The following is a 57,671-nucleotide window of genomic DNA, read 5'->3' as shown; positions in this document are numbered from 1 at the left end:
TTCTGACCTCCAAATTAAAGGAACTGGGATGTACCATTCATATTGAAACTTCAGGAGCATATCCGCTAAGCGGACAGATCGACTGGATCACCCTTTCTCCTAAGAAAACAGGACTTCCGAAAGAAGAGATCTATCAGCAGGCCAGTGAACTTAAAGTAATCATATTCAATCAACACGACTTCACTTTCGCACAGGAACAAGCTGCGAAGGTTTCTGAAAAGTGTAGACTGTATATGCAGAGCGAATGGAGCAAACGTGATGAGATGTATCCCAAGATTACCGATTTTATTTTGGCCCATCCGGAATGGCAGGCTTCCGTTCAGACGCATAAGTACCTGAATATCCCTTAAAGCTTTGATTTAGGTTATTTTTTTATCTATAATAAATGTTTTTATGGACCGAAGCATTCAAGTAGTAGAATGAAGGTTTATAATATTCACCTTATATAGAATATACCATAAAAAATATGTACCTTAGCTCTTCGTATCCGTTTAAACACCGATAGATGCAGAGAATTCGATACTCTAGATATTTGAAATCGATCATTATTTTGCTTGACCTTATGGTTATTGCATTTATCTTTGTATTCTTTTTTATAAGCAGAAATGAAGGCTTGCGATACCACAAAGAAACTTGGTATGAGAATGTTTTTTCGCTGATCTTACTTTTTTTGTTCTGGATGCTGCTTAGTGGCAGGACAAAAATCTATAATATTCAGAGGAATCTCACCTATACATTATTTTTGGAGCGGCTTCTAATCCATTTCCTTTTTTTTATACTGGGCGTTCTCCTTATAGGGAGAGTCAGTAAGAATGTATTTTTCAATTCGGATATTTATTGGCTTTCATTTTATCTTTTTTTCTTTATTTTCCTTGCAAAATCGGTTATTTATTTTGCCATCAAATATTTCCGTTCTCTGGGTATTAATTACAGAAATGTAATGTTTCTGGGAGAAACAGGATCTACTGAGATTTTAAAGAATATATTTAAAGACCGGAAGGATTATGGCTATAAAATTTTTGATTATGAACCGTCCGATATAATTCCCAATGAATTAGTGGGCTTCTGGAAAAAAAATGGAATTCATACCCTGTTTTTATCTGCAGAAAATACTTTTAGTGAGGGGGTAGAACAAGAAATATTCAAATTAGCGGAGGATAACAAGGTTCACATTTCATTGATTCCGAGTATTTCGCAGAGCGATTTTTTCCTCTATGATCTCGGATACATTCAAACACAGCCTGTTCTGAGCCAAGCCAAGTACCCGCTGGATTTTTATTCTAATTTTTTGGTTAAAAGGATTTTTGATATTGCTTTTTCCCTTACAATCCTGGTTTTGCTCTGCTCCTGGCTATTTCCCATTATTGCTATTTTAATAAAATCAACCTCTAAAGGTCCTGCCTTTTTTGTTCAGAAAAGATATGGCTTCCATGAAGAGGTTTTTTCGTGTCTGAAATTCAGAACGATGGTCATTAATGATGAATCTGCAACAAAAACCACGGAGGAAAACGACTCAAGAATCACAAAAATCGGGAAATTTCTTAGGAAAACCAGCCTGGATGAGCTTCCTCAGTTTATCAACGTTTTGAAAGGGGAAATGTCTATCGTGGGACCCCGGCCGCACATGCTGGCTGTTGACAATTACTATAAACCCAAGATTGGAAGATATAGCTTAAGAAGTATGGTCTCTCCCGGCATTACGGGTCTTGCTCAGGTAAGCGGATTGCGTGGAGATTATGGAGATGTGGAAGTAGAAATGAAGAAAAGAGTACTGGCAGATACATTCTACGTAAGAAACTGGAGTTTTGTTTTAGATCTGGTGATTGTTTTAAAGACCGTAATATTAGTAATCAGCGGAGATAAAAACGCAAAATAAATCAAACAGAAGGCTGAGATGAAGAGTAAGGAATCATATTTGCTTCTAAGGTTAAATAAACCTCAGGTATTCCCCTGGGCCTTAACTTTAATTAAATAAAAAAAGTCTAATTTAGCAGCATGTTAAAAAAGTTTTTTACAGCAGTAGGAGAATACATTATCCTTCTAGGTAAATCCTTGCAGAAACCCCAGAAAATGAGGGTTTTTTGGAAGCTGTTCATGAGAGAAATTAATGATCTCGGCGTCAATTCTTTTGGGCTTGTGATCTTCACTTCTATATTTGTGGGGGCGGTAGTCGCTATCCAGATGTTCAATAACTTTGCATCTTCCTCTTTTCCTATCCCGCCTTCCTTTGTGGGATATGCCACCAAAGCCGTTTTGGTTCTGGAGTTTTCTCCAACCATTATCAGTCTTATTCTGGCAGGGAAAGTAGGATCATATATTGCATCAAGTATAGGAACCATGAGAGTTTCCGAGCAGATCGACGCATTGGACATTATGGGGGTGAATTCTCCCAACTTCCTGATTTTGCCTAAAATTTTCGCCTGTGTTATTTTCAATCCACTCCTTATTGCCATCAGTATCGTCTTCGGTATTGGCGGTGGACATCTCGCCGGGATGCTTACAGGAAACTGGACGGAAAACGACTATATTACAGGAATCCAAATGTATATGCCGAATTTATTCGTGTATTATGCCTTTGTAAAAACTACGGTATTTGCCTTTATCATTGCTACTGTTCCTTCTTATTTCGGATATAACGTAAAAGGAGGATCACTGGAAGTAGGTAGAGCCAGTACACAGGCCGTAGTATGGACTATGGTATTTATTATCATTTCTGAATTAATTTTAACCCAATTAATATTAAGCTGATGATTGAGGTAAAAGATCTTAAGAAGAGTTTTGGCGATGTTGAAGTACTGAAGGGAATTTCGACTTCTTTTGATAAAGGAAAAGTCAACCTGATCATCGGACAGAGTGGCTCTGGAAAAACCGTTTTCCTGAAAAGCTTACTGAATGTGTATCAGCCTTCATCAGGAGAAATTCTTTTTGACGGTACAGATATCAATACGATGACCAGAGACCAGAAGCAGCATCTACGTTCAGAAATCGGAACGGTATTTCAGGGCAGTGCCCTTTTTGACTCGCTTACGGTGGAAGAGAATATTATGTTTCCGCTGGATATGTTTACCAATCTTACGTTCAGAGAAAAGAAGAAGAGGGTTTTTGACGTTATAGGCAGAGTACATCTTGATAAAGCAGGCAGAAAATTTCCTTCCGAAATTTCAGGAGGAATGCAGAAACGTGTAGCCATTGCAAGAGCTATTGTGAACAATCCGAAGTATCTCTTCTGTGATGAACCCAACTCTGGTCTTGATCCTTACACCTCGAATATTATTGATGATCTTCTTCTGGAAATCACGCAGGAATACAACACCACAACGATCATCAATACGCATGATATGAACTCTGTGATGACCATCGGGCAGAAAATTGTATACCTCAGATTAGGGATCAAAGAATGGGAAGGAAACAAAGATGTTCTGATCACGGCAGGCAATAAAAATCTTATTGACTTCGTTTATTCTTCAGAACTGTTTAAAGAACTGAGAGAATATTTACTTGAAAATAATAAAACGATTGAAAATACAATCACTAAAATAGATGATAATGAAAAAGGTACTTAGTATAGCATTAATCGGTTTTTCAATGTTTGCTTCTGCGCAGATTTCACTGGCAGGAAAAGCTAACCTGATCTTCCCTACAGGCTCTCCTTCATGGAAAAACATTAAAGGAACAGTGAACGAAGCCGTTGAAGGAACAGGAAAAAATAATGCAGGTTTTAATGTGGGGCTTTCATTAAAAGTAGGGCTTCCGGGTTCATTCTACGTGATGCCGGAATTATACTATACGCACTTCAAAAATGAATTCACCACAGAGAATACCACTTTTGACGTAAAAAGCAACCGTCTAGACATGCCTGTTCTTCTGGGACATAATGTTTTAGGGAATATGCTTGGCGTTTTTGTAGGGCCAGTGGCCAGCTACAATTTAAGCAAAGACAATACCTACAACGATTTCAAGGAAAACGTTAAAAATAATTTCACGGTAGGCTACCAGTTTGGTGCGCAGCTTGAAATAAAAAAGCTGATCGTCAATGCACGATATGAAGGGTCATTCAGCAAGGATGAAAGAAACTTCATCAATAAAGTTTCTGGTTCGGAGATCAGATATGACAACAGACCTAACCTGTTTTTGGTAGGTGTGGGCTACAAGTTTAAATAATTTGAAAAGAACAGCTATAAAGAAACCCTCAAATTTTAAATTTGAGGGTTTTGATTTTGTTGACGGAGCTCTGCTTCACGTTGGGCAATTTCTGCCGCCTGTTTTTCCAGTTCTTCCTTGTCTTTTTGCAGTTGTTTGAATTCTTTTCTTTTTTCTTCAGCCTTCAGGGCGCTTCCTTTGCTTACATATCCTACCATTCCGCCAATAATAAGACCTATTCCTACTCCTGCCATCACTCCCATCATATGGGAGATGGTAATTCCGCCTACGGTAAAATCCGTGGTCAGATAAAAAAGCAATGCTGAAACGGCTAACAGTATAAGTCCGGTAATTGATAAACTTTTCATAAATATTGTGTTGAGTGGTTTATAAAAAAAGCCTTACCCAATTTAGTGAAAACTCAATAAGGCTTTATATAAGATTAAAATTCTATATCATTATATTTTTCCTCCTGCAGCTTTATAGTATTCTAAAGCTTTTGGAAGGTTTCTGTTGATATCTGAAATTCTGGTCTCAGGATTCGGGTGGGTAGAAAGGAATTCCGGCTGTCTCGCTCCTGAAGATGCTCCTTCCATTCTATTCCAGAAAGGGATAGCTTCTCTAGGGTCATATCCTGCCATAGACATCAGATACAGTCCCATCTGATCTGCCTCCGACTCCTGGTTTCTTCCGTATTTCAATAAAGCAACCTGTGATCCGATAGGATACACTTGTTGAAAAATACCGGCCCATTGCGAATTGGAAATGGTTCCTCCCAAAATAGAGCCTCCATACTGTGCTACCATTGCCTGAGAAATTCTTTCATTTCCGTGTCCTGCCAATGCGTGTGAAACTTCATGTCCTAAAACAACAGCAAGGCCATTATCATTTTTCGTTACGGGAAGAATTCCTGTGTATACAGCAACTTTCCCGCCAGGCATACACCAGGCGTTCAATTCATTACTTTGCAGAAGATTAAATTCCCAATTGTAGTTGGCAAGATCCGCTGATCTTCCTATGCTCTGATAATATCTTTCTGCTGCGCTTTTTATTCTGCTCCCTACACTCACTACTCTTTTGGCATCTGCAGTCCCGGAGATAATTTTAGATTTAGATAAGGTCGTTTTATATTCCTGAGAAGACATTGTCAGTATTTCCGAGTTGTTGGCAATCTGTAAAGAAGACCTACCCGTAATCGGATTTGTAGTACAAGCTACAGTTGACAAGGCAACTGCTCCTATTCCTAATAGATGTGTAAATTTCATATTTCGAGTGTTAATAATTCAACATTTACAATTTTTATTCCAAAACGGTCGAGAAGGGATATATTTGCATACATTTTGCTATTTAAATTTAACAATAATTACGGTTATGAAAAAGTATATTTCACTTATATTTATTTTTGGATTTCTTTTCTTCTTTCAAAGTTGCTCTTCGCAGGCTTCGGTAGACTCCAAAACAGTAGACGCACTGGTAGATTCCGAAGAATTTACTTTTCATGCTCAACGGGCAAACCCTATGAACTACGAAGTGATTAATGTAATGGGTTCTATTCAAAATGCACCTTCCGCAAGAATGCTTCAACTGGATGGTGAAAATTACACCATTGAACTTAAGAAAAATAATTTGGAAGTCGTTCTTCCTTATTTTGGAAGATTATTCAACGCCTCTTACAATACTGCGAATAACAGTTACCGCTTTATTTCAAAAGATTTCACAGTCACTAAATCGCAAAACAAAAAGGGAAACTGGACGGTAAAGATCAAACCTACAGATGTGGGAAACGTTGATGAAATTAATATAGAGATTTTTAAAAACGGGAAAGCATTTGTTTCTATGAGAAGTAATGACAGACAACCGATCACCTATGATGGATATGTTTCAAAAAATGAAGAAACAGCTAAAAAGAAAGATGAACTTTAATCTTTAGATAAGAATTTTTCAACAAATATTTTTGCTTCAGAGCTTGGATTAGAAACCATTTCTGAAGCATTTTTTTTGTGGTGCAGATAGGCTTCTTCTACCGAATGGCTTCTTTTCATCATCGCCAGAATATACTCCTGAACCCAATATTCAAAGCGTTTTTCCGCCTGTTGGGTACGAACCTCATGAAAGCGGTTGCTTTTGTTTTTCAGATCTATGAATTCATAGATTTTGGTATAAACCTCACCCAGACCCTCATTATAAAGTGTAGAGCCTAATAAAACCGGGATCTTCCAGCCTTTCTCTTTGGGAGGAATAAAGTCAAGGGCACGTTTCAACTCCAGTCTTGTATTTTTTGCTTTCTGAAGATTGTCCTTATCTACTTTATTGATAAAAATAAGGTCTACCATTTCCATAATTCCTCTTTTAATCCCCTGCAGCTCGTCTCCACCACCAATGATCTTCAAAAACAGAAAAACATCGGTAATATCAGACACCAGTACTTCTGACTGCCCTACCCCTACGGTTTCGATCAGAATATAGTCATATCCAGCCGCTTCGCAGATCATCATGGTCTCAAAAGTAGTATTGGCAACTCCTCCCAAAAATCCGGAACTTGGGGACGGACGTATAAAAGCATTTTCTTCTTTGGCAAGCTCTTCCATTCTGGTTTTGTCTCCCAAAATGCTTCCTTTGTTGATGGAAGAACTGGGATCAATAGCCAGAACAGCTACTTTCTTTCCATTAGCAATGGCCAGTCTTCCGAAATTTTCAATAAATGTAGATTTTCCGGCACCTGGCACTCCTGTGATCCCCACTCTGATAGAGTTTCCGGTAAGAGGCATGATGTGTTTCAGTAGTTCTTCTGCCTGAGTTCTGTGTTCAGCTTTTTTGCTTTCAACTAATGTAATAGCTTTTGCGATCAGACGTTTATTTCCTGACCGTATTCCATCGATGAGTTCTTCTGTAGAAAATTTCATTGATTCAAAAGTATAAAAATAACCTTCAAACTTCCATACAAACAGGCATTAATTTTATTTTTTCTAAATTAAAACTAGCCGTCATTTCATTGACAGGATAGGGAAATTCCTACATTTGTTAGGAATCAAAATAAAGAAACATGAAAAAAATATCTGCTGCTGCACTACTGACCAGCATTCTACTAACGTCTTGCACACCGAAAGCCTCCACAGCCGCACCTATGGGACCTGCTGTTTCTACGGCAGAACAAATAGCACAGGGTAAGACCATCTTTGAAAATGCTTGTGGAAGATGCCACAAGTTACCAGATCCGGCAGCACATACCTCTGTACAATGGGTAGGAATTATGAATTCTATGGCTCCTAAAGCAAAATTGACAGATGAACAGCATCAGTGGGTTTATGACTATATTGTTTCCGTGAAAAAATAACCAACCAAATCAAAATAAGGGTATGAAAAAAGTAATCTTAAGTATGGCGGCAGGTGCTCTATTAATGGTATCATGCGGGCCTAAAAGTACTGCTGTAACAGGCCCCAAATATACTGCGTCTGAACAGCTGGTTCAGGGGAAAACTATTTTTGAAAACTCATGCTCCCGGTGCCACAAACTTCCTGATCCTGCCAAGCACGATGATCAGGGATGGGTCAAAACATTAAGCAGAATGGCTCCTAAAGCTAAATTAAGCGACGAACAGCACCAGATGGTTTATGATTATCTGATTTCTGTGAATAAGAAGTAGTGTTTTAGAGTTCATGTGAGTTAGCGTTGGAGAGCACAGGTATACATCACTCATAACTTATAACTCATCACTCATAACTCTCTACAGCTTATTTTAAAACTATTCCCAATCCGGGTTTTCCGGATTGGATTATTTTTCCATTTTCTACATAATTTCCTACCGCCGGATCATTGGAGATCAGGTTCGCTCCATCCAGATCGGCAAAATCTACAAGTCCTGCGAGTGCACAGCCTGCGGAAATACCAACGGTAGATTCTGTCATACACCCGATCATGATACGATATCCCAACTCTTTTGCTCTTCTGATCATTTCCAGCGCCGGAGTCAGACCTCCGCACTTCAGCAGTTTGATATTGACACTTTTATAGTAAGGCAGCAACTCATCAAGAGCGTTAAGGTCCTGACAGTCTTCGTCTGCCATCCAGTTTACAAAACTTTCTTTATTTAATATTCTGTAATTTCCTATTGGTCTTGGCTGTTCCAGATATGAAAATTGAGTCATCATTTTTGATTCCTGAAGCCAGAGGCAATCCTGATCTGTAAAACTGGCATTGGAATCTAATGCTATATTCCTATTTAACCTTAATAATTTTTCAATATTGTCTTTATTCAGTCCTTTACATTTTACTTTAAACCTGTTCCAGCTGCTGTTCTCTATTTTCCTGATCTGATCCTCAATATCCGCTACGGAAATAGTAATGGAACTTTCTATTAAGTCCTGAGAAGGAATATGATTCAGCTCAACAAAGCTTTTGTTTTCCAGCTTTCCAAACAGATCCCAATAGGCACAATCCAAGGCAGACATCAAAAATGGATGCAGCCTGAGCCCTGAAAGAAAAAGAAAAAATTCTGTAGGATGGGTAATTGTCTGTTTTTCAAGTAAAGGTTGTATTTCCTTTAATCTGATGATAAAGTTCTTCAAATCTATGTGATAATAATCTATAGCAACACATTCACCATATCCTTTACTGTCTAAATAAGTTAGTTCTACAAGCAAAGCTTCTCTTTTGTCATAATTTCCATAGGCAATGGAGAAAGTCTCTTTTAGCTGAAGCGTTTTATGTTCAAAATACAGTTTCATCTCTTAAAGCTACAAAAATAGAAGACCTATTTGGTCTTCTATTTTGATAATTGTCTAAAATTTCGCGTATTTATAAATCTTAAAACAGGATGTTTTTAAACATTGATTGTATCAATTGTCACGCGCTTATTTCTTATATCTCTATCATTTTTCGGGGCTGTAATGCACTTGGGAAACCTGTGTTTTCGTATTTTGAGGCACTTAACTAAGCAAGTGACTCAAAATACTATATATAAATTTGTGTTTTGAAGGAAAAAATGCAGTCCCTACCCGATTATTGAAATAATATTGTTACAGAACTCTTTGTAATGTTGTAAATAAAACCTTTTCATTATTAAACTGCACTACTTGATATAAGAATCTATAAAATCTATAAGTATCCGGGATCGTTGTTCCGTTACCTATAGAAACTCTTACGGATAAAAATAATTCTGTTACTTCAGCAAGAAAATTAGTCCCGTTAACCGGTGCTACGGATGTACCTGATCCCGCTGGTCCCTGCCAGTAAACAATATCATTCGCATCTATTCCCTGTTCTACATTTGGAGCCATGCTAAGACCTATGAGCTGACGACCTTCATTTACCGAATGTGCAGCCGTATTAATATGGACCACAACCGTATTTCCTGATACATTTTTCAAAATTGGCTTATATAAGTTCGCATTTACAGAAATAATATCAAACATAATCCCGTCAATAAAGGGCATTGTAGCCCCATATTTAACGTTATCTGAAAAATATTTACCCGAGGTCATCGCACTGGCATTGACAAAATAAGTATTGGCGGAAATTCCTCCGATATCAAGTGTACTTCCTTTACCTACCTCTGCATTACAGGACTGCCCTCCAATACTTATAGGAAAAGTAGTACTTACAGGGCTGGCCACCGTAGAAGTTCCTGATACTGCATAGACCAGATTTCCGGGACCCGTATTGAAGTTTCCGGATATAAGGGTGGCTGTAAGTCCGTTTATAGGTCCTATGGTCTGGGCAGGATATGTTCCCCCGTTTCCTCCTACATAAGGAATTGTCATCGACCCATTGTAGGGTGTTCCTACTGTATAAGAATAGGGTGATAAACTTGCACTATTACATGTGATAGCTCCCAAAGTCCCCACATTGGTAGAGGAATTATTAAAAGTTCTCCATTCTGTTCCGCTCCAAAAAACATAGCCGGTATAATTAAGCCCTGCCGTTCCGGTATTATAGATTAAAAGACCTTTAGCCGGTGAAGGAATAGTGGTCTGATCTGTGGCACTTTCTAGTGCTATTCTAGGTAACAGGACCCCTTTATCAGAGGATGCAACATCAAGCTTTGCACTATTATCAGGAGCAGTTATACCTACTCCTACACTGCCTGTATTGGTTACAACAAAATCATTATTTTGCTGGTCTGCTGACGGAATCCCCGTAACGGGATTATCCCTGGCTCCGTCTACATTAAAAATCCCCTGAGGATTTGAAGTATTGATTCCTACTTGCCCAAAAGAATAGAATGATAGTAACAAAAAGGATCCAAAAAAAAATTTTCTCATAATGTTGTTAGTTTAATTTGTCTTGTCGCAAATCTATACTATCAGGAGAAAATCCAGAGAAAATAAGGGTACTCACATATACTCATGTAACTAAAAACCAGTAAATTATATTCATTATAAACAAAATGAATTAAAAATTATTGATAATGTATAAATTCGTATCTATCTCAATGGGAATATTTAGTTTTTTACGTATTCTATATTTTTTATTTTCAACAGATCGTATGGTAGAATTTGTAGCCACAGCAATTTCTTTGGTACTTAAATTAAGATGTAACAGCGCACATATTTCTAATTCTGACGATACAATATTGGGATGAGCCTTTAAAATATTTTCAAAAAAATCGGGAAATTGAGATTTAAAATAAACAATAAATAAAGAATTTCTTTCCATTGCCAACTCATAAAGATTTCGGGAAAAAGGTATTTTATCCGTCTTTTTTACAAGCTCATTTAATTTTTGCTTTTCTACGTGAAATTTAATGATGAGTTTCTCCTTCCGATGGACAAAATAAATTCCGGTGAATGTGCATAATGAAATTTCAATCACTTTATAAATCCTCACATAATATTGCTGGATGGGAGATAAATGTTGATTTAAAGAAGAGAATAATGAATGATCAAAAAAAACATTAATTAAAAAAAAAGCAGTGTAGATACCTATGAGTATAAAGATAATAGTCTTGTCTTTATCATAATTAAAAAAAAAGCCTAAAACCATCGTTAATGATATATAAGACAGATAATTCATGACCCCTTTTCCACTGACGATATCACAATAGAATACGACTAATCCTAAAGAGAAGAAAATCAGCGTTAATACCTTCTTATTAAATCTTATTTGATTGGGTAACAGGAATGTAAGAGCCATTAATACCGCCAGCCCAAAAAAAGCTAATGAATATACAGGCTGTGCAACGAAAAACAAATTTAAAATACAATTACATAATAAAATAACGATAAGAACAAGGGTATAAGCGTCGAATAAATGGCTTTTCTCACATCCTATTTCATCCAATCCATTACGGCTTTTTATAAAAGAATAAATATACCCCAGCATACCACATTTATTTATTAACAATACCCTCCTGAGAGTCTTTACAATACAAAATTAAGGATTTATATTTTTTATTCATTCAATTCCACAGCCTATTTTCAAAAAGTAAAAAGGCCGGAATTTCTTCCAACCTTGTTTACTTTTTTCCCCTTTTTTTAGGTTTTACTATTTTATTTATGACAATTTTCCTGCGACTCTTCAAAAAATCAATCACATCCTGATCATAGCTGTATTTTTTTGCCTCTTTTAAAGGTTCAAGTGCCTTTTTATATTCCCATCTGATCTCAAACAGTAATGATTTCTGAATCAATATCCGTACTTTATCGATGCCTTTGAGTTTTAAAGCGTAATTGATCAGCTTTTCGGCCTCATCCAGATCTTCATTGTCCAGCAGACATTTGATATAATGGGGTAAGGTATTAAGATTACCTACATTACACTGCATTGCTTCTTCGAAATAGATTTTTGCTTTTTCGTAGTCGGTCAGCATTTCACTGTATATCCTTCCCATCAGACAAAGGCTGTCTGCATCTTCAGGGTCATAGGACAGGGCATAATTCAATGCTTCCAGGCAATCCGGAAGACTATATGGATAATTGTCCAGTGCTTCAAAATAATATTTACTTTTAGTTAAGGTCATGTCTGTCGTTTTTTAATTCTTTTTTCAGAATATTTCTCTGTTTTTTAAATGACTTATCCTGATGATTCTTTTTAAAATCTGTTCCGGAAAATGTACGGACCGGATTTCCTCTCTGCACCTGCAAATGATTGCTCCAGGTGTCCTGCATTCTTTTTTCCATCTGTTTGATATAAATTGCGGCTACTTTTTCTTTCAGTCGCATAATGGCCAGCTTTTTATTCTCCAGCTGCGACCGTGAATCCTGCGCGAATACCCATTCTCCGGTGGGTACATGAACTGCCCGCACTGCTGTATTTACTTTATTCACATTCTGGCCGCCGCTTCCCTGGCTTCTTGTAGTCTGAAACTGAATATCTTTTTCATTGAAATTGATCTTCTCCAACCCTTCCAGCTCGAAAACACCGATAAACCAGTTGCTTCTTTTATGGAGTTTCCTGAATGTACTTTTCCCGGTCCAGCATATGCTTCCTAACCATGTTTTTAGAAATGCATCCAATTCTTTTGCTTTTAAAAGTAAGGTTGCAGACTTCAAAGTCAGGTTTTCATCGCCATTTTCACGGTGAATAATTTCGTAACCGATTGTATTTTTTTTCACTTCTTCAAGAAAGACTTTCAGTACTTTAGCGGTTACCCACTGGCATTCTAAAGGTCCCCTTCCTGAGGTTATCTGTATGAGTTTTTCCATTTTAATCTACTTTAGGGATTTCATTTAATTTCGGATGACCAACAGGATCAATTCCTTTTTTCAGCAAGTCTTTGGCGGCCATTACAGCCCAGCATTTATCACTGGAATGGATGTTTCGGTAAAAAGTCAGCAAAACATCAGGCTTAACAACAGTAAAACCATTGATCTCAATGGTATCCAGATCATTTTTTTCAAAGAAATCTATGGTGATTCTATGAGATTTACCGTTTTCCAGTTCTTCCGTTTTCTCATATCTCCTGAAATTTTCTTCACTATGAAGATGATCATACCGGGTCCATACTTTCTGAAAACCTTCCCGTTGAAGGATCATGACTGCTTCTGCTGCATTTTCTTTTTTCACAAAAACATCAATATCCTTATGGTCGTGGGCATGTTTGTATTCCGTATGTCCTTTTTCTGACATAAAATGCCAGGCCCAGCCACCGGATATAGTGACTTTGTTTTTTAATTTATTCAAAATTTCAAGTCCGTGCCGGATTCTAAACTCCGGCCAGACTTCTCCGTATCTTTTTATGTTATGAGGTGCTCCCATTTTTTTGTTTTTTTTTATTGTTAGCTACTGGTTCCCGGTTGTCAGTTGAAAATGATGACTGATCACCAGAAACCTGCAACTAAAATTTATTTATCCATTCTCACAATCCGAGGTTGAAATGTTCCGAGAATATCTACCAGTTCGCTCTGTGCATTCATTACTTCATGAATGTCTTTATAAGCCATTGGTGCTTCTTCCGTATTACCACCCATCAAAGTAACTTTCTTTAGCTTCAGTTCTTTTTTGATGTCATTCTGGGTAAAAAGGCTTCTGCATTCTCCTCTGGAATGGGCTCTTCCGGCTCCATGTGACGCTGAGTTCAGAGCATCGGGATTTCCTTTTCCGCGGACGATAAAACCTTTTGCCGTCATGGATCCGGGAATCATACCCAGTTCATTTTCATGGGCAGGTGTTGCCCCTTTTCTATGAACAATGACCTCTTTTCCGTTGTGAATTTCTTTCCAGGCGAAATTGTGGTGATTTTCGATTCTCGCCTTCACTCTTCCCCCTATCGCTTTTACAAGCCTTCTGTGGATGTCATCGTGACAAGCGGAAGCATAGTCTCCGGCAAGATACATCGCCGTCCAGTATTCCAGGCCGAGATGGGTATTCAGATCCAGCCAGGCAAATTGCTGGGCTTCTTTTGGCAATGGGCACTGATCTGCCGCTACTCTTGAGTAATACTGCGCAATCTCAGCTCCCAAACCTCTTGATCCGCTATGCGAGAGGATTCCCAGGTATTTTCCTTTCGGCAGCCCGATCTGGTCCTCTTCTTCGGTAATTTCCACTTCTCCGAATTCCACAAAGTGATTTCCTCCCCCGGAAGACCCCATCTGCTTAATAGCTTTTCCTTTTAATCTTCTTAAAATCGGGATCATATCGAAGGTATCTCTTTCAAAGATTTCATGGTCTATGTGAGATTTATGGGTTTCGTACATCCCGAATTTGGTGTGTTCGGCAAGCGCTTTTTCATATTTGTCTCTTGCTCCGTCCAGATATGAAACGGGGATATCCAAAATACTGAGGCTCATTCGGCAGCCGATGTCCATTCCTACTCCGTAGGGGATCACTGCATTTTCTACAGCGAGAACGCCCCCTATCGGCAGCCCGTACCCGCTGTGTGCATCGGGCATTAATGCGCCCTGTGTTGAAATCGGAAGTTTTAAAGCTGTATACAGCTGGTTTTTTGCTTCTTCCGAAATATTGTTTCCAAAGATCTGGAAGGAAGCACGCTGGGTGCTGAGCATTCTTTTTTCTGTTTTTCTGGATGAAAGCAGTGATTCTGCGATCTGTCCGAAAGTCAGGTCTTTTTCAAAGTTCTCGGGATTGAGGAGAATGTCTTTCAAAATAGATTTTACGTGATGAATATTCTTCGTTGCAAAATTTCTTTTCATGACCTCCAAAGCGACATTAACGCTTTGATTATTTGGATAGCCGAGTTTTAATATATCTTTTCCTTTTAGTTTTAAATTTCCCATTGTTTTAATTTTAAATGATATTGGACCTTATAAGTCCTCAAAATAGTCTGCAATCTCCGTTGGAGATATGATGCAGTTTGAATATTTCCTGCTTTTGATAAGTTCGGTTTCATATTCCTTTTTCCAGGCATTTGATTTACCGTTAATAGTTTTTTGAATAATCCCCGCCACTTTATACTGGCTGATATATGATTCTATTTCAGCATATTCCTTTTCAATTTCTGCGTCTACAGGTTTGTAGTGTGTAATCATATGGGGTCTTATCCGTAGAGTAAATCTCCAGGGTTCAATGAATTCGTAGTAGGTTTCATTCCTTTTTCTGAATGGATGGTATTCTTCTCTTTTAAGAAAATACTGTCTTTCTCTGGGGATAAGCCCAAACTTTGGATCTGTCCATGCATAGGAAGAAATAGTATTGAGTCTCTGAGGTTTTTCCACATATATTCTTCGTCCGAACTTTCTTCTCTTTTTCAGAAACAGCCGGCTCTCGGAATACAGGTACGTGTTGATCTTCTTCAGAATTCCTTCATAGAAATCTGCATCTTCAGATCTTTTCACATCATCACTCAGCACAAAAAATCTTACAAAACCTCTCTGATAGGGATTTTCCAGTGGAATCCACGGAATATTCCTTCTGAGATTCCAAAGCTCTTTACTACGTTGATACTTTTTTCTTATCTGTTTTTCTACATCTTTTTTACCTGTTCTTTTTCTGCTTCTTGCGCTTCTGAGGCGGTGAAACAGAAGGTTTTTATTTTCCATTAATGATAAGACATAAGATGTCTGGTACAGCATCCAAAAGCCTGGACTGTTTGCATCTTTTCTTATTCAACTAAATTTTAAGTTGATTAGTTTTGCGATAATGAACAGCATGAAAGATGATCGTCGATGATCTTTTCATTTTGCTCTTAATGACACTAAAAAATTTCGGGGAAACTGGAGTTTAGATATTGCGCAATAAAAAACCCGAAATCTTGACGACTTCGGGTTTTGATATTTCGTTGTACTATTATTCTAAGAGTATACCAAACCACGAAGCCTTACCACCATAAGGGGTACTCCAGCTGAAGAATTTTGATTCGTTTTGAACATTGCTTCGTTGTTTTTTAATGGGTTAAACTTGATTTTCAGATGCAAATATATTAATTTTTTTGAATATCAAAATATTTTTTTTATTTCATGTGGATCAGACTCAGGAAAATACCGTCTATGACTTTGGTCATTCTTTCCAGATCAAGGGTTTCCAAAGTATCTGTAGTCTGGTGGTAATTTTTATTTCTGAAGAATGATGTATCTGTGATCATCAGGGCAGAATAACCGAATTTCCAATAATTAAGGTGATCTGAAAAATCGGTTCCTTTTACCAATTTTGGAGCGGTAAAAGTTTCTGTCTTGATCTGGTTGGTTTCTTTAAAATTGCTGGTAAAATTATTTACAAAATTTCCAGCGCTAAACTTTTTGACAAGGGTAATAAAATCTCCTTTATGGCCATATACCCAGGAGAGAATCCCCAATGGATAGCTCTGTGAATCTTTTTCATCCTTGAAATATCCTATCATTTCTACACTGGCCATTCCATACACCTCGATGTTGTGATTTTTTAAATATTGAGCATGGATATAGCTTCCCATATTTTCTGTCCTGAAATAAGGTGGTTCTTCCAATGTGTAGGCAACAAGATCTATTCTATAATTCAACTTTTGGCCTTTAAGCATTCTGGCGAGTTCCAAAAGGGCAGTCACTCCGGTAGCATTGTCATCTGCTCCCTGCTGATCTCCGCAAACGTCATAATGGGCACCGATAATGATTCTCTTTGTATGTTCTGTCCCAAAAGATGTGATTACATTTTTATAGATTTTACCTTCAACCTGATATTCCTGAAAGGTCGTACTATCCCCGTATTTACTGAAATTCTCTTTAACATAGTCTGCAATAGCATTCAGCTGGTCCCCATTTTCATGATTTCTGAATTCCGGGGTTTGGGTAATAATCGTGAGGTGATTTTTAACCAACCGGATATCAGCCGGCATCGGAGATTTCTGAACCGGCTTGTTTTTAGAATCTGCTGCAAAACAAAACACAGCGATAAAAATCAAGCCTGCAACAATAATGATCTTATTGGCTGCAGGCTTTGTTATATTTTTATAATTCATCTCACGGTATGGTTTATGGTTGGAAATACTGAAATTAGCACTTTTCCACCAATCCTCACGGCAAGTGAAGTTTTATTTTAATTTTCTAAGAATTTCTGTAAGATTTCCACGGCACATTTGGGAAGGTTGGTTCCCGGACCGAAAATAAAGTCTGCGCCATTTGCGTACAGGAATTCATAATCCTGTTGTGGAATAACGCCTCCTACCACAATCGTTACATCATCAGCCCCTAGTTTCTTCAGCTCTTCCACCACCTGTGGAACCAGCGTTTTGTGACCAGCAGCCAGAGAAGATACTCCGAGGATATGGATATCGTTTTCCACAGCTTGTTTGGCTACTTCTTCGGGGGTCTGAAACAAAGGTGCAACATCAACGTCAAATCCCATATCTGCAAATGCAGTTGCGACTACTTTGGCGCCTCTGTCGTGTCCGTCCTGGCCCATTTTGGCGACCATAATTCTTGGACGACGGCCTTCAGCTTCTTCAAATTTTTGGGTTAGATGAAGGGCTTTTTCAAAATATTCGTTTTTCCCAGCATTCATAGCATATACTCCAGAGATGGTTCTGATATTGGCTTTATATCTTCCGAAAGTTTCTTCCATGGCATCGCTCATTTCACCAAGCGTCACTCTTCTTTTCGCAGCTTCTATACATAATGCGAGAAGATTTCCTTTTCCTGTTTTGGCACTTTCGCGGATCTCGTCCAGAATCTGGATGACCGCTTCAGGATTTCTTTCTGATTTTATTTTTTCAAGTCTTTCGATTTGCTTTCTGCGCACTTCAGTATTATCAATGTCCAGGATTTCTATTCCATCCTGTTTCAGAGATGTTCTGAATGAGTTCACTCCAATAATGAATTCTTCACCACTGTCGATTTTAGCCTGTTTTTTGGCAGCTGCTTCTTCAATTCTCATTTTGGGAATTCCGGCTTCAATCGCTTTTGTCATCCCGCCTTCCTGCTCTACCTCATCGATGTATTTCATCGCTTCTTCTATCATCTGCTGAGTCAGGCTTTCCACAAGGTTACTTCCACCCATAGGATCTACCACATCACATATCCCGCTTTCCTGCTGAAGGATAATCTGGGTATTTCTGGCAATCTTCGCTGAATAGTCGGTAGGAAGGGCAATAGCTTCATCCAGTGCATTGGTGTGGAGCGACTGGGTTCCTCCTAAAGCAGAAGAAAGGGCTTCAATGGCTGTTCTTGTAATATTATTAAAGGGCTCTTGTTCTGTAAGGGACCATCCTGAGGTTTGAGAGTGGGTTCTTAAGGCTAACGATTTTGCGTTCTGCGGATTGAACTGCTTTAAAAGAGTCGCCCAAATGTATCTTGCGGCACGCATTTTGGCAATTTCCATAAAGTGATTCATCCCAATCGCCCAGAAAAATGAAAGTCGAGGGGCAAAATCATCTACGTTCATTCCTGCCTTGATGCCCGTTCTTACATATTCAAGACCATCTGCAAGGGTGTAAGCCATTTCCAGTACCGGAGTGGCCCCCGCTTCCTGCATATGGTATCCTGAAATGGAAATAGAGTTGAATTTTGGAATGTTCTGAGCGGTATATTCAAAGATATCTGCAATGATCTTCATGGAAGGAGCCGGCGGATAAATATAGGTATTTCTTACCATGAATTCTTTCAAAATATCATTCTGAATGGTTCCTGAAAGAAGTTCCTGGCTTACCCCTTGTTCTTCGGCAGCGACAATGTAGAAAGACAAAATGGGAAGTACAGCGCCATTCATCGTCATCGATACTGAGATCTGATCTAAAGGAATCTCATTGAAGAGGATCTTCATATCTTCTACCGAGTCGATGGCTACACCGGCTTTCCCTACATCTCCCACCACTCTTGGGTGATCGGAATCATATCCTCTATGGGTGGCCAGGTCAAAAGCTACGGATAGCCCTTTTTGCCCGGCTGCAAGATTTCTTCTGTAAAATGCATTGGATTCTTCCGCGGTAGAGAAACCTGCATATTGTCTTACCGTCCATGGTTTCTGTACATACATGGTGGAATACGGGCCTCTGAGGTAGGGAGCAATTCCTGGAGAAGTCTGTGTTAAAGATTCATTTTTAATATCTTTTTGAGTGTAAGATGATTTTAACTCTAATCCGTCTTTTTCAAAATTATAGATCTCTCTTTCCTGAGGCTCTACGCTAAAATCCGGATTTTTCACAGAAATTGTCTTTCGCATTCCAATAATTTTTGTCTCCGTAAAGTTAATTTTTTTGAACGAAACATGAAACTTATGTTAACATTCAGTTTTTCTGAATTTTAGGTCATAAAAAAGACCGGACAAATGCCCGGTCTGCGTTATAGATATACTTACTTATTATTTTTTGATAAGCTTAGTATTGTACGTGTTTTTGTCATCTTTAAGAGTGATCACATACATTCCTTTGATCAGTGATGCCACATTAATTCTGTTGTTACCATCTGTCTGACCTTGCTGAACTAGTCTTCCGTCTGCACTGAAAATGCTGTAATCCGCTTTTCCTTTCAGGTTCTTCACTTCCACGAAAGTATCTGCAGGGTTTGGATAAATCGAGATTCCAGATGTTTTTGTTCCATTTACATCATTTACTGCCAATCCGCTAGTGATTTTTACAGAGAAATCTTTAAATGAACCTTGTGAAATTACTCCACCTCCGGTTACTCCCACCGATGGGCTACCACATGGCCCTGTAGCTTTGTTAAAGAAAGTGTTTGCCACTCTCATCCTTAACAGTTTATCTCCTGAATACGCTGTAGCAGGAACTGTAAATGAAACTGATCCCTGATATTGACCGTTAGCAGGTGGATCTGTACTTACTGAAGCTACTTTCTCTGAAGTTTCGAATACCCCATTTCTGTTATAATCGATCCATATTTCCATGTTGTCATTATAAGTAGAAGCTGTGGTACCAACATTGAAATAAGTCAATGTGTATTGTGTTCCTTTTGTCAAATTGATCACTTTAGCTGCATCTTCACTATAATCTCTGTATGTGCTGAAAATATTCTTATACGTTAGATCTGAAAAGGCTAAATTAGAGACGTTCATCTGAGCCATACCACTGTTATAGCTATAACTTGCAAAGCTATTTCCTCCTGTTGTCATTAAACAGTAATCAACTCCTGTTGTAAGTCCTTTAGTCTTGAAGGTATAATTACTTGAGAATGTTCCCGGAACCGTGTTTACTACGGCAGCAACCTGCACTTCATAATTGGTTTCATCTTCAAGAGAACTTAGCACCACTGAGTTGGTAGGGCTGGTTGCATTTGACCAGTTTGTTGTGCCTGCTTTTCTGTAGTTAATTGAATATGTTGCCCCTGGAACACTATTCCAAGATACTCTGGCTGTAGTTTTGAAAATTTCTGTTTTTATAGCGGTAAGTCCCGTAGGCGCTGCAGTCGTAGACGTAGGTGCTGTACCTACCGTCACTTGTGGAGATACTGCATAGAATACGTTTCCGATAGCAGAAACTCTTAATTTCACAGCACCTGTTAAAGATGCCGGCATTTGAGCGGTATAACTTCCTGTATTTGGAGTAGAAGCGACCAATTCTGTCCACGTTGCTCCGTTGACAAGATCTGTAGTGTATTCAATTTTTACATTAGCCGCATTATATGGTGCTGTATTGGTATTGGCAACATCCCATAAGATTGTATTCGCTGCGTTATTATATAGCATTGAAGAGGCTGTAAGTCCTGAGAATTTGAAAGGTCCGTCATTTCCAACGTTAACCGTCGTTTCAGAAGAAGAAAGCATAGGTCTTGTTACATTCTCATCTCTTACAGTCACTGCATAGTGTAAAGTTCTAGGTACATAAGATACTGTTTCCCAATTTGGGGTTGTAGTCGCTCCCGGAACTGTCTTATTCGTTAAAACTCCGCTCATCACTATTGGCAGGCTTGGGAAATATCTTCTTCCGCTTGCTGTTCCGAAATAAGATCTTGTTAACGCTCCTTGTGCGCTATATCCCCATCCACTGTCTCCGGAAATGGAATTGTAGGAATCAACACTGTCATACTGTTCCCAAGAATATTTAATAGGATCCGTATCTGTAGCAGAAGCCTCTAAATAATAAGCTGTTCCTTTTGGAATATTGTAAACACCAAGAGGTGAAATGACAGGGGCAGTATTTGTAGTAATCGTTTCTGAAGTTCCACAAGTAACCTTCCCGTCGAGGCTATTTAATATCTGATTAATAGAAGAATAATGGAAATAAGCATCCGTAGTAGGCTGTATGTTATCTCCTGTAATTCCCGCATATCCCATGATCGTAGTACCGCCACCGGGTTCAATATTTACTCCGGATCCTTCTGAAACATGAGAGAATGTATGATTAGCTCCCAACTGGTGTCCCATTTCGTGAGCAGCATAATCAATGTCGAAAAGATCTCCTACTGGGTTTGTATTTTGCGTAAAAGCAGATCCTTTAGCCAATGTGGTTGAAGTAGCAGGATCTACGCATGTTGATGCAATAGAACCGGCATTTCCGTTTCCTCCTGCAGCATTGAATACGTGTCCCATGTCGTAATTGGCATTGCCAACCTGAGAGGTTAAAGTCTGCTGAAGCTGAAGGTTTAAGTTGGTTGAATATGGATCTGATGTTGGATCTGTGAATATGATCCCCGGAAGGTCCTGAATGATCGCTTTAATACCAAATTCTTTTTCAAAAATACCGTTTACACGGGTCATGGTAGCATTCATCTGAATGACCGTATTCGTTGTCCCTCCTGCCGGGTCAAATTTCTTTGTGTATTCCCCTGTAGTAGAAAGTGCGAGTCTGTAGGTTCTGTATTTGGTAATAGGAGCTCTATTGGTAATTCCTACATTAGAAAGGTTCTTTTTACCATTTGCTTCCAGAGCTTTGATATCCTTAACAATCTCTTTTTCTTCTGTAGTACACTCAAATCCATTATCACTTGCCGTTCTTTTCGTTTTATAGAATACACCGTAAGTCTGCTTATCTGTAGTGATAGGCTCTATGAACTGAAATACACCGTCTTTGATAATCATCGACTGCAACTCTGTTGGAGCTGTACTGAATCTCAAATATTTAGAAGGGTCATCAATTCCCACTCCTACATATGAACCCAACTGATACCTGTCTGCCATTGATTTCTCAACAACAGGATTACTGTACACCGCAAATTTTTCAATTTTTCCTTCTGCTGTAGGAAGAGAAATAATAACAGGTTTTGCGTCTTTTCCTGTTTCTACTGCATCTTTTAGAAGATTTCTAAGTGATGCAAGATCTACTCTGTAAGAGTGCTGAACTTCAACTTCTTTTCTGATTTGAGAAGTTTTCTGGGATGCAGGTTCCCACCTTTGTGCATTAGCGGTAGCCAAACCGGCAGCCAACGCACAAACTAGTAAAATTTTCTTTTTCATAATTTACACTGATTCTGAAAAAACATTAAGTATTTCTACAAAAATAAAAAATTAAATTAAAGAAAGAGCACGCAAAACACTTATTTACAATAAAATATTAAAAATTAAATATAAAATATCTACACTTCCATATTATTTCTACAAAAAAATATTCAAAATATCACAGGTAAGGAAACAAAAAAGGGCCGGACATAAGTCCGGCCCTAAATATTATATTATAATAGCTTACTTTTTGATAAGTTTAGTATTATAAGTGTTCTTATCATCTTTAATGGTAATGATATACATTCCTTTAGTTAAACCAGCTACATTAATAATCTGATTATCAACATCACCGCTCTGAACTAATCTTCCGTCTGCACTATAGATTTTATAGTCTGCTTTTCCTTTAAGGTTTCTTACACCTACAAAAGTATCCGCAGGATTAGGATAAATCTCAACTTCAGATTTGGTATCTTTAGTTTCGTCTACTGCAAGGGCAGATCCGAAAATTCTTACTGAGAAATCCATAACACTTCCTGCTCCACTTGGCAAGTTACCTGCGGCAGTTCCACAAGCGTTGGTTAGCGCTGCAGCATAGTTAGATGCGACTCTCATTCCCACTACTCTGTTTCCAACAAGAGCAGAAGCAGGAACAGTGAAGTTACCCGCAACACTTCCTACACCATTTGATCCCGGAGCTGTAGCAGCACTTGTATATACTTTTTCACTTGTCTCATACACCCCATTTCTGTTATAATCGATCCATACGTTATACGTCATAGGAGCAGCCTGATTGTAAAGACCAAAAATACTGATCGGGTAAGAAGTTCCTCTGATAAGGTTGATTATTTTCGCAGGATCTTCACTTAAATCTTTGTAAGATCTGATGTTAGTATCAATATGATTAATGTTAGAAAGCTGTACTCTTGCAATGTTTCCTACAGAATTATATCCTGTATTTAAGATACAGTAGTTAACTCCTGTTGCCAATGGCTTTGTTTTGAAAACGTAGTTTGAAGAGAAGCTTCCAGGTACACTGTTTACCACAGCCGCTACCTGTACTTCATAAGCTGTTTCGTCTTCAAGAGTACTCAACAGTAACGAGTTAGTTGTACTTGATACATTTGTCCAAGCTGAAACTCCTGATTTTCTATAATTTACAGAATACGTAGCTGCTCCCGGTACACTGTTCCAAGAAACGATCGCTGAATTCTTAAGAACATCTGCAGATGTAGTAGATACTCCAGTTGGCGCTGCTGTAGTTGAAGTCGGCGCTGCTCCTACAGTTACTTGTGGAGATACTGCATAGAATACATTGTTGATCGCAGATATTCTCAATTTAACTGCACCAGTTAAGCCATCCGGCATTTGTCCTGTATAGCTTCCTGTATTTGGAGTAGAGGCTACCAGCTGGTTCCACGTTGCTCCGTTAACAAGATCTGTAGTATACTCAATTTTTACATTCGCAACATTATAAGGAGCAGCTGTTGTGTTAGCTACAGCCCACTTGATCGTGTTTGATGCATTATTGTATAAAACTGAAGAAGCTGTAATACCATTAAACTTAAATGGTCCGTCGTTTCCTACAGTCACTGTTGTCTCTAAAGAGGAAAGCATTGGTCTTTGTGCATTCTCATCTCTCACAGTCACGGCATAATGTAAAGTTCTAGGTACGTAAGATACTGTTTCCCAATTTGGAGTTGTAGCAGCTCCTGAAACTGTTTTATTCGTTAATTTACCAGCCATTACCAAAGGTAAGCTTGGGAAATATCTTCTTCCGCTTGTTGTTCCAAAGAAAGATCTTCCCACAGCGCCTTGGGAATTGTACCCCCAACCACTGTCTCCGGAAATGGTAGCATCTTCGTCTACACTGTCATATTGCTCCCATGTATATTTAATAGGATCAGTATCGGTTGCTGTAGCATCTAAATAATAGGCTGTTCCTTTAGGAATGCTGTATGCTGTAAGAGGGGAAATAACAGGTGCCGTATTGGTAGTGATATTTTGAGAAACACCACATGTTGTTTTAGCATCAAGATTATTAAGGATCTGATTTACTGAAGCATAGTGGAAGTAGGCATCAGAACTCATCTGTACATTGTCGTACGTGATTCCTGCATATCCCATAATAGTTGTACCACCACCCGGCTCTACATTAACACCAGAACCTTCTGTGTTATTTGAGAAGGTATGGTTTCCACCTAACTGGTGTCCTAATTCGTGCGCTACATAATCGATGTCAAATGAATCACCCGATGGAACTCCATTAGCCGGAGAAGTAAATCCGGATCCTTTGTAAGCTACAGGAGACCCTTGGTTTAATGTCATATCATCGCTACAGATACATCCGATACATCCTGCATTACCACCTCCTCCGGTAGCGCCAAATAAATGTCCGATGTCAAAATTAGCTTCACCAACGTTATTGTGAAGAACATTCATCAGCTCTCCATTCCATAATGCATCATCTACTCCTGGGCCTGAGTCCGAATAAGGGTCAGTAGCAGCATTCGTATAAATAACATTCTGAAAATCCTGAAGAAGTAATTTAATACCAAAGTCTTTTTCGAAAACTCCGTTTACTCTGGTCATGGTATTGTTGATCTGTGTAACAGCTCCGGGAACACCTCCGAAATAAGCGGTATATTCACCGGTAGTAGACATTGCCAATCTATAGGTTCTGTACTTTGTACTTGCAGGTCTGTTAGTAATTCCTACATTAGAAAGCTTTTTTTTACCGTTTTCTTTTAAAAGCTGGATATCTTTGATATTGGTTTCGTTGGTACCACACTCAAATCCCTGCTCGCTGCTTGTTCTCTTTGTTTTATAGAATACTCCATAAGTCTGCTTATCGGTAGTGATTGGCTCAATGAACTGGAATACTCCGTCCTTGATGATCATTGACTGCATTTCTGTAGGAGAGGTACTGAATCTTACGTATTTAGAAGGATCTTCAACTCCAACCCCTACGTATGAACCTAACTGATATCTGTCTGCCATAGACTTTTCCATCACTGGATTGCTGTATACCGCAAACTTTTCAATTTTTCCTTCAGCTGTAGGAAGTGAAACGATAACAGCTTTTGCGCCTTTACCTGTTTCTACAGCATCTTTTAAAATACTTCTAAGTGATGTAAGATCTACTTTATAAGAGTATTTCACATCAACTTCTTTTCTAATCTGGGAAGTTTTCTGCGAAGCAGGTTCCCATCTTTGTGCGTTGAAGCTGGCAACACCCGCCGTCAATGCACAAACTAGTAAAATTCTTTTTTTCATAACTGAACTACATGAATAGAATTAATAAATTTTAAATATCCAGAACAAAAGTAACAATTTAATACATAGTACCATTAAAAAAAATAGCTAATTTTAATAAAATTAGCTATTTTGGTTTCTTTTTTGTTATTTATAATTATTTATTGATTCCCATTTCATATAGAGCAAAAGAGATGAGGTCCGCATTTTCACTGATCACCTGATCGGTGGCTCTTCCTGCACCATGTCCTGCATTTTTTTCGATTCTCAGCAAAATAGGATTCTTACATCCTTGTTTTTCCTGAAGCTCTGCTCCGAATTTAAAGGAGTGCGCAGGAACTACCCTGTCGTCATGATCGCTGGTAATGATCATTGTAGAAGGGTAACATGTTCCTTTTTTCACATTATGTACAGGAGAATACGATTTAAGATATTCAAACATTTCTTTGCTGTCTTCGGCAGTTCCATAGTCATATGACCATCCTGCTCCAGCTGTGAACTTATTGTATCTCAGCATATCCAGAACTCCGACTCCAGGGAAGGCTACTTTGGCAAGATCAGGACGCATCGTCATTGTTGCCCCTACAAGAAGTCCTCCATTTGATCTTCCGGATAATGCCATATATTCTTTGGAAGTATAGCCTTTTTTCTGGAGATATTCTCCCGCAGCAATAAAGTCTTCAAACACATTTTTCTTCTGTGTTTTCGTACCTGCATCATGCCATTTTTTACCATATTCTCCACCACCACGGATGTTCGGTACCGCGTAGATCCCTCCGTTTTGCATCCATATTGCATTGACTACAGAGAACGAAGGCTGAAGGCTGATGTTGAATCCTCCGTAAGAATACAGAATGGTAGGATTCTTACCGTCAAGTTTAGTTCCTTTTTTATAATTGATCATCATCGGAACTTTAGTCCCATCTTTTGAAGTATAGAATACCTGCTCAGAGATGTAATCCTCGGGATTAAACTTCACTTTCGGCTTCTGATAGACCTCTGATTTCCCTGAATCTGCATTAAATTTATAGGTAGTTCCCGGGGTGATGTAGTTGCTGAAAGAGAAATAAAGTTCTTTTTCCTCTTCTTTACCTCCAAAACCTGCAATATTTCCTTTTCCCGGAAGTGTAATTTCTCTTACCAGTTTTCCGTTCTTATCAAACTGTTTGACCTGATCAATGGCATCAACCATATAAGTTGCAAAGAAATATCCACCTCCTGAAGAGATTCCCAAAACATTTTCGGTTTCCGGAATAAGATCTTTCCATGTTTCGGGGGAAGGATTTGTAATACTTGTTTTTACCAGACGCATATTGGGTGCATCTTTATCCGTAAAGATAAACAGATCATCACCCTGAGTGTCTACAATACTGGCGTTAACATCAAATCCTTTATTGATCTGCACAAAATCTCCTCCTTTCTTTAAATCCTTGATATACAATTCATTTCCATTTGTTGCATTGGCTGCAGAAATGATAAGGAATCTCTGATCTTCAGAAACACCTGCGCTTAGGTATCTTCTAGGTGTTTTGTCTCCTCCGAAGATGAGCTTGTCTTCAGATTGTTTTGTTCCTAATTTATGGAAATACACTTTATGTTTATCGGTCATCCCGGAAAGTACGGTTCCTTCTTTAGGTTTATCATAGCTTGAGTAGTAGAAGCCAGCATCTCCCTGCCATGAAATTCCACTAAATTTTACGTCTACCAGCGTTTCATCGATCTGTTTTTTAGTAATAGCGTCGATAATAATGATTTTATTCCAGTCACTTCCGCCTTCTGAAATAGAATAGGCGGCAAGGTTTCCTTTCTTGTTGAATGACAGATTGGAAAGTGACGTAGTTCCTTTATCTGAAAATTTATTGGGATCTAAAAAGATGTCCGTTGCTTTGGTCTTATTGTTTGTTCTGTATAAGATAGACTGTGCCTGAAGCCCGTCATTTTTATAATAATAGGTATAATCTCCTTCTTTGAAAGGTGCTGAAATTTTCTCATAATTCCAGATGTCTTTCAACTGATCTTTGATCTTATTTCTGAAAGGGATTTTAGAAAGGTAATTCTGGCTGTAGGCTACTTCGTCATCTACCCACTTTTTTGTTGCTTCAGAATCATTTTCCAGATCTCTGAAAGGGTCAGATACGGCGGTACCGAAATAGGTATCCGTCTGACTTCCTTTTACTGCTTTAGGATAATTCATTTTTTGAGAATAAAAAGTTGCTGAAAAAAGAACTCCAGCAGTTAATAGCATAGGCTTAAAATTCATAATCAAGGGTTTTCTCAAAAATACGGAAAGTATGTGAAATAAAAAAAGCTCTGAAGGATCAGAGCTTTTTCTTTAGGTATATTGTGTAGAGATCGTTATTTAGATCCAAAGCTTTCAAAGTAAAAATCTGTTAACCCGGAAACAATTTCGTCCGGACTACCATTCCAGTAATATATTTTCCCTCCTTCATTAAGCTGATATAATTTAAACGTCTGCGCAGTTATAACTGTTTTGTCGGCATTTTTAAAATCCCGGACACTCTGAACCAGATACTTCTTAAGATCTTCAGGCTTTACATTTTTTATATCTCCGGAAGGGATATCAGAAAATTTTGAAGGAACTTTAAAACTGACTGAATAATTGACCTCAGCAATTTTCTGATCTTCAATATATTCATTCTGAACGACTTTTACCTCTTTAACGGTAAGTTTTCCATTTTTAAAATTCTCCATCATGGCACTGAAGTAGTCTTCAGCTTCTTTTCTGCAGGCATCCGCTGTAGTTTTGGAAAAAGCCGATAAAAAGTTATCTGTACTTTCTTTCATCATTTCCTGAGAAACTACTTTGAAATCTACCTGATAAGCATCTTCTCCTTCTACCGTAGGTTTCAAATAATCGTTCAGTTTATTCAGGACGGCTGTATCATTATTAACGAAGGTACCAAAGTACATTTCAAAGACTTCTGAAGGTTTTTTCACTTCCGTCTGGGCCATCAGATTCTGGCTGAATAGGGCCAACATCAACAATATAATGACATTCAACTTCTTCATAAATATATTTTATTTTGTCTTTTTAGTGTGTTAAAGTTTTGAAATACAATTCATTCAGCTTCCACACCAATTCCTGCGGACCTCCATTCCAATAATAAGTATTTCCTTCTTTTTTAATCTGATAAAGTTTAAAAACCTGTTTTACAGTCTCTTTTTTTTCTGATTTTGTAAAAGCATGTGTTTTCTTTTTTAAATAGGCCTTCAGATCTTCCGCCTTCATTTTTTTTGCTTCTTCAAGTTTTAAATCTGAAGTTTTTGCAGGAGCAGAAAAAATCAAATCTACACTAAGTTCTGTTACAAGACCATTATCCACATATTCGTTCTTTACTTCCCGTATGTTTTTTACAACGTACCGGGTATGCTTTAAATTGTCTAAAAGTGCATTGAAATATTCGCCTGCTTCTGCTTTACAATCAACGGCTGTTTCTTTGGGAAGATTGGTAAGAAAGGTATTGGTGAGATTTTGAACTTCCTCACTGTATGATTTTTTCAAATCTATGGTATATGTGTTTTCAGCACCCAGGAATGGGGTAAGGTAAGTATTAAGCTTCTGAAGTGTATTCTGATCCTGCTTTACAAAAGCATCAAAATACATTCCGAATACCTGTTCAGGATTTAATGCTTTAGTCTGTGCAAAAACGTTCTGAACACAGAACAACAGCATCAGCAATACAATTCTCATCGGTCGTTTCATAGGTAGTATAGTTTATTTTAAATCTGCTGAATGGTCCAGCAAAAAAAAGCTCTTGAATTTCAAGAGCCTGATATGTTTATTTTAATAGTTTTCTTCTTCCCCCTTCATCTTCTCTGCATTTTCTGCCATGATCACGGCGTCTATCATTTCAGAAATATCTCCGTTCATGTAAGCATCCAGATTATACATCGATTTGTTGATTCTGTGATCTGTCACCCTTCCCTGTGGATAGTTGTAGGTTTTGATTTTTGCAGAACGGTCTCCGGTAGAAACCATTGATTTACGTTGTGCTGCAATATCACCCTGAACTTTCTGCAATTCGATATCGTATAGTTTTGTTCTTAGCATTTCCATGGCCAGCTCACGGTTCGCCAGCTGAGAACGGGCCTGCTGACAAACAACCACCATTCCTGAAGGCTTATGTGTCAGCTGAACTTTCGTTTCAACTTTGTTTACGTTCTGACCTCCGGCTCCACCTGAACGGGATGTCTGCATTTCAATGTCTGCAGGATTCAGTTCAAAATCCACTTCTTCAGCTTCAGGTAAAACAGCAATGGTAATAGCAGAGGTATGAACCCTCCCCTGAGATTCTGTTTCAGGCACACGCTGTACACGGTGAACTCCGGATTCAAATTTCATGATTCCGTAAACGCCTTCACCTTCCACCTTCATGATAAGTTCCTTATATCCTTTTGCTGCTTCATTAGAATCTGTCACTTCATGTTTCCAACCTTTTGTTTTGAAATACATGGAGTACATTCTATATACATCTTCCACGAAGATAGCTGCTTCATCACCACCGGTTCCGGCACGTAATTCCACGATAATGTTTTTGTCGTCGGCAGGATCTTTAGGAATCAATAAAACTTTCAGCTCTTCTTCCAAACCTGGAAGTTTAGCCTGAGCTTCTACTTTTTCCTCCTTAGCCATATCTACCAAATCTCTGTCTGAACCATCCGCAATGATTTCTTCAGATTCTGCAATATTGTCTAATGCCCCTTTATACTGATCGTAAACTCTTACAATCTTACCCAAATCACTGTATTCTTTATTTAATGAAGAATATTTTTTTTGATCTGAAATGATATCAGGCTGTATAATAAGGTCTGCAACTTCATTATATCTTTGTTTAATCGCTTCTAGCTTTGGAATTAATGATTTAGACATTCTGCAATTTTTGAGAGTGCAAAGATAAGAATTATTAATTCAAATTAAAATTCCTTTCTGCAATCCAATCAGCATAATTTTTTGAACCATTAAGGTTTATGATATTTTTAAGATCATTGAGTATTCTTTGATGCCTAAAAGCTGAAGGATTTTTTTAACAAAGACAGACGCTTTATCTGTTGAATGATTATTCTGCGGGCTTTTTAAAAAACTTTTGATCAACGGCATATAAAATAAGTCCAAACGCTACAATGCCAAGTCCTATAATGCTCTCTTTAGGATTATGAATAAGGGTAAAATAGAGAATATAAATACTGAAGAGAAGAAAAACTGCGGGAAAAATATAGAATAGATTGGATTTAAATATTTTTCGCTGGTCTTTTTTCAGAAAGAAAACGGTAGAAATGGAAAGACTGGCAAATAGCTGAAGGATAAATGCGGTATAAACAAAAATTTCTTTAAAACTTCCTGTCAGAATGATGACCGAAGCAATCACGGCATGAACAAAGATCGCTCTTACGGGAATTCCTTTTTTGTTGTTAACCGCCAGTGATCTCCATAAATGATTTTCTTTTGCAAAAGCCTGCGTCAGCCTTGAACCTACCCACAGATATCCGCTGATGGTTGCAATCAACTGCAAGGCAATAAAAATATTGACAATTTTTCCAAAACCAATACCCAGCATATTTCCTGCTGCTTCTCCCATCACATCTTCTTTTCCTGCCATCTGAATTACAGGTGCGTGTTTGAGCATGGTATAATTAACCAGAAGGTAACTTACCGTTACAAAAACAGTTCCCACAATTAAAGCTCTGGGAAGATTCTTCTGAACATTTTTTATTTCTCCTGCGATATAAGATGCAGAATTCCATCCGGTATAGGAATAGGTAACAAAAACCAGAGATGTGGCGAATGCCGGAAGCATAATTTCGTCCTGCCAGCTGTTTCCAAATTCCAGACTGTTTCCTGCAGCCGATCCCGGAAGGACTACCCCCAAAATAACCAGCACAATAATGAAAGCAATTTTGATAAAGGTAAAAAAATTGTGGAAACGGCTTGAGGTTTTAAGACTGAATGACAATGTAGCCGCCACCAGGAAAATGAATCCGATGGCAAAACCGTTTCCAAAGGTGTAATTAAAAGCTGACAGGTATTTTGACATGGCCAATGCAGCCAGAGCCACGGGCGCAGAAAATCCAATGATCAGAGAGATCCAGCTGACCAGATACCCGAAAACCGGATGATAGGTTTCTTTAAGATAAATATAATCTCCTCCGTTTCCCTTAAAATAAGATCCCAGCTCAGCATAGCAAAAAGCCCCAAACAAAGCGAGAATCCCACCGATGATCCACAACAGAAAAATACTGTAGGTATTGGTAATATCAGAAAGCTGAAACCCTAAGGTGGTAAATATCCCGGTCCCAATCATATTGGAAACAACGATCGCAGCAGCGGTTTTCCAGCCGATCTGGTGTGTAGCAGTACTCATTTAGCAGTTAAAAATTAAAATTAAGCCTTCCGAAGAAATAGTTCCCCAAAGTTCCCATCTGAACCGGAGCATATTTAAATACTCCATAATATGAGTTTTCATAGATCTGAAGGTCCGGAAAGACATCCAATACATTATTGGCACCTATTGTCAGGTTAATCCTTTTTGTGATATCATATCCTACACTCACGTCTGTTACTACTTTAGGCGTAAAACTCTGAACTTTTCCAAAAGGGTACCCATCTCTTATCACCTGACCAAAATACGTATTTCTTACCATGAAATTGAATTTTCCGATGGCATAATTCAGTCCTAAGGATGCTTTTGTTTTGGGAGACAGGGTTTCAATGATATTGATCTGATCGGGTCCGAAGAATTCATTTTGAGCAGGCACTAACTTTTCAGGAAAATGGAAATCTTTGATTTTTGTTTCTGTATAATTTCCAGCCAGATTGATATTTAAATTTCCACCGCCTACTTTCCAGTCATAGGTAACTACCACATCAACGCCTTTTGTCTCGGTATCAATAGCATTGGCGAAGAATCTACCGCTTTCTACGTCATACTCCGCCAGTCTGGGATCTGTGATATTACTGGTGATCACAATTCTGTCTTTTACCCGGATCCAGTACCCGTCAACAGTGATCATTAATCTGTTGGCTGGCTTTATAGCAAATCCAGCACTGGCATTGACTGATGTTTCCTGCTTTAATTTATCAAATCCAAGCGCTTTGGCGGCATCACTGTCGTTTCTGAAAATTCCTTTGGTCACAATGCCCGACCCTGAAGTAGAAATATCTGCATAGGAGTTATTAAAATATTGCTGCTGAAGGGAGGGTGCTCTGAAACCCGTTCCCACTGCTGCTCTTATAGCGTAGTTTTTTACAAATTCATATCTCAATGCCAGTTTTCCGTTCAGGGTATTACCAAAATCTGAATAGTTTTCAAATCTTCCGGCAAGATCTATATTTAGTTTTTTAGCAAGATCATAAGATACATCTGCATATACCGCTGCGGAATGTCTGGATTTTTTTAACGCATTATCGGGTGAAAAACCAATGAACGACTGTGAACCTCCATTTCCCTCAACTGTAGAGCCGGGGCCGGCCGGATTTCCATTGATATCATAACGGGTATAAGAAGCCTCATCTCCTGCTTTGATCTCATATTGTTCAAAACGGAACTCACCTCCGAACGCTACATTAAACTGATTGATATTTTTAGAAACATCGAGATTGACTGTATTCTGAAGAAAACTGTGAGCTCCTGCATAAAAACTTGTTGGGGATTTCGCTCCCAACGAAGCATTATTGGTATTGTTTACCTTGTAATTGAAGGTATTGCTTCCGAAAGTATTGCTTAGATCAATCAGCCAGTTGTTTACATTATATTTGGCTCCTAAAGCATAGGAGAAATCATAGACCTGTGATCCCAGAGAGGCCTGAAATCCGTTTGGATAAATAGAAGAAACTACATTGGATGTTTCACTTGGCAGCCTTCTGAAACCAAATCCTTTTCCTTCTTTAATGCTGAAACCTCCGAAAGAATAGAGTTTGAAGTTTTCGCTCAAAGGATACTCGGAATTAAAAAACAGTTGTGCCTGTCTAATCTGAGCGTCTCCGATCTGGAAGTTAAAATCATTGCGCGTCAATCCCCGTTCTCTTATTTTTTGATCGTCGGCAGCTCTGGCCGCATCAGGATCGTTGGCAAATTCATACGCAAAATTATCTCCGAAAATATCCAGATCATGATTTTGGGTTCTCGTCGTTTTTCCTCTATGACTCAACTGCAATGAAAGATTGACATAGCTGTCTTTTTTTCCCAGAGAAGATCCATAGTTGATTCCCGTCTGATAAGTTTCCCCGTCGTTTCTTCCTGTAATTCCATAAGATGCCGATGCGGACGCTCCAATATCTTTTTTAAGGATAATATTCACTACTCCTGCAATGGCATCTGAACCATACTGTGCTGCCGCACCATCTCTCAGAACTTCTATTCTGTCAATCGCAATCACGGGAATCGTACTGAGATCCGTTCCTACAGATCCGTTTCCGACTGTATTCTGATAATTGACCAATGAGCTGGTATGTCTTCTTTTGCCATTGACCAATACTAACACCTGATCAGGCCCCATTCCCCTCAGACTTACAGGATCAATATGCTCCGTACCGTCAGAAGCAGATTGTCTTACTGCATTGAATGATGGGATCACATAATTTAGAAGATCCTGAACTGTAGATTGCGGAGCAGATCTCTGCAGTTTTTCTATATTGATAATATCTACGGGAACGGGGGTTTCCAGTTTTGTTCTTTTGGCATTCCGGTTTCCCACGATTACCACATCTTCAATCTGAGTTCCTTTTTCCTGTTCCTGTGCGTTGATCAAAACAGATCCCAAGAGTATAACAGACAGGCTTAATTTTTTCATCTTTTGTTCTTATCAATTAATAATCATATGCTTCCACGGACCTCATCCACAGATATAAAAAGACTTCAAGAAATGGAATTGCTGCCAGAATATTGACTTTTCTCATCTTCCCCACAACGGGCTGGAATTAGCACCTTTACACTTTTTAGAGACGTGCAGGTTGCTAAGGTTTCATAGGGCCAAATCCCTCCACCTTTCTCGATAATCTATTGCAAAAGTAGACTAATATTTTTAATTACCAAAAAGTAGATTTATATATTCTGTGCTATGAATAAAAAAGAGGGATCATGTCCTTTCATCATCCCTCTTTTTTCAATTTATTTAATGATCATCTTCTGGATTGCTATGCCAGTTTCAGACCGTAAATGAACGAGATAGGTTCCCGGAGGATAAGCTACCTTCCATTCATACGTTCCGTTTTCCTGAGGTAATTGAAATGAATCCATTTTTTTACCACTCATATCAAAAATGACGATTTCTCCGTTTTTCACTTTATGGTAAATGAATTTTACCATCCCATTTTTTACCGGATTATCTGCAATCTGAAGGGATAACTTAGTCATCGCATTGACATCAACGGTTGAAAGTGCTCCGGAGTAATTTCCAAAAATCCTGAATTCTCCCGGCTGCAACGAGATCGGAGTTGTTGTAGAAACAAAATTTGAGATCGTATTATCCATCAGGTTCTGCCATTGTCCTGCATAAGGAAAATAAGGAACAACATTCTGTGCAGCGGTGGTATAATTGGCCAGCACTACAACATTTTTCATTCCATTGATGGTATTATCATATACATAAATCCTCGTGATCAGGCCTTCCGGATCATTCGTAAGGTTGTTCGATTCTATTGTGTATGTTTTAGACTTGAAAACCTGGTGGCTATTTCTGATATTGATGATTTTAGCCCAGGTATCATATACCGCTTTTCTATTGGCATTGGTATCATAGCCTAATGTAAAGGCAACAGGTTTTTCATCGGTTCTGCATCCGCTGCTGATCGTTCCGTTTGCACAGCGATTGATACTGAATTCATAACCCAATTCTCCAAACTGCCAGATCATTTTCGGACCGGGAATGGTAAAAAATGTCGCTCCAAAAGTTTTCATTCTTTCTAAGGCGGTAGCAAGGTTGGTCACATTGTAACTTCCGTTAACTGCCCCATAGGCAAGGTTCTTGAACATTAATCTCTCTTCATCATGACTTTCTCCATAACCTACAGCAGACATATTTGTAAAGCCGTGAAGATTGTGATTCATTCTGTCATAATTGCTGTTATCTTTATAGCCCATGGTATTCTGGTTATAAGGATCGGTCTGTTTATTCCATAGCATGACTCCTTTTCCTTCAGCAACTCTGTAATTTGCCCACTGCTGTTCTTCGGCATCTGTTCCCAAGTGTTCGAAGATCATATAAGAGTTTGGATCAATAGCCCATTGTTTGTCTGCATACTGTTTCATAATATCTACCCTATCCTGCTGGTAGGCATTGGTACAGACTTCATCGTTTTCCGAACAGTTTTGAGTAAAACCCTTGGTAAGATCCCAGCGGAATCCATCAATATGATACTCGGTAAGCCATTGCTGAAGACTTCTTTCAACGTAATATTGAGTTGAAGGGCTTGTATGGTTGAAATCATTAAACACATTATAAGAATGTTTGGGAACCTGATTGAAATAAGGATTATTAGCCGCTATTTCGCCGTAACCATCACCATCCGGGTCAATATTCCAGAGTCTTGCCAGAGGAGAACGTCCCGTGGCATGATTGAAGGCAATATCTAAAATAACCGCAATCCCATTCTGGTGACACAAGTCAACAAATTCTTTAAATTTTTCAGGCGTCCCATATGCTTTATCCAATGCGTAGTGGAATGAGGTATTATATCCCCAGGAAAGGTTCCCTTCAAATTCCATAATAGGAAGCAATTCAATGGCATTGATATTCAAATTTTTTAAATAAGAGATCTTATTGATAAGCGACTGCCAGTTTTTTTCCTGTGTAAAATCTCTGAGCAACAGTTCATACACCACAAGGTCTTCTTTAGCCGGCCTCTGAAAATTGATCGTTTGCCAATTATAAGGGGCCTGTCCGGTTTTAAACATGGAAACTTCAAAATCCTGCCCTGCAGGGAACGGTGGCAAATTTGGATAGGTAGTATTTGAAATCCACTGGTCATCATAGGAAGATAAAATCTGCGGTGAATAAGGATCTGCAACTTTTTTAAGATCATTGGTTCTGTATTGGAACGTATATAACTGCTGAGGGGTCAGCGCATTTAATTCAATCCAGTAAAGATCCGGATTGGCAGTGTCTCTTTTCATTAAATAAGCGTCATTCACAGCCCAATTATTAAAGCTTCCGATAACATGTACAAAATTCTTATGAGGTGCGTAAAGGGCAAGCCCTACTTTGGTCTGATCTGCAGGAAGGTAGTTGATTCCCTGTCTGATCCAGTTGGGAATTGCTTCCGAAATGACCGTCCTGGGAGTCTGCAATATAAATGTCGCATTTTTTGAGTTTGAATTGGTGTCTGTTGCAATCAGCTCCATGTTGGCATCCTGAGTTACCGTATAACTATAATTATAAGATTGGGAGGGAGCAGACGTAGAATTGACAACTGTACCGTTGGCTTTTAACTGAAATGTGGCACTCGCATTTGTAGTTGCCGTGATATTGACAGAGTTTCCCGCAGGAACTGTAGTGAGACTATTGGCGACCGGATTCGTCAAGTTTAAATTTAAAACACCAACATTGACAAAAATATCCGGCGAGGTCTGATGAGAACCTGTTTTATCTTTTAACAGAAACCCGAACCTTCCTATTCCTGTTCTTCCATAAAATGAAGTTGGAGTAAAAGTTAAGGAATAGGTATCTGTAGCGGAATTGTAACTGAGTTTATTCAAATCATTGGAATTGTTCCAGCTTCCGTTGGTAGGACAATCCTGGCTGTTTTGATAATTGGTGTCAAAAGACCATGACCAGAGATAAACAGCATTATTGGAAACACCCCAGGCAGATTCATCGATCTGATTTCCCGGAACCGTCAGCGTAATGGCATCAGTTTCGTTAAAGGGATTGGGAGCAATCGTATAATTGATCTGGCCAAAAGAAAACACCGCAACCAACAGGTAAACAAGGGAATAAAACTTTTTCATTTTCTTTATTTTTATCGAATATAGTATTTATTTCATCTTTATACTTCATTTATTTGTGAAAAATAAAGCATAAAAAAAAGGCTCATGAAAAATTTCATAAGCCTTTACGATAAAAGTAATTGTAATGAACTATGCTTAAAATAAATTAATTCCGGGTGAATCAACAAAGGACTTTCCTAAAAAAGCCCCCTGCTGATCAATCAAATATATTGGATCTAGTTTTTAATAATTTTCTTAGAAAAAACCTGTCCGTTCTTTAGTTTTAATTCTACAATATAAAGCCCGCTCGGAAGCCCGTTCAGATTGACCTGGTTGTTGGAGAACAGAATTTTGTTCAGCTTTTGTCCTACCATATTGATGACATTGACACTTTCAATCAATGAATCTGCCTTAATATTCAAGATGCCGTTCGTAGGGTTTGGATAGAAACCTACCGTTTCAGTCTTTCTGATGATATCTGATGTTCCTAACGCAGAACCCGTCTTGATACACCTCACTGCTGATCCCTGTCCTCGCATTGCTCCTGAAGAAGGATTGGCAATTGTGGAACCTATGTACAGATATTTTCCTCCAGAATTTGAGGTATCAGAACTCCAGAAATACCCTCTTTGCCCTGCAAAGGTAAGTGCTCCGTTGGAAGAGCTTCTGTATCCTGATGCCGGCAGTTTCAGGTAGCTGTTATATGCAGTCCCTGGGTTTGCTATATGCTCTGAATTCACAGCTGCTGTCCATTCAGCCTGGGAAGGCATTTTCCAACCTGGTCCTGCAGCCATACAAGGGTCCGCTCCTACGTTAGCTGATACATTCGCTGCATTGGAAGCGGTCCATTTGTCATTAGCCGCAAAAGTACCCCACCATGAAGTGGACCCGATAATAAAGGCGTTGGATCCAGCCAATCCATCAGGCGAATTCGGTGTTGTAGGTGCTGCAGTAGCGGAATTTCTCAGCTGGTGGCCATCATCCCATCTTCCCCACTGGAAAAGATCTCCGTACGATGCTTCATCCCCCAATGTTGATGCTACTACAGAACTTCCCAGGTTCTGTTGCATCCAGATGTTTCCATCAGCACCTCTTACGGTGGAATACGTTACGGTTTGCCCGCGATAAGTAAAAGTTACACAACCTGTATCTCCTGCAGTGCTTCCCGGATCAGTATTGGTACAGCCAGGCAGAGTTCCGTTCAATGGAATCCTTTTTACTTTGGTAACCTCCTCGGTATAAGCAAGTACCAAGTAATTATTAGCCTTATCTATAGCCAGGTCATTATATTTTGATTCTCCGTCAGAAATAAAATCACCGCCAAATGGGATCCATTTCTCTATAGCTGCATCAAATTTGTAAACGGTATTTCTTAAAAAATCGTCATTTTCAAAACGGCTTGCCACTACATAAGGCTGACCAGATGAGGTAACTGCTATGGCCACATGCTGTACTCTTCCTTCAGAGAAATTAACTTCACCTAGCTGTATCCATGCATTACCGGAGAATTTCTTTACGTTTAACTTCTGTCCGTTCGCTGAACTTGAAACATACGCTACGTAGAGATTGTTGTTCCCATCTATAGCAATATCTGATGTATACTGTTCTGAAGAAGAAGCGGCATCTACAATACTGCCACCCACCAGCATCCAAGTATCCGTAGCTGTCGCAGAAGTACTGTTTTCATAAACTCTTACTCCTGCTGATATACTGCATGTGTAGATTTTCTGATTAGATCCTATGACCATTTCTGCAAATGAAGCCCCATTGGAAAAACCTGTATTTCCTACCTGCTCCCAATTTCCGTTGACATAACGCTTTACGGTTCCTGAATTATGCCCTCCAAATGTAAACAGAACATTGGACGGAGAAACTGCAGAAGCATGATAATTGGCAGAAGATTCTGTGGCCTTTGGAAGCTGAGTCCATGAAGTTCCGTTAAACTGACGAACTTCAATACCTGATGCGGGATATCCTGCCTGGTTGGTATAAAAAATATTGCCTGAACCGTCAAGAGATAAAGTGTTAAAGGTAGCAGTGCCCTCTGTAATTCCGGCAGATCCTCCTACATAAGACCATGATGTCCCGTTGAATTTTTGTACCGAGCCTTTACCTACAGACGTATCATAATAAGAAAGATAATAATTTCCGGTCTGATCTACTACTAAATTATTATAACTGCTCCCCCCAGCTGAAACTCCCTGTGCGCCTCCTACATTTTCCCATTGCTGGCCGTATAGATAACTTCCTGCGATGGTGAGCAAGGCTAAACCTGCTCCTATTTTACGAATCGCAAAATGTAAATTTTGAAACATATTGAATATTATTTTTAATTATTCTAAATTTAATTTAATTTTGCGCAAAATTACCTTTCATTATTAACCCTGAGTTATCATTTCCAAACTTTTTGTTATCCGGTGTTAGGCTTTTATTTCAAATTGTACCTACCTGTAAAATCATTTCGTATGAAGAATCTCTCCAATAGCGGATTACTGTTCAGTTCCGAACACATCAAGATCGTGATGCAGGAAGATCAGCTGCCTGAAAAGTTTTCAAGATTACATATGGTTGAAAGCAGGGCGAGCTTCAGCCTTCTTTTTTTGTTGAGCCCTAATATTAATTTGGAGGCGAATGATTGTGAGACCAAATTTCTGTTCAGAAAAAACCAATACATCCTCCATTACTCTTCCCAGGAGAGCAAGGCAGAACTTTGGACAGACAACCAGGAAACAATAAAATATCTTCAGATCCAGATCAATTATCAGTACATTTTCAACCTCATCGACCCTGAATCTAGCAAAGAGAATGCAGATATTCTGGAAAATATGATCCGTAACAATTATATATTCATTCATAAGAAAACACCTCCGCATATGACTGTAGAGATGCATATGATCTTAAATGAACTGATCAGCTATTCAAAAAAAGGGATGATGCAACGATTGTTTGTTGAAGCGAAAATCATTAAACTTCTTCTTCTGATCTTTGACCAGTTTAATGAAAAGAATGTGATACTGACGGAACCGGGAACCTCTTTTATCATTAAAAAATATATTGATGAAAATTATCACAAAAATATCCGGGCCGAAGACATAGGAAAGCTTACGGGTATTAATCAGAATAAGATCAGAAAGGAATTTAAAGCTCAATATCAGATGACTGTATCCGATTACATCTCGGAACTGAGAATGCTGAAAGCAAAGAAAATGATCATTGATAAAGGGATTATGATCAAAGAAATAGCGATTGAATGCGGCTATGAGTATGTTCAGAATTTCACGCGGGCATTCAAGAAAAAATTTGGGGTCTCGCCAGAACAACTGAGAAATGGGTAATAAAAAAAACCGCCTAAAAATTAAGCGGTTTATATATGTTGTTTTGCTTTGATATTACTTTTTCAGAATTAAGGTGAAAAAGCAATGACAATCAAATTAATGATGATGTCCGTGATCGTGTAGGAACGGTCCGTTTCCTTTAGGATTACTGTAGATTACTTCTACACCTTCCTGCTCGTTTACCTCTTTTCTTCTGATGTCCTCAGGGTCGAAAGGTTTTACTTTTCCGAAATATTCTTTCAGACCTTCAGTTAACCACATTGGGATTACCAAACCGAAGAACATGAAGATACACCAGAACCCTACTAAGAACATGATTATAAAGAATACAGTCCATAGGAACTGGTAGAACGGCCAAAATGCTGATAAAATCGTTATCATTTTCTTAAAGATTTTAGGCAAAAATAGGACTTTTTTGTGTCGTACACAAAAGATACACGTCCTATTTTCTAATTTATTTTGATTTTAAACTAATTAATGAGCTAGATCTGCGAAGAAATCGTTGCCTTTATCATCCGTAATGATGAATGCTGGGAAGTCTTTTACTTCGATCTTTCTTACGGCTTCCATCCCCAATTCAGGGAAATCTACGATATCTACGGATACAATATTCTCTTTGGCAAGAATGGCTGCAGGTCCGCCAATGGATCCCAGATAGAATCCTCCGTATTTACCGCATGCATCGGTTACTTCTTTAGTTCTGTTACCTTTCGCCAGCATAATCATGCTTCCGCCGTGGCTCTGGAATTCGTCAACATAGACGTCCATTCTTCCGGCAGTTGTAGGCCCGAAACTTCCTGATGCCATTCCTTCCGGAGTTTTTGCAGGTCCTGCGTAATAGATGGGATGATTTTTGAAATATTCCGGCATCGGTTGACCGCTATCCAGAATTTCTTTAATCTTTGCGTGAGCAATATCTCTTGCAACGATCAATGTTCCGTTTAATTTCAATCTCGTTTTGACCGGATATTTTGAAAGCTCAGCCAGAATTTCCGGCATTGGCTTATTCAGATTGATTTCTACAGCCTCTTCTAAGTGCGGAGGTGTATCCGGTAAAAATCTTTTTGGATTTTCTTCCAGCTGCTCAAGGAAGATACCGTCTCTGGTGATTTTACCTTTAATATTTCTGTCTGCTGAACACGAAACCCCCATTCCCACAGGGCAAGAAGCAGCGTGACGCGGAAGCCTGATTACTCTTACGTCATGGGTAAGATATTTTCCTCCAAATTGCGCTCCGATGGCACTTTCCTGACAGATTTTCTGAACTTTGGCTTCCCATTCCAGGTCCCTGAATGCCTGTCCGCCTTCATTTCCTTCTGTCGGAAGGTTGTCATAATATTTTGCAGATGCTTTTTTCACAGCGGCTAGATTCGCTTCAGCAGAAGTTCCTCCGATAACAAGCGCCAGGTGATAGGGCGGGCAGGCAGCCGTTCCAAGATCTGAGATTCTTTCTTTGACAAATGCCTCCAGAGACTTTTCGTTCAATAATGACTTGGTCTTTTGATACAGGAATGTTTTGTTAGCAGATCCTCCTCCTTTCGTTAAAAATAAAAATTCATAGTAATCTCCTTTCTTAGCATAAATATCGATCTGTGCCGGAAGATTGGATCCTGAATTTTTTTCTTCGAACATCGTTAAAGGAACTACCTGTGAATATCTAAGGTTTCTTTTCTGATAGGTATTATAAATTCCTTTGCTCAGGTATTCTCCATCATCCACGCCGGTGTAAACACTTTCTCCTTTTTTCCCCATTACAATAGCCGTACCTGTATCCTGACAAGAAGGAAGAGCTCCCTCAACGGCAACGGCTGCATTCTGTAAAAGATTATATGCTACGAATCTGTCATTATCAGTCGCTTCCGGATCATCGATGATTCTTTTAAGACTTTCCAAGTGTGAAGAACGAAGCATGAAAGAAACATCAGCCATCGCTTCTTCCGCTAAAAGCTCCAGTCCTTTCGGGTCAATGGTTAAAATTTCTCTATCTCCTAATTGCTCAACTTTTACGTAGTCTGATGTCAATTTTTTATACACCGTATCATCTTTCTGGATCGGATACGGATCCTGATATCTAAAATCCATTCAATTTTTGTTTGTGCAAAAATACGCCTTCCTTAAAAAAACATGAGTAAAATCAGTGATCCCTATTGATATTTATAATGGTTATAAATTGCGTGATTCTGCGTTTATCGTTAACTTTATAAAAATTTCAATCACAATGAATTACAGAATCGAAAAGGACACTATGGGAGAGGTTCAGGTGCCTGCAGACAAGTTTTGGGGAGCACAGACTGAACGTTCCAGAAATAATTTTAAGATCGGACCGGAGGGTTCTATGCCCCACGAAATCATTGAGGCTTTTGCTTATTTAAAGAAAGCAGCAGCCTATACCAATACAGATCTTGGAGTTCTTCCTGCTGAAAAAAGAGATATGATTGCCAAGGTGTGTGAGGAAATCCTGGAAGGAGAACTCAACGATCAGTTTCCTTTGGTCATCTGGCAAACGGGATCGGGAACGCAGTCTAATATGAATATCAATGAAGTGGTTTCCAACAGAGCTCATGTGAACAATGGCGGAGTTTTGGGCGAAAAATCTGAAATTCACCCGAATGATGATGTGAATAAATCACAGTCTTCCAATGATACTTACCCAACGGCAATGCACATTGCTGCTTATAAAAAAGTGGTGGAAGTAACGATTCCTGCTGTTGAAAAACTGAAGAATACAATTGCAGCTAAAGCAGAAGCTTTTAAAGATATTGTAAAAATCGGGAGAACCCACCTGATGGATGCTACTCCTCTTACGCTTGGGCAGGAGTTTTCCGGCTACAAAGCGCAGCTTGAATATGGATTGAAAGCTTTAAAAAATACGCTGCCTCACCTTTCTGAACTTGCTTTGGGAGGAACCGCCGTAGGTACAGGACTTAATACACCGAATGGTTATGATGTAAAAGTAGCTGAATATATTGCCAAGTTTACAAACCATCCTTTCATCACTGCTGAAAACAAATTTGAGGCTCTGGCCGCTCACGATGCAATTGTAGAATCTCACGGAGCTTTAAAGCAACTGGCTGTCTCACTATTCAAGATAGCTCAGGACATCCGATTGCTGGCTTCCGGACCGCGTTCGGGAATCGGTGAAATTCATATTCCGGAAAATGAACCGGGATCTTCTATTATGCCGGGGAAAGTAAACCCTACACAGAATGAAGCCATGACAATGGTTTGTGCTCAGGTTCTTGGAAATGATACGACCATATCTTTTGCGGGAACTCAGGGGAATTATGAGCTTAATGTTTTTAAGCCGGTGATGGCTTACAATTTCCTGCAGTCTGCACAACTGATTGCTGATGCCTGTATTTCATTCAATGATCATTGTGCGGAAGGTATTGAACCCAACCATGAGAGAATTAAAGAACTGGTAGACAAATCATTAATGCTTGTCACTGCTTTAAACACCCACATCGGCTATGAAAATGCAGCAAAAATTGCAAAGACAGCCCATAAAAACGGGACCACGTTAAAAGAAGAAGCCGTAAATCTTGGCTTTTTAACTGCTGAGCAGTTTGATGAATGGGTAAAGCCGGAAGATATGGTGGGAAGCCTTAAATAAAATTTTAGCCCTTATAGATTAAATGATAGAAACCTCAGAAATTCTGGGGTTTTTATTTTTAGTAACCCGCTGTCTTACAATTTTTTATCAAAATACATTTTATAATTCTATTTTTTCATATATTAGTGATATACAAAAACTAATATATGAAAAATCTGAAAAAACTCAACAGAGCCAGCCTGAAAGAAGTATTTGGAGGAGCGGTTATTCCACGATGCCCTGCCAACTGGTATTTAATTCAGTATAACGGATATTATGCGTGCTGCCCTGTTCCTACAGACAATCCCTGTTCACAGGCAGGATGCATGATCCATGTCGATATGTGTGCCACTCCGATAGAGGAAGATCCTATTTAACTTGGATTCGGGATAAGAAAAATTAAGATTGATGGGTTTCGGCTTTTGGGATGCGGGTTTGAGATTTGAAAGTATATAGAAATATCTATAAAATATTTGGAAATTTTTTTGACGCAAAGATTATCTTATTAACATTTAGCTTTAAGGAAGGCAAAGACTGTACTGCGTCACTGATGAAGCGATCTGTATACAACATCCGCTTCATCGAATCAATGAAATTGATTCCGCCTTTGCTCCCCTTTATGAATAGAATAATCAATTCTTTGCGTCAAAAAAGCCTTTTCAACTCCTCCCGGATTTTGAAATTGATCCAGTATATGCATGTAAGGTCGTTTCATATTTCAACCACGAAACCCTTATCCCAAACTCTGGTTATTTAAAATAATTGATGGAGAGGCCGGAAACAAGTTCCGGCCTTTTTATTTATCCTGAAAATTCATCCAGCATATTTCTTGTAGGAACGAAAAACAAGGTTCCGGTCATGGCTGTGCTGAAATCTAAAATTCTGTCATAATTACCAACCGGATCTCCGACAAACATATTGGTCAGCATTTTCTTCGTTGTGCTGAATGTACTTGAATAAGCAATAAAGTAAGTTCCGAATTCATTGGAAGAAGGTCTTCCAAAAGGCATATTATCTCTTACGATCTTAAGTTCCTCTCCGTTTTCCCCTTCAATATTGGCTAATGCGATATGGGAATTGGATGGCTTTACGGCATCGGACATTTCAATATCATTTTCCTTTGACCTTCCGATTACTTTTTCCTGTTCTTCTGTAGAAAGGCCTTTCCACGCATCCATATTGTGCAGGTATTTTTGGACAAACAAGTAGCTCCCTCCTTTGTACTGTAAATCTTCTTCTCCAATTTTCGCAAAATAATCCCGGTCTTCTCCGTGCGGATTTTCGGCACCATCTACAAAACCCAGAATGGAACGGGCATCCCAATATTTGAATCCGCTGATCTCGAGAATACTTTCTGCAACGGGGCTTAAAAGTCTGGATATTTCTATCGCCATGTCGAAAATAAGACTTTTATTATCTGCTCTCAGGTGGAAATGAAGATCGCCGGGTGTAGAAACGGCCGTATGCTTTCCTCCCTTGATTTCTTCAAAATTCACCAACTCCTTAGGCATTGGCGTTGGAAGTTCTAATTTTTTCCAGCCTTCACAGCCGATCCCCATCACACCGCTGGCTCTGCTGTCCGGAAACCTGTTAGCAACTGAATTATTAAGATTGAGAACCAATGCACAAAGCTGCCTGAAAGTATCTTTCAGCTCAGGGTGATCATTGAGTTTCCACACCATAAAAATAGTGTTGGTGTTAGGATAGTCGGTGACGTTTTGTGATTCTATACTCATTAATTTTTTATATGAATTAAATGACCGAAGAGGCAGAAACCTGATCTGCAAAATACTGCTCCAGATCCTGCAATGTTTCCGGATTGGTCTTGATGTCTTTGACAAGCTGTCCTTTGTTGACCACCACAATTCTATTGCAGACTTCTGTTGTATGTGACAGGTCATGGCTGGAGATCAGAAAAGTCACTCCATCCTGTTTTGAAAGTTCTTTGATGAGGTTTTTAAGCTTGATCTGAGTAGAAGGGTCCAGATTGGCAAACGGTTCATCCAGAATAATAATTTCCGGATTTCCGATAATTGCGCCTATAATTCCCACTTTTTTCTGGTTCCCTTTTGATAAATCACGGACGTACTTTCCCGAATTCAGAATCTCCCCATTAAAAAAATCATGGAAAGGTTTTAAGAATTCATCAATGGAGGCTTTATTCTGTCCTCTCAGTTCTCCGATGAAATAAAAATATTCTTCGGGAGTCAGGTAGCCGATCAGGAAAGTATCATCCACAAAAGCGGAGACTTTATTTTTCCAGGCTTCAGACTCATTGACTTTGATTCCGTCGATGCTTACCAATCCCGTTGTAGCCTGAATCAAATCAAGCATAAGACTAAAAAGCGTGGTTTTTCCTGCTCCATTGTTTCCTACCAGTCCAAATGTTTCACCGTTAGGAATTTCAAGATGCTCAATTTGAAGAACGGTAGCCGTTCCGTAGGTTTTGGATAAGTTATTGATAGTAATCATAATTTAGTCTTTATTTTTAAATGCATCCAGTGTACTGTACTTTTCTCTTTTGTATTGTTTGACGATGATGTCGAATATTTTTTCTCTGAGCAAAAACCCAGCAAGTCCTAAAACGGCTATACTAATAACTCCGCCAGTCATTCCAAAGAAATATTTTGACAGAGCAAAGACTCCCATAGGAAGAAGCATTTTTGGGATGAGCAGAAGCAGAGCTTTCAGATTAAAACTGTTTTTCTGCCCTATTCTTTTTTCTTTTGAATTAAGATCGATCTGCGTTTTATTGAAGGCTCCGGACCAAAGGGTAAACTGGGAGTTTACACCCATATTATAAAGCCCTGCCGCGAAAAATGTGATATACAGTTCCCAGCCAAAATAGACATAAAATAAGGCCATAATCATTGAAGCTGCCGTCACTATATTAATCAGCCACCATTTTGCTTTAAGATATTCTTTATATGGCACATTCAATGTCATCATCAAAGGATAGTAAGAACTGTCGAAGGCAGGAACCCTCTGGCCGAAAAGAAACTGAAATCCTCCGGTTACAAAAAGTCCCATAAACATGATCATAGCGGGGGTCTTGTAAATAGGAGAAGTGAACATCAGCATTCCATAAAAAAGGAAGAAAAAGCTTCCGATCAGAATTCCTTTCGTGACTTTATTCCGTCTCAGCATTTTAATATCATTGTTAATGAATGTCCCGATGACGCCGTACTTGTTCAGGAAGGCAATATTTTCTGTTTTTCCGAGCTGTTTTTTAGCTTCCAGTCCCTGATCGAGATAGAATTCTTTTCGGACATATCTAAAACAGATGATCCATAGTCCAAAAAACAATACCATTGGAATGGTCATAAGGTAAGGACTTTGGTAAAAGCTGTAAATAAAATGCTCTGAGTAAGAAAATACGGGTATAATATGGTAATAGCCAAGGCCGGCAACCGCAGCAAAGAGGCCGCCTACAATAATGGCAACAATTTCTTTATCATTGAAAAGAATATTAATAAAATTATTCAGGTAAAATAGAAAAGAAATACCCACAAACCAGGTCAAAATACCAATAACACTGTACCCATTAAACAGGGCAATGACCGAAAATGTAATAAAAAACAAGGAATTCAGCCAGCTAAATGCTGAAAGAAAGGTTTTCACAAGCATATAATTGACCAGCGTATTTTTCGGAATATTAAGGGTCAAAAATGGCTTAATGTTTTGGGTTGACATTTCTTGCCAGATATACTTGAAGATGAGGTCTACCGCCCAGGCAACGATTAAAAGCTTTGAAACCACTTTCAAAGGATCCTGATGCATTTCGTTCCGTACATAGAAGAATGCAGCGAAAGCGCCTCCCGCCAGACAGGCCATAAAATAAAGGATTCCTATAAAGCGAAAGATCTTCATGGCCAGATTCACGCCTACAGAGGTACCACGGAAAAAGCTTTTGATTTCCAGTCTGAGGAACTTTAGAAACATATTTTAGTTTTTTATATTAGTCAATATAATATAAAAAATGTTACAGTTTTTTAGCCGATTAATTCTTTCGCCTGTGCCAGTGCGGCCTCGGTAATTTTGCTTCCGGAAAGAAGCTGGGCAATTTCGTTCAGTTTTTCCTCTTCGTTCAGAGGGATGATGGTAGACTGTGTTTTGCCGGAAATATCACGTTTCACAACTTTGTAATTGTCATTTCCTTTGGCTGCAACCTGTGCCAGGTGAGAAATAACGATCAGCTGCATATCCGCGGACATTTCTCTCATCAGATTTCCGATTTCTTCGGCTACTTTTCCGGAGACTCCTGTATCAATTTCATCCAGGATAAGCGTTGGAAGTTCATCACTTTCGGCAATGATCTTTTTCACGGCAAGCATCACTCTGGATCTTTCACCACCGGAAATAGCGGTCTGGATTGGCTTTAATGGGAAGCCCGAGTTGGCCTGAAACAGCAATTGTATATTTTCTTTTCCAAATGCATTAAATTCCTGAGTATCCTGAAGTTCAATATCAACTCTGGATTTTTCAAGGCCTAATTTTTTCAGAAGGGTTTCTGCTTTTTTAATGAAAACTGGAACCGATTTTTTTCTGTTTTTTGAAAGTTTCTCAGCCAGAATCTGAAGTGTTTTCTCTTTTTTAGAAATATTTTCCTCCATTTCAGCAATATGATCTTCGAGCTCTGAAGCTCCTTTCTGCTCACCTGCCAGCTGATCTCTGAGTTCTCTCAATTCATTGATATCAGATACAGTATGCTTTAGAAAAAGGGCATTGATTTTATTATTAAGCTCCACAAGGATCGCCAGATTTGCTGGGTTGATCTCTATTCTTTCGGACTCATTTTCCAATTCGGAAATAATATCTTTCAGTTCCACAAAAGAGGTTTCCAGCCTTTCGTCAAGCTCTGAAAAACTGTTGGATACTTCAGATATTCTTGACAGTTTATGTTTGGCTTCGTTAAAGAATGATAGAATTCCTACTTCTTCCTGATGGAATCTTGAGAGGATCTGTACAAGATTTTCAGAAATCATTTCAGCATTCTCCTGAACAGATAGCTGGTTTTGAAGGTCTTCATAATCTACGTCATCAAGTTTCAGTTCTTCAAGTTCATTCAGCAGAAATTCTTTGTAGTCGCTTTCTTTTCTGTTTTCAGAAAGCTGGGTCTGAAGTTTTTTAAGCTGTAATTTCAAACTCTGAAAGTCGGAAAATTCATTCTGATACTCTTCAATCAGCTTTTTATTTTCAGAAAGCCCGTCAATAATTTTAAACTGATATTCTGAGGTAAAAAGGTTTGAGGTTTCAAACTGGGAATGAATGTCAATAAGTTGAGACGTTAATTCTTTAAGGACATCAAGGGTCACAGGAACATCATTAATGAATGCTCTGGATTTCCCTGAAGGAAGGATTTCCCGTCTGATGATGGTCTGATGTTCATAATCCAGATCATTTTCAATAAAGAATTTTTTGAACTGGTTATTTAAGTCGAATTCCGTTTCTACAATGCTTTTCTCTTCCGATTTGGAAATAGATTTTACTTCTGCCCTTTCGCCAAGAATAAGCCTTAAAGCTCCTAAAATAATAGATTTACCGGCTCCGGTCTCACCGGTAATTACCTGCAGACCGTTATTCAATGATACTTCAAGGGTATCAATCAAGGCAAAGTTTTTAATGTAAATTCTCGAAAGCATGGATAATAGCTGATTACTTTAAGTAATGCAAATATAGAATTTAGTATTCGGTATTCAATGGGTAAAGCCGGCAGATTTTATTTCCATTTGCTCCACTTATTTTCTGAATATTTGGGCGTAAGGATCATCATGAGCTGTTTAAGGTCATTCATAACCAGTCCTCCGTTGTTTCCGGAATTGAAAATATTGAAAATCTCGTCACTTTTATTATCTAAAAACAGGTTGAAGTAATAGGATTGCTGAAATGAATTTTCATACATTTTCAACTGCATAAGCGCATCAAAGATCACTTTTTTTGCAGCGGTCTGATCCTGGTTGAATAAATTATCCAAACCAGCCCTGTGATAGGTATACATCGTGGAACGCAATTGGCTCCAGTTCGGATTGATAATCTCATTGATCAGTATTGTACGGCTTCGCGGCTCGTTGATGACATTCCATCCTTCATAGTTTCTGTTCTGTGAATTCTGAGCAATCTGCTGGGCTTTTGAGAACCATTGTGTTCCTCCCATAGACTGGAAACTGTCTGCATCATAGCCTAAGATCACATAGACGTAAAAGCTTACCACATCGATCAGGTTTTTACCGGAAAACTGTCTCTCATTAAATACAAGGTTTTCATTTTCCACATATTCAAATGCAAATCTCTGGTCCTGAAGATTGACCAACGGTGACTCGTAATTTGTATTGTAAACCGGACGAACAGCCTGGATCACAATGCTTCCTTTAAATCTGTTACCATCTCTTTCTGCAATAACGACAGCGAAATTACATTTGATCTTTTCGAAATTCTGAAGCTTTTTTCCGGTCCAGCTGGTATTATTAATAAAGTCTCTAAGACTTTTTTCCAGCGCTTTGTAGGCTTGCTGGTTACTTCCTCCCAGCTGCTGGGAGTTGATCTGTACCGTTGCAAGCAGTTCCTGGGAAAAACTCAGGTTATATATAAAAAGCAGCAAGAACAGGCTTATGATTTTTTTCATTATCTATTAAAAATTGAGAACGGAAATTTATTAAAATTATTTTAAAAGTTGAGCCTCAACAAAATCCAGAATATCTATGGCTACTTTATCTTTGGATTTAAGGTCAAATTCTTTTTTTTCGGTTGTGGTCAGTATCTTGATTTTATTGGTGTCGTTTTTAAAGCCTGCCCCTTCATCGCGCAGGGAGTTCAGAACGATCATATCAAGGTTTTTCTTTTCCAGTTTTCCTTTGGCATTTTCTTCTTCATTCTGGGTTTCCAGGGCAAAACCTACAAGAAACTGATGGGTTTTCTTTTCCCCCATTGTTTTGAGAATGTCAGGATTTTTAACCAGTTCAAGGGTTAAATTTTCATCATTCTTTTTAATTTTCTCTTTTGCTACCTCTTTTGGAGCATAATCTGCGACTGCAGCACTGGCAATACCGATATCGATATGGTCATAGAATTCAAAAACTTTGGCCAGCATTTCTTTTGCAGAGGTCACTTTATGAAGTTCTATATTTCTATCTTCGGTTGTCTGAGCACTGGGGCCGGAGATCAGAATAACTCTGGCGCCTCTTTTGGAGGCTTCTTCAGCCAAAGAAAAGCCCATTTTACCTGAAGAATGATTTCCGATAAATCTTACGGGATCAAGCGCTTCATAGGTAGGTCCGGCTGTGATTAATACTGTTTTTCCTGCCAGACTTTTGATATGATTTCCGGAAGTAAAAAAATTCTCAATGGTTTTAACAATGGTGCCAGGTTCTGCCATTCTACCTTGCCCTACCAATCCACTGGCAAGCTCACCTGTTTCAGCAGGGATGATACAATGTCCGTAATCTTCCGCCATCTCAAGGTTTTGTTTGGTGGAAGGATGTGCATACATATCCAAATCCATCGCCGGAGCAATAAACACCGGGCATTTGGCAGACATATAGGTGGCAATAACCAGATTATCACACATTCCGTGCATCATTTTGGCTAATGTATTGGCTGTACATGGAGCCATGATCATCACATCTGCCCATAAGGCCATTTCTACATGACTGTTCCAGGTACCGTTGTCTCCATAAAAATCTGAATAAACAGGTTTTTTTGAAAGGGTTGAAAGACTTAGTTTTGTTACAAACTGTTCTGCATCGGGAGTCATGATCACCTGAATTTCGGCTCCTTTTTTCACAAAATCTCTGATGAGGAAATGAATTTTATAGGCCGCAATTCCACCGGAAACAGCGATAAGTATCTTTTTACCGGAAACACTCATTTAGTTTTAATTTTTGAAATACTAAATTACTTATTTTTTCGCACAAAGCCGGATATAAACAGACAAAGGTCATAAAAGAATTGAATTCCCTTATGACCTTCATATGATTAAAAACAAAAATAATTACTTTCTGTCTTCTGTCTTTCTGAAATAGATATCTTCATTCAGCCATTCTTCGATAGCAATAGAAGTAGGCTTAGGAAGTTTTTCGTAATGTTTAGAGATTTCTATCTGCTCTCTGTTTTCGAAAACTTCTTCCAATGTAGAATTGTGCACAGCAAATTCGTCCAATTTATTGTGAAGTTCCGTACGGATCTCCGCATTGATCTGCTCTGCTCTCTTTCCCATGATAACAATAGCTTCATAGATTGAACCTACTTTATCTTCAATCTTGTCTTTATCGTAAGTAATAGTATTTACTTCTGCTTTTGTATCTTTTACACTCATTTTGAGAAAATTATTTTATTAATAAGACGGCAAATTTACGAATTATCTTTGGATTTTGAAAGTGGCAGCTGGTGGAGGGGTCTGAAGTGCCGCACTGTCCCTCTGCATCTGCATTGCCTTCTTCTCATTACTGATCTGATCTTTGATTTGCTGCTCAGTTTTACTTTTCTCAGCCACTTTTTCAGCCTCCTTTTTCTGTCTTATCGTTAATGCCGCAATTCTTGCTTCTGTTTGTTTTTTAACAACCACAAAGTTTTCCTTTTCTTTTTCCAGTTTTCCTCTCAGATCTGTTGCTGTTTTGGAGTACTCTGTATTCGGGAGTTCTTTTTCCACGAGTTTTGTATAAGCCAGTGCGCTTTCGATACGTTCGTCTTTAAGTTCATAGACGGATTTCACAGCCAGTTCGTAACGAGATTTCATGATAAAATCATAAATTTTCGGACGAAGTTTTGTACTTGGAAAATCTTCTAGTACATTTTCCATCGCTACGTTAGCCGCTTTGTATTCACCCATCTTGAAATACTGTCTGGCATTCTCATATGCTTTGAATTCCAGTTTATAAGACAGTTCGTCAACCAGCTGACCGATATTTTTAGATCTTTCAGAGTTGGGATAATTGGTCAGGAAATCCTGAAGTTCATTGATCGCCGTTTCTGTAGTAGACTGGTCTAGATTATAATCCATAGAACCTTCATAGTAGCATAATGCAGACATATAGGCTGCTTCTTCTGCTCTAGGATCTTTTGGAAAGTTGACTGCGAAGTTTTTAAACTGATGTCCTGCCAGTTTATAACTCTTGTCATAGTAATTAGCATAAGCAGTATTAAAACCTACGTTAGGAAAATCATCTGTTCCTGCTACGAGGTTGGTCAACCTGTCATATAGAGCCAATGCATTTTTCCATTTCTTTTTGGTAAAATTATCATTAGCTGCCTTTAAGATAAAATTCTTGTCAGCACTCTTCATTGCTCTTTCCTGTTGGCTTACGCATGAGGAAACAACTGCCACAGCAAAAAGACCTAAAATATATTTTTTCATATAAAAAATTCAACAGTTTTCGGATTATAGGGCCGATTTACTAATTTGCAAAAATATAACTTTTTTGTCAATAGATTTTTTTTTATGAATATTTAACGTAAATTTAGTCTGCAGCGTATCCCAAAATCGCAAAAACACTAACTAAAAGATTCATTCTCACTTTTTTCTCTGCTTCTTTGGTGTAAGCTTCTTCATTTTTACTTGGTACGTAGAGCTCATAGAAATTTTTATTTCTGATGACAAATAATGTAGAACCTATAATCATGGTCAGGATATCCTCAGGTTTCGGAGTAAAAGTGAATACTCCGGAAGCAACTCCTTTTTTGATCACATCATCAAGTTTCTTTACAAACAGCTGATAGAAATCCAGCAGCTCATCTTTTAAGTTCTCGGTATGCCTGAGTTCCTGAGTAACAAACCCATGAAAATAATTGTATTTGAATAGCTGGGACACAATATATTTAATGATTTCTCTGAGCTGCATTTCCGGCTTTCCATCTTTGATGGTATCTGCAAATTCTGAAAAATTCTCTCTTGTTTTCAGCACCCTGTACTGATATAGGTAAGACATCATTTTTTCTTTTGAACCGAAGTAGTAGGAAATCATTGCCACATTGATGTTGGCCTTGGAACAGATATCTCTTACCGAAGTTCCCTCATACCCTTTTTTGGCGATAAGTTCCTCAGCAATATCCAGTATATGGATCTGTTTTTCCGTAAATTTTTTTCTCATGAAGTGCACTTTGAGTAAAGTTAAGAAATTTTTAACACAATTATAAACGTTCGTTTAATAATTTTAAATTAATTTTCTAGATAATCGTACTTTTGTGAATGGATTTTTTTGATTTTCACCATCATAAGAAAAATATTCTGGATGGGATTTACAATATTGACCTTGGAATGGCTCCTCCGGACTGTGCCTATTCCATTGGTATACATCCTAAAGATATTGCTGTAGATTCTCTGGAGGAACAGTTTGATTGGCTGGAATCAAATATTTCAGAAAACTGTCTGGCGATCGGAGAATGTGGATTGGATTCAATAGTGCGTGTTCCTCAAAAGGTTCAGGAGCAAGTATTTTTAAGACAAATCCATATTTCCAATGAGATCAGGAAACCCTTGATTATTCACTGTGTAAGAAAGTTTTATGAGGTTATTTCTTTAACCAAGAAAGCCGAACAACCGGTTATTATTCATGGTTTTAACAAAAAACAACGGATCGCTGAAGACCTGCTGAAGAATAATTTTTATTTGAGTTTTGGAAAAGCTGTTTTGTATCATTTATCTTTGCAGGATATTATAAGGAATACCCCCTTAGATAAAATCTTTTTAGAAACTGATAATGAATGTTTTGCTATTGAAGAATTATATTCAAAAGTTTCAGAATTAAAGGGCGTTTCTTTGGAAAAGCTGAATGAACAGATTTTAGAAAATTTAGACACGATAAAGAATGGATAAGTACTGGCTGGAGAGAACGGAGCTCCTGATCAAAGAAGAAGGTTTAGAAAAACTTAATAAGGCAAATGTCCTGGTGATAGGATTAGGAGGAGTAGGTTCTTTTGCTGCAGAATTTTTAGCCAGATCAGGTGTTGGAAATATGACGATTGTGGATGGCGATACGGTAGATATCACCAATATCAACAGACAGTTGCCTGCCTTACATTCCACCGTTGGAAAGCACAAGGTGGAAGTGGTGGCGGAAAGACTCTTGGACATCAACCCCGGGCTTAATCTGAAGAAAATCAATGAATTTCTTAATCCGGAAAGGATGGATGAAGTTCTTGAATCGGATAAGTTCAATTATATTCTGGACTGCATCGACAGCATTACTCCCAAGCTATGTTTAATTAAAGCGGCCAAAAGGAAAAAAATAAAACTCATCAGTTCTATGGGAGCTGGCGGAAAAACGGATCCGAGTAAAGTAATGGTAAGGGACATCAGCAAGACGCAAAATTGTTTTCTTGCCAGACAAATCAGAAAAAGACTTAAAAAAGAAAATATCAACAAGGGCTTCAGATGTGTTTTTTCCAACGAACTTCAACAGGAAGAAAGCCTGAAATTGACCGATGGAGCTAATTATAAAAGATCTTTCTACGGCACGGTAAGCTATATTCCTGCAATTTTCGGATTGTATGCAGCAGCTGAAGTGATTAATTATTTAGTGAAACAAGATTAATGCAAAACTTCAAATACTCCAGAGAAGAAAAACTCAAAAAAAACACTGAGATCGCTTTACTTTTTGACAAAGGTAAATGGAGGAGTTGCGGAAATCTAAGAATCATTATTCTGAAGGACAAACCCAATTTACCGATCGAAAACCATAAGTTCGGGGTTTCTGTTTCCAAAAGATATTTCAAGAAAGCGGTGCACAGAAATAGAGTGAAGAGACTTTTAAGGGAGTGTTACCGCTTGAATAAGGAGGTATATAAAGAGGCTTTCGGAGAGAAAACACTGGCGATGATGTTTTGGGTTTCTTCTGAATTGCCTGCCAAGTTTCAGGATGTGGAAGAGCAGTTTCTCAAGCTTTGCCAGATGCAGAAGAAGGCTTGATCAGGAAACAATGTAACAGTTTAATAATTTACCGATGCAATGGTAATGCTTTCCCACTGAACGTACAGATTTTCACAGAGAAGAGCCTTTAATTCTTTGTGAAATCATTTCTTTTTACTTTAACAGCTCATCTTTTATTCATGCAGAACAAATATCTGTGCAATCAGAGAAATCTGTGGGAAATAAGCTGTCTATGATTTTACAGGTTATAAATTTTTCTAAAATCTTGCATAGTTTTTGTAATTTTAGGGGAAACAATAAATCTGAAAATTAAAATGTTAGATCATGTTCCCTATTTTTCTTATGTCCTGAGTGCCTTCATCGGCATCGGTTTGGCTGCCGCAACAGGTTTCAGAGTTTTCCTGCCTATGTTTGCCGTAAGCCTTGCTTCTTACTTTCACTGGATTCCGATGAATGAACATTTTGACTGGCTTGCCGGGCTTCCGGCACTTATTACTACCGGTATTGCCACTATTGCTGAAATTTTAACGTATTATATCCCTTTTGTAGATCATCTGCTGGATACCCTCTCAGTACCTTTGGCTACTGTGGCTGGCTCTGTTTTATTTGCCAGCCAGTTTGCAGATCTTGGAACTTTTCCGCAGTGGGCACTTGCTTTAATTGCGGGGGGAGGAACTGCAGCAACGATCAGTTCGGGCTTTGCCGGAATCCGGGCAGCTTCTACAGCAACCACGGGAGGTCTGGGAAATTCTGTAGTGGGAACTACTGAAACGGCAGGAGCAGGCATTATGACTGTACTGGCAATGGCTGCACCGGTTATTGCAGCGGTATTTGCCGTGATTCTGATTATCCTGGTTATTGTTTTTGGCCGGAAAGCCTGGCGAAAGATACGAGGCAGGAAAAATACTCCAGAAAATATATAAAAATCAAAGGCTGAACACTTCTGTATTCAGCCTTTACTTTATCTTTTATTCCTTTCTAGCTTTTGCTTCTGAAATCTTTTATTTCTTTAATTTTAGATTGGAAGTGCTCCTTTTTTTCAGGCGTCTTCTTGATCAGGATTTCAAATGCTTTAATAGCTTTTGTATACAATTTCTGTTCGAAGTAGAGATTGGCAAGTGTTTCGGTCATCAGGTGTGAGATGTCATCATTTTTTTCTCTGACAACGTAGGTGCTTTCGTCTCTTAACTGACTGATCTTAGGATTGTTTTCTATAAAAGCTTCAATAACCTTCTCCTGAACTGGCGGGATGGGTGCTTCCTGTACTTTTTTCTCAGCAATGGCTTCTTCCTCTACTGGTCTGTCTATTTTCAGCCAGCTTTGCCATGTATTGATAAATCCTGGAACATTGCTG

The 57,671-nt window shown here is 38.6% G+C and carries 50 protein-coding genes and 1 riboswitch (2 of these 51 running past the window's edge); of the genes, 15 read left to right on the top strand and 35 right to left on the bottom strand.

The genetic code is table 11. The features are described from left to right. The 5 genes from BW964_RS17870 to BW964_RS17850 all read left to right on the top strand — a co-directional run. On the top strand, window positions 1-350 hold the 3' portion of the coding sequence (locus BW964_RS17870) for a 7-carboxy-7-deazaguanine synthase QueE (RefSeq protein WP_076509223.1). It extends 280 nt beyond the left edge of the window; the window shows 350 of its 630 coding nt (coding positions 281-630); the start codon falls outside the window, past its left edge; the stop codon is at window positions 348-350. A gap of 155 nt (window positions 351-505) precedes the next feature. Next, window positions 506-1,876 (top strand): exopolysaccharide biosynthesis polyprenyl glycosylphosphotransferase, encoded by a 1,371-nt coding sequence (locus BW964_RS17865; protein WP_076509221.1) that lies wholly within the window; start codon window positions 506-508, stop codon window positions 1,874-1,876. Window positions 1,877-1,995: 119 nt separating this feature from the next. Continuing rightward, on the top strand, window positions 1,996-2,748 hold the full coding sequence (locus BW964_RS17860; protein WP_073328944.1) for an MlaE family ABC transporter permease: 753 nt from the start codon (window positions 1,996-1,998) through the stop codon (window positions 2,746-2,748). Beyond that, on the top strand, window positions 2,748-3,563 hold the full coding sequence (locus BW964_RS17855) for an ABC transporter ATP-binding protein (protein ID WP_073328942.1): 816 nt from the start codon (window positions 2,748-2,750) through the stop codon (window positions 3,561-3,563). The genes BW964_RS17860 and BW964_RS17855 overlap by 1 nt, the downstream gene beginning before the upstream one ends. Continuing rightward, window positions 3,547-4,161, top strand: coding sequence for an outer membrane beta-barrel protein (locus tag BW964_RS17850; RefSeq protein ID WP_076509219.1), 615 nt, complete (start codon window positions 3,547-3,549; stop codon window positions 4,159-4,161). Before BW964_RS17855 ends, BW964_RS17850 begins: the two co-directional genes overlap by 17 nt. A gap of 35 nt (window positions 4,162-4,196) precedes the next feature. On the opposite strand, the gene BW964_RS17845 is transcribed toward BW964_RS17850, so the two are convergent. Then, window positions 4,197-4,508, bottom strand: coding sequence for a hypothetical protein (locus BW964_RS17845; RefSeq protein ID WP_073328937.1), 312 nt, complete (start codon window positions 4,506-4,508; stop codon window positions 4,197-4,199). A gap of 90 nt (window positions 4,509-4,598) precedes the next feature. Next, the gene (locus BW964_RS17840; protein ID WP_076509217.1) at window positions 4,599-5,405 is read right to left on the bottom strand and encodes a M48 family metallopeptidase; all 807 of its coding nucleotides are present in this window, start codon (window positions 5,403-5,405) and stop codon (window positions 4,599-4,601) included. A 106-nt stretch (window positions 5,406-5,511) separates the two neighbouring features. Between BW964_RS17840 and BW964_RS17835 the strand changes: the two genes are divergently transcribed. After that, on the top strand, window positions 5,512-6,063 hold the full coding sequence (locus BW964_RS17835) for a DUF4251 domain-containing protein (RefSeq protein WP_076509215.1): 552 nt from the start codon (window positions 5,512-5,514) through the stop codon (window positions 6,061-6,063). On the opposite strand, the gene meaB is transcribed toward BW964_RS17835, so the two are convergent. Continuing rightward, a complete protein-coding gene (meaB, locus tag BW964_RS17830; protein WP_076509213.1) occupies window positions 6,060-7,043 on the bottom strand; it encodes a methylmalonyl Co-A mutase-associated GTPase MeaB in 984 nt (327 codons plus the stop codon). The genes BW964_RS17835 and meaB overlap by 4 nt on opposite strands. Before the next feature lie 140 nt (window positions 7,044-7,183). Between meaB and BW964_RS17825 the strand changes: the two genes are divergently transcribed. Further along, entirely contained in the window at window positions 7,184-7,474 is a 291-nt protein-coding gene (locus tag BW964_RS17825; RefSeq protein ID WP_076509211.1) for a c-type cytochrome, read from the top strand. A 22-nt stretch (window positions 7,475-7,496) separates the two neighbouring features. Further along, window positions 7,497-7,784, top strand: coding sequence for a c-type cytochrome (locus BW964_RS17820; RefSeq protein WP_076509209.1), 288 nt, complete (start codon window positions 7,497-7,499; stop codon window positions 7,782-7,784). Between the two features lie 88 nt (window positions 7,785-7,872). Here the strand turns inward: BW964_RS17820 and BW964_RS17815 are convergent, their stop codons facing one another. The 20 genes from BW964_RS17815 to BW964_RS17720 all read right to left on the bottom strand — a co-directional run bounded on the left by BW964_RS17815 (window position 7,873) and on the right by BW964_RS17720 (window position 39,845). Then, window positions 7,873-8,865, bottom strand: coding sequence for an enolase C-terminal domain-like protein (locus BW964_RS17815; protein WP_076509207.1), 993 nt, complete (start codon window positions 8,863-8,865; stop codon window positions 7,873-7,875). Window positions 8,866-9,156: 291 nt separating this feature from the next. Continuing rightward, on the bottom strand, window positions 9,157-10,401 hold the full coding sequence (locus BW964_RS17810) for a hypothetical protein (RefSeq protein ID WP_076509205.1): 1,245 nt from the start codon (window positions 10,399-10,401) through the stop codon (window positions 9,157-9,159). A gap of 130 nt (window positions 10,402-10,531) precedes the next feature. Beyond that, on the bottom strand, window positions 10,532-11,419 hold the full coding sequence (locus BW964_RS17805; protein WP_123911972.1) for a helix-turn-helix transcriptional regulator: 888 nt from the start codon (window positions 11,417-11,419) through the stop codon (window positions 10,532-10,534). Window positions 11,420-11,594: 175 nt separating this feature from the next. Next, entirely contained in the window at window positions 11,595-12,098 is a 504-nt protein-coding gene (locus BW964_RS17800) for a tetratricopeptide repeat protein (protein WP_076509202.1), read from the bottom strand. Continuing rightward, the gene (gene prfH, locus BW964_RS17795) at window positions 12,085-12,783 is read right to left on the bottom strand and encodes a peptide chain release factor H (RefSeq protein WP_076509200.1); all 699 of its coding nucleotides are present in this window, start codon (window positions 12,781-12,783) and stop codon (window positions 12,085-12,087) included. Before prfH ends, BW964_RS17800 begins: the two co-directional genes overlap by 14 nt. 1 nt (window position 12,784) lies before the next feature. Then, window positions 12,785-13,336 carry a nucleotidyltransferase family protein gene (locus tag BW964_RS17790; RefSeq protein ID WP_076509198.1) on the bottom strand — a complete coding sequence of 184 codons (552 nt, stop codon included), beginning with the start codon at window positions 13,334-13,336 and terminating at the stop codon, window positions 12,785-12,787. 86 nt (window positions 13,337-13,422) lie between these two features. Continuing rightward, on the bottom strand, window positions 13,423-14,814 hold the full coding sequence (locus BW964_RS17785; RefSeq protein WP_076509197.1) for an RtcB family protein: 1,392 nt from the start codon (window positions 14,812-14,814) through the stop codon (window positions 13,423-13,425). A 27-nt stretch (window positions 14,815-14,841) separates the two neighbouring features. Beyond that, window positions 14,842-15,609 carry a hypothetical protein gene (locus BW964_RS17780; protein WP_228437940.1) on the bottom strand — a complete coding sequence of 256 codons (768 nt, stop codon included), beginning with the start codon at window positions 15,607-15,609 and terminating at the stop codon, window positions 14,842-14,844. Between the two features lie 377 nt (window positions 15,610-15,986). Next, window positions 15,987-16,967, bottom strand: coding sequence for a M28 family peptidase (locus BW964_RS17775; protein ID WP_076509193.1), 981 nt, complete (start codon window positions 16,965-16,967; stop codon window positions 15,987-15,989). 77 nt (window positions 16,968-17,044) lie between these two features. After that, a complete protein-coding gene (gene scpA, locus BW964_RS17770; RefSeq protein ID WP_076509192.1) occupies window positions 17,045-19,165 on the bottom strand; it encodes a methylmalonyl-CoA mutase in 2,121 nt (706 codons plus the stop codon). 138 nt (window positions 19,166-19,303) lie between these two features. Continuing rightward, window positions 19,304-22,351, bottom strand: a complete 3,048-nt coding sequence (locus tag BW964_RS17765; RefSeq protein WP_076509190.1) for a reprolysin-like metallopeptidase — start codon at window positions 22,349-22,351, stop codon at window positions 19,304-19,306. Window positions 22,352-22,576: 225 nt separating this feature from the next. Beyond that, complete coding sequence (locus BW964_RS17760) at window positions 22,577-25,609, bottom strand: reprolysin-like metallopeptidase (protein WP_076509189.1); 3,033 nt, start codon at window positions 25,607-25,609, stop codon at window positions 22,577-22,579. Between the two features lie 136 nt (window positions 25,610-25,745). Next, window positions 25,746-27,782, bottom strand: a complete 2,037-nt coding sequence (locus BW964_RS17755) for a prolyl oligopeptidase family serine peptidase (RefSeq protein ID WP_394333906.1) — start codon at window positions 27,780-27,782, stop codon at window positions 25,746-25,748. 161 nt (window positions 27,783-27,943) lie between these two features. Further along, window positions 27,944-28,618, bottom strand: a complete 675-nt coding sequence (locus BW964_RS17750) for a hypothetical protein (protein ID WP_076509186.1) — start codon at window positions 28,616-28,618, stop codon at window positions 27,944-27,946. A 22-nt stretch (window positions 28,619-28,640) separates the two neighbouring features. Beyond that, complete coding sequence (locus BW964_RS17745) at window positions 28,641-29,312, bottom strand: hypothetical protein (RefSeq protein ID WP_123911973.1); 672 nt, start codon at window positions 29,310-29,312, stop codon at window positions 28,641-28,643. Between the two features lie 81 nt (window positions 29,313-29,393). After that, window positions 29,394-30,479: a peptide chain release factor 1 gene (gene prfA, locus BW964_RS17740; protein WP_073328887.1), complete on the bottom strand. Its 1,086-nt coding sequence runs from the start codon at window positions 30,477-30,479 to the stop codon at window positions 29,394-29,396. 187 nt (window positions 30,480-30,666) lie between these two features. Further along, window positions 30,667-31,968, bottom strand: a complete 1,302-nt coding sequence (locus tag BW964_RS17735; RefSeq protein WP_076509183.1) for an APC family permease — start codon at window positions 31,966-31,968, stop codon at window positions 30,667-30,669. Between the two features lie 7 nt (window positions 31,969-31,975). Next, complete coding sequence (locus BW964_RS17730; RefSeq protein WP_076509181.1) at window positions 31,976-34,396, bottom strand: TonB-dependent receptor plug domain-containing protein; 2,421 nt, start codon at window positions 34,394-34,396, stop codon at window positions 31,976-31,978. 99 nt (window positions 34,397-34,495) lie between these two features. Next, window positions 34,496-34,604, bottom strand: a riboswitch (SAM riboswitch). A 109-nt stretch (window positions 34,605-34,713) separates the two neighbouring features. After that, window positions 34,714-37,551: an alpha-amylase family glycosyl hydrolase gene (locus tag BW964_RS17725; RefSeq protein WP_076509179.1), complete on the bottom strand. Its 2,838-nt coding sequence runs from the start codon at window positions 37,549-37,551 to the stop codon at window positions 34,714-34,716. 215 nt (window positions 37,552-37,766) lie between these two features. Continuing rightward, window positions 37,767-39,845 carry a T9SS type A sorting domain-containing protein gene (locus BW964_RS17720; protein ID WP_076509178.1) on the bottom strand — a complete coding sequence of 693 codons (2,079 nt, stop codon included), beginning with the start codon at window positions 39,843-39,845 and terminating at the stop codon, window positions 37,767-37,769. Between the two features lie 150 nt (window positions 39,846-39,995). Between BW964_RS17720 and BW964_RS17715 the strand changes: the two genes are divergently transcribed. Beyond that, window positions 39,996-40,865 (top strand): helix-turn-helix transcriptional regulator, encoded by an 870-nt coding sequence (locus tag BW964_RS17715; RefSeq protein WP_076509176.1) that lies wholly within the window; start codon window positions 39,996-39,998, stop codon window positions 40,863-40,865. A gap of 96 nt (window positions 40,866-40,961) precedes the next feature. Here the strand turns inward: BW964_RS17715 and BW964_RS17710 are convergent, their stop codons facing one another. Next, window positions 40,962-41,246 carry a hypothetical protein gene (locus tag BW964_RS17710; protein ID WP_181876125.1) on the bottom strand — a complete coding sequence of 95 codons (285 nt, stop codon included), beginning with the start codon at window positions 41,244-41,246 and terminating at the stop codon, window positions 40,962-40,964. Between the two features lie 93 nt (window positions 41,247-41,339). Further along, the gene (locus tag BW964_RS17705; RefSeq protein ID WP_076509175.1) at window positions 41,340-42,947 is read right to left on the bottom strand and encodes a fumarate hydratase; all 1,608 of its coding nucleotides are present in this window, start codon (window positions 42,945-42,947) and stop codon (window positions 41,340-41,342) included. Window positions 42,948-43,083: 136 nt separating this feature from the next. On the opposite strand from BW964_RS17705, the gene fumC reads away from it, so the two are divergent. Both fumC and BW964_RS17695 read left to right on the top strand, forming a co-directional pair. Then, window positions 43,084-44,478 (top strand): class II fumarate hydratase, encoded by a 1,395-nt coding sequence (gene fumC / locus BW964_RS17700; RefSeq protein ID WP_076509173.1) that lies wholly within the window; start codon window positions 43,084-43,086, stop codon window positions 44,476-44,478. Window positions 44,479-44,624: 146 nt separating this feature from the next. Next, window positions 44,625-44,834 carry a bacteriocin-like protein gene (locus BW964_RS17695; protein ID WP_076509171.1) on the top strand — a complete coding sequence of 70 codons (210 nt, stop codon included), beginning with the start codon at window positions 44,625-44,627 and terminating at the stop codon, window positions 44,832-44,834. 423 nt (window positions 44,835-45,257) lie between these two features. Here the strand turns inward: BW964_RS17695 and BW964_RS17690 are convergent, their stop codons facing one another. From BW964_RS17690 to BW964_RS17650, 9 genes are all read right to left on the bottom strand, one after another. Continuing rightward, the gene (locus BW964_RS17690; protein WP_076509170.1) at window positions 45,258-46,193 is read right to left on the bottom strand and encodes a Dyp-type peroxidase; all 936 of its coding nucleotides are present in this window, start codon (window positions 46,191-46,193) and stop codon (window positions 45,258-45,260) included. A gap of 16 nt (window positions 46,194-46,209) precedes the next feature. Then, window positions 46,210-46,929, bottom strand: coding sequence for an ABC transporter ATP-binding protein (locus BW964_RS17685; protein ID WP_076509168.1), 720 nt, complete (start codon window positions 46,927-46,929; stop codon window positions 46,210-46,212). Window positions 46,930-46,932: 3 nt separating this feature from the next. After that, entirely contained in the window at window positions 46,933-48,399 is a 1,467-nt protein-coding gene (locus BW964_RS17680) for a DUF5687 family protein (protein WP_076509167.1), read from the bottom strand. 50 nt (window positions 48,400-48,449) lie between these two features. Further along, a complete protein-coding gene (locus BW964_RS17675) occupies window positions 48,450-50,099 on the bottom strand; it encodes a DNA repair protein RecN (RefSeq protein ID WP_076509165.1) in 1,650 nt (549 codons plus the stop codon). Window positions 50,100-50,176: 77 nt separating this feature from the next. Further along, entirely contained in the window at window positions 50,177-51,079 is a 903-nt protein-coding gene (porD, locus tag BW964_RS17670; protein WP_073328862.1) for a type IX secretion system protein PorD, read from the bottom strand. A 36-nt stretch (window positions 51,080-51,115) separates the two neighbouring features. Then, on the bottom strand, window positions 51,116-52,321 hold the full coding sequence (gene coaBC / locus BW964_RS17665; protein ID WP_076509163.1) for a bifunctional phosphopantothenoylcysteine decarboxylase/phosphopantothenate--cysteine ligase CoaBC: 1,206 nt from the start codon (window positions 52,319-52,321) through the stop codon (window positions 51,116-51,118). Between the two features lie 123 nt (window positions 52,322-52,444). Next, on the bottom strand, window positions 52,445-52,768 hold the full coding sequence (locus BW964_RS17660; RefSeq protein WP_027372958.1) for a DNA-directed RNA polymerase subunit omega: 324 nt from the start codon (window positions 52,766-52,768) through the stop codon (window positions 52,445-52,447). A 42-nt stretch (window positions 52,769-52,810) separates the two neighbouring features. Further along, a complete protein-coding gene (locus BW964_RS17655) occupies window positions 52,811-53,806 on the bottom strand; it encodes an outer membrane protein assembly factor BamD (protein ID WP_076509162.1) in 996 nt (331 codons plus the stop codon). Between the two features lie 103 nt (window positions 53,807-53,909). Further along, window positions 53,910-54,539, bottom strand: coding sequence for a TetR/AcrR family transcriptional regulator (locus BW964_RS17650; protein ID WP_073328854.1), 630 nt, complete (start codon window positions 54,537-54,539; stop codon window positions 53,910-53,912). Between the two features lie 98 nt (window positions 54,540-54,637). Here BW964_RS17650 and BW964_RS17645 point away from each other — a divergent pair, with 98 nt between their 5' ends. The 4 genes from BW964_RS17645 to BW964_RS17630 all read left to right on the top strand — a co-directional run bounded on the left by BW964_RS17645 (window position 54,638) and on the right by BW964_RS17630 (window position 57,240). Continuing rightward, window positions 54,638-55,264: a TatD family hydrolase gene (locus BW964_RS17645; protein WP_076509160.1), complete on the top strand. Its 627-nt coding sequence runs from the start codon at window positions 54,638-54,640 to the stop codon at window positions 55,262-55,264. Next, window positions 55,257-55,982, top strand: a complete 726-nt coding sequence (locus BW964_RS17640; RefSeq protein WP_076509159.1) for a tRNA threonylcarbamoyladenosine dehydratase — start codon at window positions 55,257-55,259, stop codon at window positions 55,980-55,982. The genes BW964_RS17645 and BW964_RS17640 overlap by 8 nt, the downstream gene beginning before the upstream one ends. After that, a complete protein-coding gene (rnpA, locus tag BW964_RS17635; protein ID WP_076509157.1) occupies window positions 55,982-56,356 on the top strand; it encodes a ribonuclease P protein component in 375 nt (124 codons plus the stop codon). Before BW964_RS17640 ends, rnpA begins: the two co-directional genes overlap by 1 nt. 275 nt (window positions 56,357-56,631) lie before the next feature. Beyond that, entirely contained in the window at window positions 56,632-57,240 is a 609-nt protein-coding gene (locus BW964_RS17630; protein WP_076509155.1) for a DUF4126 domain-containing protein, read from the top strand. A gap of 55 nt (window positions 57,241-57,295) precedes the next feature. On the opposite strand, the gene BW964_RS17625 is transcribed toward BW964_RS17630, so the two are convergent. Beyond that, a protein-coding gene (locus BW964_RS17625; protein WP_076509154.1) for a hypothetical protein crosses the window boundary here: on the bottom strand, window positions 57,296-57,671 show its 3' end. The gene runs 1,838 nt beyond the window's last position; the window shows 376 of its 2,214 coding nt (coding positions 1,839-2,214); the start codon falls outside the window, past its right edge — the gene reads right to left on this strand; its stop codon occupies window positions 57,296-57,298.

The organism is Chryseobacterium shigense, from assembly GCF_900156575.1.
GTDB classification, from domain to species: domain Bacteria; phylum Bacteroidota; class Bacteroidia; order Flavobacteriales; family Weeksellaceae; genus Chryseobacterium; species Chryseobacterium shigense.
The sequence above is the reverse complement of the archived record's forward strand: the minus strand, read 5'-3'. Positions and strand labels throughout refer to the sequence as shown.

Bases quoted from the DNA above. Each gene is read 5' to 3' on its own strand.
- BW964_RS17865 (WP_076509221.1), top strand. From the start codon at position 506: ATGCAGAGAATTCGATACTCTAGATATTTGAAATCGATCATTATTTTG.
- BW964_RS17860 (WP_073328944.1), top strand. From the start codon at position 1,996: ATGTTAAAAAAGTTTTTTACAGCAGTAGGAGAATACATTATCCTTCTA.
- BW964_RS17855 (WP_073328942.1), top strand. From the start codon at position 2,748: ATGATTGAGGTAAAAGATCTTAAGAAGAGTTTTGGCGATGTTGAAGTA.
- BW964_RS17850 (WP_076509219.1), top strand. From the start codon at position 3,547: ATGAAAAAGGTACTTAGTATAGCATTAATCGGTTTTTCAATGTTTGCT.
- BW964_RS17845 (WP_073328937.1), bottom strand. From the start codon at position 4,508: ATGAAAAGTTTATCAATTACCGGACTTATACTGTTAGCCGTTTCAGCA.
- BW964_RS17840 (WP_076509217.1), bottom strand. From the start codon at position 5,405: ATGAAATTTACACATCTATTAGGAATAGGAGCAGTTGCCTTGTCAACT.
- BW964_RS17835 (WP_076509215.1), top strand. From the start codon at position 5,512: ATGAAAAAGTATATTTCACTTATATTTATTTTTGGATTTCTTTTCTTC.
- meaB (WP_076509213.1), bottom strand. From the start codon at position 7,043: ATGAAATTTTCTACAGAAGAACTCATCGATGGAATACGGTCAGGAAAT.
- BW964_RS17825 (WP_076509211.1), top strand. From the start codon at position 7,184: ATGAAAAAAATATCTGCTGCTGCACTACTGACCAGCATTCTACTAACG.
- BW964_RS17820 (WP_076509209.1), top strand. From the start codon at position 7,497: ATGAAAAAAGTAATCTTAAGTATGGCGGCAGGTGCTCTATTAATGGTA.
- BW964_RS17815 (WP_076509207.1), bottom strand. From the start codon at position 8,865: ATGAAACTGTATTTTGAACATAAAACGCTTCAGCTAAAAGAGACTTTC.
- BW964_RS17810 (WP_076509205.1), bottom strand. From the start codon at position 10,401: ATGAGAAAATTTTTTTTTGGATCCTTTTTGTTACTATCATTCTATTCT.
- BW964_RS17800 (WP_076509202.1), bottom strand. From the start codon at position 12,098: ATGACCTTAACTAAAAGTAAATATTATTTTGAAGCACTGGACAATTAT.
- prfH (WP_076509200.1), bottom strand. From the start codon at position 12,783: ATGGAAAAACTCATACAGATAACCTCAGGAAGGGGACCTTTAGAATGC.
- BW964_RS17790 (WP_076509198.1), bottom strand. From the start codon at position 13,336: ATGGGAGCACCTCATAACATAAAAAGATACGGAGAAGTCTGGCCGGAG.
- BW964_RS17785 (WP_076509197.1), bottom strand. From the start codon at position 14,814: ATGGGAAATTTAAAACTAAAAGGAAAAGATATATTAAAACTCGGCTAT.
- BW964_RS17780 (WP_228437940.1), bottom strand. From the start codon at position 15,609: ATGCTGTACCAGACATCTTATGTCTTATCATTAATGGAAAATAAAAAC.
- BW964_RS17775 (WP_076509193.1), bottom strand. From the start codon at position 16,967: ATGAATTATAAAAATATAACAAAGCCTGCAGCCAATAAGATCATTATT.
- scpA (WP_076509192.1), bottom strand. From the start codon at position 19,165: ATGCGAAAGACAATTTCTGTGAAAAATCCGGATTTTAGCGTAGAGCCT.
- BW964_RS17765 (WP_076509190.1), bottom strand. From the start codon at position 22,351: ATGAAAAAGAAAATTTTACTAGTTTGTGCGTTGGCTGCCGGTTTGGCT.
- BW964_RS17760 (WP_076509189.1), bottom strand. From the start codon at position 25,609: ATGAAAAAAAGAATTTTACTAGTTTGTGCATTGACGGCGGGTGTTGCC.
- BW964_RS17755 (WP_394333906.1), bottom strand. From the start codon at position 27,782: ATGAATTATCCTAAAGCAGTAAAAGGAAGTCAGACGGATACCTATTTC.
- BW964_RS17750 (WP_076509186.1), bottom strand. From the start codon at position 28,618: ATGAAGAAGTTGAATGTCATTATATTGTTGATGTTGGCCCTATTCAGC.
- BW964_RS17745 (WP_123911973.1), bottom strand. From the start codon at position 29,312: ATGAAACGACCGATGAGAATTGTATTGCTGATGCTGTTGTTCTGTGTT.
- prfA (WP_073328887.1), bottom strand. From the start codon at position 30,479: ATGTCTAAATCATTAATTCCAAAGCTAGAAGCGATTAAACAAAGATAT.
- BW964_RS17735 (WP_076509183.1), bottom strand. From the start codon at position 31,968: ATGAGTACTGCTACACACCAGATCGGCTGGAAAACCGCTGCTGCGATC.
- BW964_RS17730 (WP_076509181.1), bottom strand. From the start codon at position 34,396: ATGAAAAAATTAAGCCTGTCTGTTATACTCTTGGGATCTGTTTTGATC.
- BW964_RS17725 (WP_076509179.1), bottom strand. From the start codon at position 37,551: ATGAAAAAGTTTTATTCCCTTGTTTACCTGTTGGTTGCGGTGTTTTCT.
- BW964_RS17720 (WP_076509178.1), bottom strand. From the start codon at position 39,845: ATGTTTCAAAATTTACATTTTGCGATTCGTAAAATAGGAGCAGGTTTA.
- BW964_RS17715 (WP_076509176.1), top strand. From the start codon at position 39,996: ATGAAGAATCTCTCCAATAGCGGATTACTGTTCAGTTCCGAACACATC.
- BW964_RS17710 (WP_181876125.1), bottom strand. From the start codon at position 41,246: ATGATAACGATTTTATCAGCATTTTGGCCGTTCTACCAGTTCCTATGG.
- BW964_RS17705 (WP_076509175.1), bottom strand. From the start codon at position 42,947: ATGGATTTTAGATATCAGGATCCGTATCCGATCCAGAAAGATGATACG.
- fumC (WP_076509173.1), top strand. From the start codon at position 43,084: ATGAATTACAGAATCGAAAAGGACACTATGGGAGAGGTTCAGGTGCCT.
- BW964_RS17695 (WP_076509171.1), top strand. From the start codon at position 44,625: ATGAAAAATCTGAAAAAACTCAACAGAGCCAGCCTGAAAGAAGTATTT.
- BW964_RS17690 (WP_076509170.1), bottom strand. From the start codon at position 46,193: ATGAGTATAGAATCACAAAACGTCACCGACTATCCTAACACCAACACT.
- BW964_RS17685 (WP_076509168.1), bottom strand. From the start codon at position 46,929: ATGATTACTATCAATAACTTATCCAAAACCTACGGAACGGCTACCGTT.
- BW964_RS17680 (WP_076509167.1), bottom strand. From the start codon at position 48,399: ATGTTTCTAAAGTTCCTCAGACTGGAAATCAAAAGCTTTTTCCGTGGT.
- BW964_RS17675 (WP_076509165.1), bottom strand. From the start codon at position 50,099: ATGCTTTCGAGAATTTACATTAAAAACTTTGCCTTGATTGATACCCTT.
- porD (WP_073328862.1), bottom strand. From the start codon at position 51,079: ATGAAAAAAATCATAAGCCTGTTCTTGCTGCTTTTTATATATAACCTG.
- coaBC (WP_076509163.1), bottom strand. From the start codon at position 52,321: ATGAGTGTTTCCGGTAAAAAGATACTTATCGCTGTTTCCGGTGGAATT.
- BW964_RS17660 (WP_027372958.1), bottom strand. From the start codon at position 52,768: ATGAGTGTAAAAGATACAAAAGCAGAAGTAAATACTATTACTTACGAT.
- BW964_RS17655 (WP_076509162.1), bottom strand. From the start codon at position 53,806: ATGAAAAAATATATTTTAGGTCTTTTTGCTGTGGCAGTTGTTTCCTCA.
- BW964_RS17650 (WP_073328854.1), bottom strand. From the start codon at position 54,539: ATGAGAAAAAAATTTACGGAAAAACAGATCCATATACTGGATATTGCT.
- BW964_RS17645 (WP_076509160.1), top strand. From the start codon at position 54,638: ATGGATTTTTTTGATTTTCACCATCATAAGAAAAATATTCTGGATGGG.
- BW964_RS17640 (WP_076509159.1), top strand. From the start codon at position 55,257: ATGGATAAGTACTGGCTGGAGAGAACGGAGCTCCTGATCAAAGAAGAA.
- rnpA (WP_076509157.1), top strand. From the start codon at position 55,982: ATGCAAAACTTCAAATACTCCAGAGAAGAAAAACTCAAAAAAAACACT.
- BW964_RS17630 (WP_076509155.1), top strand. From the start codon at position 56,632: ATGTTAGATCATGTTCCCTATTTTTCTTATGTCCTGAGTGCCTTCATC.